Below are 57,434 nucleotides of genomic sequence, written 5' to 3'. Positions count from 1 at the left end.
GCACGGCGGAGCTCATCGCGTTCGTGCACACCGAGGTCTTTCCGCAATACGAAGGCAAGGGAGTGGGGGCGGCGCTCGCCCGGGCCTCCCTTGACGAGGCGCGCGCCGCGAACCTGCGGGTGCTGGCGATCTGCCCGTTCTACACGGGGTGGATCGCCCGGCACCCCGAGTACCAGGACCTGCTGTACCAGTCCCGGAGCAAGGTCACCGACTGAGACAGAAGCCAGGAGAGGCTTGCCACACCGGCACACCATGAACGGCGGCCTCGCCCGACACGTTGCATACGACGTGAACAACGATCGAACCCCCTTCACCGCTCTGGACGAACAGAGCACCGACAACCGGCGTTTCCTGTTGCGGCACATAGAGGTAGCCGCCAAATTGCCGACGATCCGCCGAGTCCGCCGAAGGGCGCTGGAAGCTTGGGATCTCCATGATCCGGACCGGCTGCTGGACGTGGGCTCGGGCGCAGGTGAGGTGGTGCGCGACCTCGCAGCACTGGTCGGCTCGGCCGGCCAGGTGATCGGCGTCGACAACTCGCAGGCTGCCGTGGCGTTCGCCCGCGAGCGAGCGAACGCCGCGGTAGTGCGGTACGACCAGGGAGACGCGCTCGCATTGCCGTACCGGGACGATCATTTCGACGGAGTCCGGTGCGAGCGCGTGCTACAACACGTCACCGATCCCGATGCCGCCATCGCCGAGATGGTGCGGGTGCTGCGTCCCGGCGGTCGGGTGTGCCTGATCGACACCGATTGGGAGTCCATGCTGTTCGACGGGACGCCGCAGCTGAGTGAGACATACCGGAAGCTCGCTCCGGCGTTGCCGGCCGCAACGTCCACCGGGCGCACGCTGCGCCGCCGACTGGTCACTGCCGGTCTCGCCGACGTCAGTGCCGAGCCGGTCACCGTCGCGGTGACCGACTATGCCGAGGCCGCAGCCCTGATGTCCGTCCTGGACCGCGCCGTGTTGCAAGGCCCTCTCCTGAATCTGGGCGAGACAGCGGAGCCGTGGCTGGCGGAGGTGGACCGAGCCGTCGCCGACGGCACACTGCTCGCGGTGCTCACGATCTGGGTCGTCACCGCCACGAAGCCCGGGTCCGGCATGGCTTGATCAGCGCTCTTATCGGATGGGCCGCGTCCGAAGACTGTGGGCCAGTGGGCTCGACCGCCATCGCAATTCGGGGGCGGCCGCCGCGAGACGAGTCTCATGGACCATTTCCCGCATCCGGTCCCGGTCCTCGTGCGGCACCCCGAGCAACTCGGAGATCACGGTGATGGGCATCGGGAACGCGAAGGCGTCGATCAGATCCACCTCGCCGGCGTCCCCCATGGCGTCGACCAGCCCACCGGCGACCTGCTCGACGGCCCCCCATGATGCGTCCGCTCCCTCGACTGCTTCTCGATGTCGCGGGGGCTGGCCTCGGCGAACTCCGAGGCCAGCCCCGCAACGGCACGTCCGCCGTGATCCGGTCGTACCAGATGTCCAGCTCGCCCAGGCCGGCGTACCGTCGCATCGCTTCGCGGTACGCATCCACCGCTGCGGCAGCAGCGCTCTCGGCACACCGGCCCCCGAGCTGTTCCGCCTCCGCGAGCACATAGATGCTGGTCGCGAGGCGCTTCAGGTCCCACTCGAAGGGCCCCGGCAGGGTCTCGTCGAAATCGCGGGCGTCGAAGAGCCGCTGCCGCTCGGGAGAGGCCCAGAGCCCGAATTGAGGATGTGCGCGTCGCCGCACATCTGCACCGTCAGTCCCGGGTGCGGCGCCGCCGCGAGATCGGCCGCCATCACGGCGGCCGCACCACGCAGGTAGGTCCACGGCGACGACGCCATCCGGGCATACCGCAACGGCAAGAGCTCAGGATCGCGTACGGATTCCTGCGCGAGCAGCCGGTCGAGGGCGCTCAGGTCACGGACTCCGGGATCCCAGAGTGCCGCGGATCGGCGGGGCGCGCGCTTACGCGCCCGGCGACCGTCGCGGGCATCGGCGGCCACGCTGTCCGATGCCCGAACCCGTACGACTGATTGACTCGCCACGCGTCAGCCTTCAGCCGGCCTCGGCCGCACACGTGACGTCGTGCCGCGGACGCTGGCCGGTGGTGAGGAAGGCCGTCACCGTGTTGTTGGCGCACATGTTCTTAGCGAAGAGCAAGTAGGCGCCGTGACCACCCTGGTCCACCGTCACCATCCGCGCCCGGGCACCGAACGCGTTCCTCAGCTCGCGGGCACCGACCAGCGGGGTCCCTGGGTCGCGAACGTTCTGCACCATCAGCACGTTCGACGGCCCTCGGTCACCAATGCGCACCGGCCGCTCGACCGGGGACGGCCAGAACGCGCATGGACCGATATTGGCCGCGGCGGCACCGACCAACGGGTACTTGACCCGGTAGACCGCGACGGCCCGCTGGTAATCGCGGACGGAACTCGGCCACTTCGAGTCGCCGCAGATGACATGCAGGCGGCCGGAGACGGCGTTGTCGATATTCGCGGGCGGCGGCTCGGGCGGCATCGGCTGGTTCGTGTCGAGCGCTTTCCACACTGCGGCCAGGGTGGGCATGCTCACGTCGCTGTAGAGGTGGTCGAACGTGATCCCCCGGAACAACGAACCGTCCACGCCCTGCACCGGTGACTTCTCCAGCCGCGCGGCGAGGTCGAAGAACTTCGCGCGCACCTGCTTCGGCGTCGTGCCCAGCCCGTACTGGGGATTGGCGGCGGCGAACTTCGCGAAGTCCGGGAACCGGTCCTCCAGGCCGCGGCCGATCCTTCGCATGGCGGTGAGGTCGTAACCACCGGGGCCGAGGTTGCTGTCGAGCACGAACCGGTCACTGCGCTGGGGGAACATCGTCGTGTAGACCGCGCCGAGGTAGGTGCCGTACGACACACCGAGGTAAGAGATCCTCGGCTCGCCCAGCGCTTCCCGAATGCGGTCCATGTCCCGTGCGGTGTTCGCGGTGGTGATGTGGGGCAGCAGCGCGGCCGTCTCCGATGTCGCACACTGCCGGGCCATCGTCTTTGCGATCTCGGCGTCCTTCCGTACGCCGGCCGCGTCAGCCGGGTACCAAAGGTTGCGCCGCGCGATCTGCTCCGGCGTCACGTCACAGGTCACCGGCGAGCTGTGGCCCACACCGCGCGGGTCGAATCCGATCACGTCGTACTGGTCCTGGACGCTGCGCGGCAGCGGCTGCGGCGACAGATTGCTGGCGAGCAGGCCCGGGTAGATCAGGCCCCCGGCGCCGGGACCGCCCGGGTTGGTCACCAACACTCCCCGGCGCTGCGACGGGTCCTTGCTCGGCAGACGGGAGACCGCCACGTCGAGCTGCCGCCCCTGCGGCTTCCGATAGTCCAGGGGGACCTGGACCGTCGTGCATTCCAGTCCGGGTAGCGCGCTGTCGGCGGGGCACGGACCCCACGTCAACCCGCTGTGCGCCGTCGCTTGGGAAGCCCCCAGGACCGACACCAGCGACATTGCCGCGACCGCCGAAACGAGCACGACCGACAAGGTTTTTCGCATCTGACTCCCCTATCCAAGGCTTGCCGTACCAGTGAAGACCCTGTCGCCGCCACACGGTCAAGGCAGTGTCCGAACTTGCCGTCTCGCGCCGGACAGCGCCCGGCGCGCTACGCCGGGCTTGAGGAGCGCCGCCGGCGGGTCGAGCAGGCCGGTCACGGCGAGGAGCTGACCGGTCAGAACGGGGTTCTCGACGGCGGCGGCGTAGAGGCGCCCCGCATAGGCGCTGATCAGCCGTGCGGTCCACGATCGGGGCAGGCCCAGAATGGCCCGGTCCACGTCGGCGGTGAGCTGCCAGGCATGGTTGACGGGCTTGGAGGCGGCCGCGAAATAGCGGTCCACCAGGCCGTCCCGTCCGCCTGCCAGGGCGTCGCGAAGCGCCATCGCCTGGAGGGCGGCCACCGACATCCCCTGGCCGTACATCGGGTTCAAGCTGCACATGCCGTCGCCGAGCACGACCAGGCCGTCGGGCAGTCGGCGGAGACGCTTGTACCGCCGGCGGCGGCTCGTCGGCGAGTGATGCCGGCGGATCGCGGTGAGCGGCTCGGCGTCGTCGACGGCGGCGAAGATGTGTGCCGGCGCGATGTTGGCGGCAAAGGCGAGGAACCCGTCGTCGCCGGTCGGCGGGTGGTGGCCGCCGTACCCGACGACCGTGAGCACGAACTGGTCGTCCTCCTGCGCGAAGAGCCCCATTCCGGTCGGCCGTTCCTCGGTCGGGCCCGATCACGATGTTGAGGTCGCCGAGAGCCCGCTTTCAGCCGCAGGTTCCGCTGGCGTACCTGATGTCCACCGCCAGTTTGTCCTCCTCCGGCGGCTCGTAACCGAGCTCGCGCAGCCAGATCGAACAACACGGCCGGTGTTTACCGCGGTGGTCAGTCCTTGCTGCCCTTGACCGAGGAGTACGGCATGGGGGTGCTCGTCTGGAGTCCGCTGGCTTCAGGCTGGCTCTCCGGCGCGATCCGCACGGGCCAGGGGGTCGCCACGAACCGCTCGGCGTTCATGAAGCAGCGCTTCGACACCACGATCCCCACCAACCGCGCCAAACTCGACGCCGTCGAACAGTTGGCGAACGTAGCCGATCAGGCTGGTCTGACGATGATCCAGCTCGCTCTGGGCTTCGTCACCGCGCACCCCGCCGCAACGACCGCGCTCATCGGCCCGAGCACCATGGACCACCTGCACTGGCAACTCGCCGCAGCGGGACACTGTGCTGCCGGCCGACGTGCTCGACGCCATAGCCGCTCCCGGCGTCGACCTCACCGCCCACGAGAAGAACGACACCCCGCCGGCCCTGCTCGACGCGACGCTGGGCCGCCGCTGACGCCGGACCAGTCACTCCCGCCGTGGCTGCCTTGGCGGCCCGGCGGGCCACCTCGGACTTGACCTTGTTCTGGGCACACGGTCTGCAATGCGCCTATGGAAGCGAAACGCGTTCCGTTGCGGCTCCGCGCCCCGATCGTGATTCCGTGCGACATCACGTGCACGGTGTTGCGCGACGCGGTGGTCGACATCGGCGCCGACGGACGAATCGAGAACGTCTCGACCGCGGCCAATGCTCCGGTGTGGACCGGCGGCGTGCGGACCATGTCCGGCATCCTTCTGCCTGGTCTGGTCAACACGCATGCTCACAGCTCGATGTCCGTGTTACGTGGCCGAGGTGGTGATCTGCCCCTGATCTCCTGGCTACGGGAGGCGATGTGGCCGGCGGAGGCGTCGATGACGGCGGCGGACATCCGAGCCGGCTCGCTGCTGAGTTCGATCGAGATGCTCCGCAACGGCGTGACCACCACCTCGGAGATGTACTTTCACATCGACCAGCTGGCAGAGGCCGCTCTGCAGGCCGGCGGCCGCGCGGTTCTGGCCGAAGCCGTTCTGGACCTTCCGGGACGGGAACCGTGGCGCGCAGTGGTCGATCGCATCAGCAGCCGTGTCGACGCCGACGGGCTGCGCTTCGGACCGGACGACCGCATCGAATTCGCGTACGGCCCGCACTCCGCCTACGTCCTGCCGCCCGAGGCCCTTCGTACGGTCGGCGAGCAGGCCCGTACGCGCGGCGCACTCGTCCACATCCACCTCGCGGAGACCGAACTGGAGGACCAGGCGCAGCGCGCGCAGTTCGGAACCGTGCCCGCACTTCTCGAGTCTGTCGGTCTGCTGCAGTCTCGGCTCCTGGCCGCCCACGCCGTTCACCTGTCGGACGCCGACATCGGCTTGCTCGCCGGCGCCGGGGCCGCGGTCGCGCATTGCCCGTCGTCCAACGCGAAGCTGGGCTCCGGCGTCATGCGACTGTCGGCCTTGCGAGCGGCGGGCGTGCCTGTCGGGCTCGGCACCGACGGCCCGGCGAGCAACGATCGCCTGGACCTGCTCGACGAAGCGCGGACCGCCGCTCTTCTCGCACGGGTGACCAGCCAGGATCCGACCACCGTGACAGCGGCGGACACGCTGTTGCTGGCCACCCGTGGAGGCGCCGCGGCCCTGGGCCGTGACGACATCGGTGCGCTCGAGGCAGGCCGGTGGGCCGATCTGGTGCACGTCGGCGTCGACGATCCCGCGTTCGCCACCGGGCTGGACGTGCCGGACGAAGAACTTGTCGCCAATCTCGTCTGGGCCGCGGGATCCCGAACGGTCACGGATGTGTGGGTGGCCGGAGACGTGGTCGTCGCCGGATCGGAATCGGTCCGAGCAGATCGGCGGCAGGCTCAGGCGGAGGTTGCCGCCGTTGCCTCGCGTCTGCGTGTTCCCGCCGAAGCATCAGCGATCTGAGCGATTCAACGTTTCGACCAGCGTCGTCAGCGCGTCCAACTTCGTCGGTAGGAGTTACCGGTCGTCGGCGGGGTCAGACCGCCCCGGTCAGGGGAGGTGCAGTTCTTTGAGTTCGCGGCGTGAGGTGATCCCAAGCTTGCGGAATATCTTGCGCAGGTGGGTTTCGATGGTCCGTGGGCTGAGGAACAGCTGTGCGCCGACCTCACGGGAGGTTACTCCGGTTGCCACGAGGCGTGCGATGTGCAGTTCGTGGGCGGTGAGCGCATCGGCGGGTTGGGCGTTCCGTTTGCTCGGGTGCTCGCCGGTGGCGCGCAGCTCGCGCTCGTTCGGCCGAGCGCATTCAAGATCGGACGTATCGGTCCGGCGGTAACCGATCGTCGATGAAGCACGTCTATCCGTATGACACCATCCTTTTCGGAGTGGAGTAACGGTAGATGTATACGAGACGTTGGGGCGCCGCCTTGGTGGCGCTGGGGACGGTCGCGGCCCTCGCGGTCAGCGTTCCCGCTACTCAGGCGGAAGCAGCGAAGTCCGTTCCGGCGGGAGAGGAGCCGTTCACTGTCACTCTGATCACCGGTGACAGGGTGACGGTGTCCGGGCAGAGGGTCACCTTTGAGCACGGTCCCGGCCGCGCCGGCATCCGGTACTCGAGCCGGCTGGTCGACGGTCATCAGCACGTGGTTCCGACGGACGCGGCGCCGCTGCTGCGGCAGGGCCGGCTGGACGAGCGGCTGTTCGACGTCACCACGCTGCGGGAGTTCGGTTACACCGGCGACAGCGATCTGCCGCTGCTGCTGGCGTACCCGAAAAGCGGTCAGCGTAAGGGGCCGGCCGGCGCACGGGCCGCGGTGAACGGAACGACTCGCGTGGGCCGCGATCTCCCGGGTTCGGGTCTGCTGGCCACGCGCACGACGCGGGCCGAGCGGGCCGAACTTTGGAGCTCGCTGACCACGGGCACGAGCACGGCACGCGCGTTGACCCCGGGCATCGACCGGGTCTACCTGGACGGCAAACGCCAACTCAGCCTCGATGTCAGTGTGCCGCAGATCGGCGCGCCGACCGCCTGGCAGCAGGGTCTGGACGGCACCGGGGTCACGGTGGCGGTGCTGGACACCGGCATCGACAGCACCCACCCGGACTTCGCCGGCAAGATCACGGCGACGGCGAACTTCACCGACGAGCCGGGCGAGGACCTCAACGGCCACGGCACCCACGTCGCCTCCACCATCGCCGGAACCGGCGCGCGGTCGGGCGGCAGATACCGGGGCGTGGCGCCGGGCGCGAAGCTGGCCATCGCCAAGGTGTGCGGCGAAGAGTTCTGCCCCGAGTCGAACATTCTCGCCGGCATGGAGTGGGCCGCCCCGAGAGCGTCGGTGATCAACATGAGCCTGGGTTACTTCGACGAACCTGGGGTGGATCTGCTGGAGCAGGCGGTCGAGGACCTCACCGCGGCGCACGGCGCCCTGTTCGTCATCGCGGCCGGCAACCGGGGATACGGACGACCCGAAACGGTCATGTCGCCGGCCAGCGCGGACGCGGCCCTCGCCGTCGGGTCGGTCGACAACCGTGACCAACTGGCTCTGACCTCGAGCCTCGGCCCTCGCGTCGGGGACGGGGCGATCAAGCCGGACATCACCGCGCCCGGCGTGAACATCGTGGCGGCACGGGCGGCCAACGCGGTCAGCGGTGATCCGGTCGTCGACGGCTACTCGAGCATGAGCGGCACGTCGATGGCCACGCCGCACGTGGCCGGGGCGGCCGCGATTCTCACGCAACAGCACGCGGACTGGTCGCCGAGCCGTAAGAAGGCGATGCTGATGGGCTCGTCGAAGCCGACCGCCGGCCTGGACGGGTTCGCCCAGGGCGCCGGTCGCGTCGACGTCGCACGGGCGGTCCGCCAGACGGTGACCGTGGACGGGGCCGGCGTCAACTTCGGCCGTCAGGAGTGGCCACACTCCGACGACGCCCCGATCAGCCGGACCCTCACGTACCGGAACAGCGGCGCCGCTCCCATCACCCTGGCTCTCACGGTCGAGGGCGCAACGGGCACGTTCTCGGTGGCGCCCGCCGGCCTGACCGTTCCGGCCGGGGGCGCGGCGACGGCCACCGTGGTCGCCGATACCAGTGGCGAGGGCACGGACGGATACCAGCACGCCCAGATCGTGGCGACGGGATCCGGCGACGTCCGGGTCGGCACGCCGGTGGTGGTCAACCGTGACGTCGAGAAGTATGACGTGACCTTCCGCCACATCGACCGCGCCGGCGCTCCCGACGACTACAACCACTTCGCTTCACTCATCCGGCTGGATCGTCCGAAGACCTACAGCATCACCGCCGGCGCGGAAGAAACGGTCAACGTCCCCGCCGGGACCTACGGGCTCGCCTCCGAGTTCTACGCGGCAGACGGCACGAGCCTGCTCGTGCAGCCGAAGCTGGTCGTCGACAAGGCGATGACCGTCACGCTGGACGCCCGTACGGCCCGGCCGGTGACGGTAACCGCGCCCCGCGCTGACGCCCGTCAGGCCGCCACCTTCGTCAGCGTCTCCTGGACCACCGGCCAGAGCCAGGCGGGGACCACGGCCTACTCGTACGTTCCGGGTGATCTCTTCACCGCACGGATCGGGCCCGCCCAGCGGGCGGACGGGTTCACCGTCTTGGTCAACAGCGTGTTCGCCAAGTGGAAGAACGACGAGGAGGGCTTCCGGGACAGCCCGTACACGTATGAGGTGGCGTACTCCCGCAAGGGTGCGTTCTTCACCGGCTTCGAGAAGCGGATCAGCACCGCGGAGCTGTCCACGGTGAAGGCCCGATACGTGCGCGAGGCGGACGGCGCCAACGGGGCGAAGGCCCACCTGCCCTCGGTCGCCGGATGGTCGGGGGGCAGCGAGTCCGTGCCGTTCTCGCTGCCGTTCGAGCGCACCGAGTACGTCGGCGGCGATGGCACAGCGAGCTGGCGCGGCGAGTTCAAGCAGCAACTGGACGGCGAGACCCTCAGCTCCTCCGCCGGGCCGGCTCAACGCCTGACTCCGGGCACGGTCCATCAACAGACCTGGAACACGCCGGTGTTCGGGCCGTCCACCTCCAGCGACTACTCCTCCGATCTGGCGCACCGCTCGGGAGACACCATCTCGGCCGGTATCCCGATGTTCGGCGACGGCGCTGGCCACTGGGGCAGTGTGACCGTGCCGGACACCAGGCGGACGGCCCTCTACTCCGACGGGACGCTGATCGGCGAGAGCTCGTCGCGGTACCCCTCGTTCCCGGTGCCCGCGGAGCGTAGGACGTATCGGTTGGAGACGTCGGCCACCCGCTCCGCTCCGTTCCGGTTGAGCACCTCGATCAGCGGCGCGTGGACATTCGCGTCCGCGGCGGGGGACAACATCCTCCCGCTGTCCACCATCCGGTTCAGCCCGCGCGGGGACGCCCCGGCCGGCGACTACGCCATCCCGGTCACGGTGGATCGCGCGATCGGATCGGCGGCGGCAGCCAACCGTACGCTGACCGCGGAGTTCTCCACCGATGACGGTCTGACCTGGCGCCCCGCCACGGTCCGCAAGGACCGCCGCATCGTGAAGGTGACCAACCCGGCGTCCGGCTTCGTGTCGTTGCGAGCCGCCGCCACGGACACCGCGGGCAACACGGCCACGACGACCATCATCCGGGCGTACGAGATTCGCTGATCCCCCGGCCTCGGCCGTCCGCAAGAAGTCCCGATCCGGGGCGATGCGGACGGCCGAGGCCAGTCAGATCCACCTGGACATCAACGTCACGTCAAGACAACAGAATGACGATGCACTAGCTAGCCGGGGTCGATGCGGCTCAGCATGCGCCGGACGGTGCGCAGGGCATAGTACGAGTGCGAACGAACCGTGGCCTCCCGGATGCCCAGGCTGACGGCGGTCTCGGCCACCGACCGGTCCGTCCAGTACAGCGACAGCAGCACCGCTCGCTGTCGTTCGGTCAGCCGCGCCAGTGTGTCCTCCAGCACGTGCCGGTCGACCAGGCGGTCGGTCTCGTCGGGAACCGCCACGGTCCACACGCCGAGGTCTCCGTAGACCTCGGCCGGTCGGGCCATCTTGCTCCGGACCGCGTCGATCGCCAGATTCCGCGCGACGGTGAACATCCAGCGGCGCCGCGCTTCGACGTCGGCGGGCAGGTCGTCGACCCTGCGCCAGGCCCGCAACATGGTCTCCTGAAGCAGATCCTCGGCGTCCTCCGGCCGGCCCGGCGACAGACGCGCGAGGTAACGCCTCAGCTGAGCCTCGGTGGCCGCGTAGAGCTCACGCATGCACTGCTCCCGCGCCGTCGAAGCCGCCTCGGGTTTCCTGCAGACCGCAACGGGCATCGCCGTTCGCCCCTCCACTAGGTACGCCATCGGCAACGAAGCCAGCGGCCCGTGCCAGTCGGAGCCAGGCTGCTGCTTCGACTTAGCTGAGTGGAAGCCGTGTTCTCACGACACAGTCAAGCCGAGAAGGCCGTGACACCGAATGCCATCGACGGCCGCTGACCGACCGGCATCCTCGGCGGCTGATGGTCACAGCATTTGACTCCTTCCGCCGCCCATGGGCGCCACGGTGATAGGCGAGAACTACCGGATGCCGACGTTCGTCCCATCGACGGCCGCCAGTTTCCAGGGCGCCATCGCGGTGGCCCGGCTGCACGACACCGCCATCAGCAAGGTGCCCGACACGCCCGCCTCCCGTATCGCGAGGTTGCCCGAGGCCAGCGTCGGCAAGGCGCGCCTGTGGATCGTGCGTCGGTCACCGGCGGCTCGACGCTGACGCCGGAGATCCGCCTGGGCGCGGAACGTCGGCGGCGGTCAGGCCGGCCTTGGTTCGAGAAGATCCGCCCCGCGAGCGCCGCGAGGGCGCGGTCGCCACCTCCGCGAGCACAAAGAATTCGTTGGGCTTGAGTCCCAGCTTTCCCAACTCGCCCGTGCACGCGTCCAGTACGAGGGCCAGCAGGGCGCCCTGGGCCGCCAAGCTGTCGATCTTGCCGTTCGAGCCGGCGTCAGTTCGCGCCGTTCAGCGCGTTGCCCAGGTCAGGGCTGACCTGATTTCGTACGAAGACGTCCAGGTAGGAAGAGACTTGAACGGCTGTAGCCATGACCCAACCGGGCGCATGGATCGGGGGGCCCTTACCGGTAGGTTGCCGGCGACCAACCAGGGTCACGGCCGGCGAAAGCGACGACCCGTTCCACCGGAGAAGCGTCGGGCGAGATTGCGTACTCCGGGCCGAACGCCATGCCGGGGCCGCGCCACTCGGGCTTGAGCGTCGCCCGGTAGAAAGCAAGTGCCCGCTCGCAGGTCGCCTCGTCCGGTTTCCAGGGCAGACCCGCCGCGGTGGCCATGTCCCAGCCGTGAGTGATCACCTCGATCAGCAGCATGTCCAGGACCACGGCGCCGGGAAACGCTCCACCGAGGTGAGGCACGTTCACGACGGTCTTCTCGACCCCGGCCGCCAGCGCGGATCGCAAAGTCGCCGAGAGCCGCGGGAGGACCGCTTCAAGCTGGTCGGGCCCTGAGTAGGCATGCGGATCCGCTCCTCGCTCCTCGGCGCCAGGGTCGGCGAAGGCGGCCTCGAAGTAGGTGAGCCCGCCGGTGAGGTGCTGCCGCAGTCGCCGCACGTCAAACCCGTCGCACGGAGTCGGCAACGCGTACTGCTCCGCGGTGGTGCCGGCCGCTACCCGCGCCAAGTCATCGAGCAGAGTCAAAAGCACGCCAGCATTCGACACCGTGTTCCGGCAACAGGGTCAAGTGCCGTCGGCGACCCCGGCGTCGGGCCGCTCGATCGGCGACGCGATTGGCTGGGTCCAGACCGACCCGATGTTCCTGGTCTTTCCTGGCGGGACGCTCCTCCTCGCCACGCTCACTCCGGAGGAGATCGACCTCCGCGACCGCCTCCTATCCCAGCCCCACCCGAACGCCGAGGTGTGGTCGCCCCGCCCGTGACCGGCACCAAGCCCATGATCACCGGCTTAGCGTCAATCGCTGTACCGATGTTTTCCCAGGCCGATCACCCCCGGCCGTCGGCGACCGTAGACGCACGGCGGCGGGCCGACCGGGTCCGATCGCGAGGCCGAGGAGTGGGCGCTGGCCCGACCGACGGTTCGGCCAAGGTCAGTCACCTGCTCTCAGGGCATTGAGCACGGCCGTCACCTCGGGGCGTGACGCGGCCGGTCGCCGGGCCCCGGCGGTGATGCGCCGGGTCAGCGGCGGGCTCAGCGGTCGGGTCACCACCCGGTATCGCGGGTCCACCGCCAGCTTCGGCAACATGGTGATCGAGCGGGCGTTCTCCACGTGCTGGAGCGCCAGCATGTAGTTGTTGAACCGACAGATCACCACGGGCTCGAAGCCGGCCTCCCGGCACAGCCGGGTGGACAGCTCGGACATGTACGAGCCGGCGACGTCGAACGTCCAGCGCTGCTGCGCGCACGCCTCCAGGGCTACCGACTCGGCGCTGGTCAGCGGATGCTCCGGGGGCAGTACGAGCACGATCGGGTCGGTGGCGAGCGGTACCAGGTGGATCTCCGGGGAGAGCTCGGCGCCGGCGAAGTCGGCCGTCGTGATGATCAGGTCGACGTCGCCGCGACGCAGCGCCGGCATGCTCTCGTGCGGCTCCAGCTCCAGCAACACCACGCTCACATCCGGGTGTCGGGCCGCGAGACGGACAAGCGCCGGTTCGGCGAGGGCTTGCACCGCACTCTGGAACGCGGCCACGGTGACCGTGCCGGCCGGCTCGTCGGCGAGGCGGCGCAGCTCCGCCTCGGCCGCGTCCATGGCAGCGAGGATCTCCCGAGCCCGGCCGGCGAGCAACATTCCGGCCGCAGTGAGCCGCACCCGGCGCCCGGTGCGTTCGAGCAGCGCGGTCCGGGTCTCCCGTTCCAGCGTGGTCAGCTGCTGCGACACCGCCGACGGGCTCAGGTTGCCGCGCTGCGCAACGGCCCGGACGGTGCCGTAGGTCGCCAGGTCGGCGAGCAGGCGCAGTCGCCACGGATTCAGCGTCATGACCGCCGACTGTACGGCTTTGCTTAACAGCGACAGCGGAAATGTGCGATGGACGTGCCTGTCCGGGCTGCCTAGCGTCGATCCATGGCTGATTCGTTCTGGTCCGACGCCGATCGTCACCTGGTCCGCTACATCGGCGCGGGCAGCTTCGTACGCGAGATCATCGACCGCGCCGAGGGCAGTTTCGTCTTCACCGCCGACGGCCGCCGCCTGCTCGACTTCACGTCGGGGCAGATGAGCGCGATCCTCGGCCACTCCCACCCGGCCGTCGTAGCCACGATCCAGCGGCAGGCAGCGACTCTCGACCACCTGTTCAGTGGCATGCTGAGCCGGCCCGTGGTCGAGCTGGCACGCCGCCTCGCCGGCTCGCTGCCCGCGCCGCTGGACAAGGTCCTGCTGCTCACCACCGGCGCGGAGTCCAACGAGGCGGCGATCCGGATGGCGAAGCTGGTCACCGGCCGGCACGAAATCATCTCGTTCGCCCGGTCCTGGCACGGGATGACGCAGGCTGCGGCGAGCGCCACCTACAGCTCGGGGCGCAAGGGGTACGGGCCCGCGGCGCCCGGCAACTTCGCGATCCCCACGCCGAACGCGTACCGGCCCGACTTCACCTTTCCCAGCGGCGAGCTGGACTGGCGGCATCAGCTGGAGTTCGCGTTCGAGCTGTTCGACGCCCAGTCGGTGGGCAGCCTGGCCGCGTGCGTCGTCGAGCCGATACTCAGCTCCGGCGGGGTGATCGACCTGCCGCCGGGATACCTCGTGGCGCTGCGCGACAAGGTGCACCAGCGGGGCGGGCTGTTGATCCTCGACGAGGCGCAGACCGGTCTGTGCCGCACCGGAGAGTGGTACGCGTTCCAGCGCGACGGCGTCGTGCCGGACATCCTGACCCTGTCCAAGACGCTCGGCGCCGGCCTGCCGCTGGCCGCTGTGGTGACCAGCCCGGAGATCGAGCAGACGGCGCACGAGCGCGGCTTCCTCTTCTTCACCACCCACGTCTCGGACCCGCTGGTGGCCGCGGTCGGCAACACGGTCCTGGACGTGCTGGAGGACGACCGGCTCGACGAACAGGCGGCGCGACTGGGCTCGTACCTGCGGAAGGGCCTTCAGGAGATCAGCCAACGGCACCCCGTGGTCGGCGACGTGCGCGGCCGCGGGCTGCTGGTCGGGCTCGAGCTGGTCAGGGACCGGGAGTCGAAGCGACCGGCCGACGCGCTGGGCGCCGCGGTGACAGGGCGTTGCTTGGAGCTGGGCCTGCACATGAACGTGGTGCAGCTGCCGGGCATGGGCGGCGTCTTCCGCATCGCGCCAGCGCTTACCTCCAGCCACGCAGAGCTGGACCTGGGCCTGGAAATCCTCGACCATGCACTCGCCGACGTGGTGCCGCAGTTCATACCCTGATACACCAGCCGGGGATCATGATCCCGGTTGGATGAATGACCACTTCGCGGCGCCGTCGAGCAGCTTCAAGCGCTACATCGCGCGGGAAATCTTCGGAGCCGTCCGCGCGATCATCGCGCCAGCCGTGGCTTGAATCAGCAACTCTCCAGCGAGGACCCCAGCTTCCGTAATCGGCCATAGCAGGGTGCAGCACCCCTCGAGCAGGGCGAAGCCCGCACGAGCGCACGGCGGGTGCTATGCAGGGGCGTCGTCATGCCGGGCCGGCCCGAAGAGAGTCATGACGAGCGCCACAATGCTGAAAAAGCCAGATCCCAAGGCCAGCAGAAGCGAGGGCACGAAGGCAGATGGCGGTGGCACCCAGCCACCAAGCACCCAGGGCAGCGTGACAAGGACGACAACCGCTGCCGTGGTGGCGACTTCGTTGACAACGAACGCGGTTGATATGGCCGAGCCGCCGCGAGCGACTGTGCGGTCTCCCCCTTCAGCATGGAAGATGTCCCGACAGCAGCCTCTCGGTCACCATACGGCCGACCGAGGAGGGCGTTTGCGTGTTCGCAGTCTCGGCATTTGGAGGTGCCAAATCCATGGGTTCAGGCGCGATTATCCGACGCACGGAAGATCAGCACGGCATCCCCAGGCTCTAGATCCCGGACCACTAGACACCTTTCGGGATGGGGGTCTGGCGGGCGTCAAGGCGTGGTGGTCAGCGGGCCAGTGCTTCGGTCGGGGCGAGGCGCGCCGCTCGTACGGCCGGGTAGAGGCCCGCGATCACGCCGACCAGGACGGTGGCGGCGAGGCCGCCGGACAGGGCCCACAGCGGGATCACCACCGGCCAGCCCTGCCACCACGACCAGGCGGCTGTGCCCAGGGCCCCGGACGCGGCGCCAGCCAGGCCGCCGATGATGGAGAGCAGCAGCGACTCGGTGAGGAACTGCTGGCAGATATGCAGGCCGGTGGCGCCCAGGGCGCGGCGCAGGCCGACCTCGCCACGGCGTTCCAGGACCGAGATGACCATAGTGTTGGCGACGCCTACGCCGCCGACCAGGAGGGCCACCGCGCCCAGGCCGAGGAGCAGGCCGTTCAGGGCCGAGTCGGTGGCCCGGGCGGCGGCCAGCGCGTCGGACGGGCGGGACACCCGCGCCTCGTTGGGGGCTCCGGGGTTGGCCGTGGCGCCGAGCAGGTGGCGGGTCGCCTCGACGGCGCTCTCGACGGATCGGGTGTAGACGGTCGTCGGGTGGCCGTCGAAGCCCAGCAGTCCGGTGGCAGTGGACCAGTCGACCATGGCTGACGAGTCCAGTTCGGGGGCCAGCGCGGTCGGCTCGACGATCCCGACCACCGCGAACCACTGCCCGCCCAGCCAGACCCGGGGGCCGGGCGCGCGGATGCCGAGCCGTCCGGCTGCGCCCGAGCCGAGCACGACCGCGGGCACACCCGGCTTGGTCATGGTGAGCCAGCGGCCGTGGGCCATCCTCGTGCCGAGGGTGGCGAGCAGGTCGGGGTGGGCGGCCAGCACGTTGATGCTGCCGTGCTGGGCGACCGGGATGTACTGGTTGCGGTAGACCCTCGCTTCGAGCCGCCCGGTGGCGCTGACCGACAGCACCGAGCCGATCCGGCGGATCATGGCGATCGAGTCCGGCGACAGGGTCGCTTCGCCGCCGGTGAGCTTGTCGCCGGGGGTGACGGTCAGGAGGTTCGTGCCCAGGGCATCGAGGGCGCGGTCGAGGTCGGCCCGGCTGGACGTGGAGATGCCGACCACCGCCAGCATGGCCGCGATGCCGATGGCGATGCCGGCTGCCGACAACACCATGCGCAACGGCCGCGCCCGCAGCCCGGCCGCGCCCAGCCGAAGGATGTCGGAGCCCGCCAGGCGAGCAGGGCGCAACGAGGTCATGCCGCCTCCATCCGGCCGTCGCGCAGAGCCACCCGGCGGGGCAGGGTGGCGGCGATGTCCCGGTCGTGGGTGATCACGACTGTCGTCGTGCCGGCCCGGTTCAGGTCGTGCAACAAGTTCATGACGACCGCGCCCGAGGCCGAGTCGAGGTTGCCGGTCGGTTCGTCGGCGAGCAGCAGAGCCGGGTCGGCGACCACAGCGCGAGCGATCGCCACCCGCTGCCGCTCACCACCGGACATCTCGTGCGGACGGTGGTGGACGCGAGGGCCGAGACCGACCCGTTCCAGCGCACGTTTCGCCCGATCCCGGCGTTCCTGACGGCGTATCCCGGTGTAGAGCAGGCCGTCCGCGACGTTGTCCAGGGCGGACACCCCGGCGGCCAGGTGGAACTGCTGGAAGACGAATCCGATGGTCCGAGCCCGCAGCGTGGACAGCGACCGGTCGGACAGCGCCGCGACCGCATGGCCGTCGATGTGCACGGTTCCGGCGGACGGCCGGTCGAGGGCGCCGAGCAGGTGCAGCATGGTGGATTTGCCGGAGCCGGACGGCCCGACCACGGCGAGCATCTCGCCCGCCTCCACCGACAGTGATACGTCGCACAGGGCGGTCACCCCGCCCGGATAGACCTTGGCAACGTTCCTCATCGTGATCATTCGGGCAGCCCCACGGTCATGCCCACGGCCAGGCCGGTACCGCGTACCTCAACCTTGCCGTCGGCGATCAATCCCACCTCGACCGGCAGGAAACGGCGCGTGCCGCCGTCGGCCACTTCGAGCCCGTAGCCGCCTTCGGCGAGGGCGACCAACGCCGCGACCGGCACGGTGAGCACGTTCTTGCGCTGTTCGCTGATGTACGTCACGGTGACCGGCCCCTCGCGCAGCTTTGCGAGCGGAGCTTCGTCATCGAGCGCGACCGTCACCGGGATCAGGGCCGTGCCGCCGGGTTCCTTCGGCTTCGCCTTGGCGCCGACCGACGCGACCGTACCCGGCGTCTTCTTGTCGTTGGGCAGCGTCACCGTCACCTTGACGCCGGGCTGAGCCCACCCGGCCCCGTCCGCTTCGACGTCAAGCGTGACCACGGACGCGGCGCCGGTGTAGGTGAGCACCTCCCCGGTCGCCGCCGCACCCGGGCGCACGTTCAGGCCCGCCACCCGGATCGCACCGTCCGCGACGACCAGCCACGTCGGGTCCACCACCCCGGTCTCCTCGCGGCCCAGGTCCTTCTGCCAGCGGCGCACCGCCTCGGCGGTCACGCCGGTGTACTCATCGTCGACGGTGAAGCCGGTGTATCCGAGGGCGCGCAGGTTGCGTTCGAGCAGGGCCGCGTCCGGACCTTCGACGCCGGGCCGCAGCTCGCGGTAGATCGGCAGCGCCCCGTAAAGAAGCACGACCGGCACGTCGTCGGCCCGCAGCAGGGCACCGCCGCGATTGATGCGGGCGCCCACCTTCGGTAGCCACGTGACCGTGCCGGGCGCCTTCGCGGCGATCGGCACCGGTTCGCCGTATCCGAGTTCTCCATCGACCACGACCGAACCCGACAAGGTCTCGCGCTCGACCCTGGTCGTCGGTCCGTCTCCCGCACTGGACTGGGGTGGTGCCGGTGGCGGGCGGAGCACGATGGTCGCCGTGCCCGCTCCGGCCAGCACGGCGACCGCGGCCGAGACACCCACGATGGTGCGGCGTCTCATCAGCGCGCCTGGAGCGGGAGCGTGCCGCCGCACTTCTTGCCGGCCTCTTTCAGCTTGCTCATGTCGAACTCGGCGTCCGGATCGAGCTTGACCGCGCCGCTCTCCGGGTCGGGGTCAGGGAAGTCCGGCAGCCCGTTCTCCCGCATGCACCTGGACAACGTCCGCGCCCTCTCCAGGTCTTCGGGCGTGATCTTGCGCCCTCCGGCGGTGGCCGCGGGCAGTAGTCCGGCGCACTTCTCCGCGGCCGCCTCCACCTTCTTCATCTCGGGCGAGCCGGCGTCCATCGCAGGGAGCCCTGGGACGGCCATCCCGCCGGGCGGCGGGTCCTCCATGTCGACGCCGTTCTCGCGCATGCATTTCGTGTAGGCGAGCACCTTGGCCGTGTCGTTCTCGGGCTCCGGCTGCTCACGTGGCGCCGTCGAGCAACCGCTCAGAGCAAAGGTCAAGATCAGCAGGGGTACGACGAACTTCTTCATGCCGCACAGCAGACTCCACCGCTCATAAGATCCACATCAGCGCGAACGCTTACAGCTTTCTTATAGCCGGACGGGTAACCATGTCCCGATGCGTGTGCTGATTGCCGAGGACGAGGTCGTGATGGCGGAGGCGATCGCCGAGGGGCTGCGGCTCCAGGCGCTCGCAGTCGACTGCGTGCACGACGGTGACGCCGCCCTGCAACGGCTCGCCGTCAACGAGTACGACGTGCTCGTCCTCGACCGTGACCTGCCCCGGGTGCACGGCGACGACGTGTGCCGGGCCGTCGTTCAGGAGCAGCCCGACGTACGCATCCTGATGCTGACCGCCTCCGGTGACCTCACCGACCGGGTTCACGGCCTCGGCCTGGGCGCCGACGACTACCTGGCCAAGCCTTTCGCCTTCGCCGAGCTGGTCGCCCGGGTCCGCGCCCTCGGCCGCCGTGCCCGCCCGGCAGCCCCGCCGGTCCTGCAACGCGCCGGCCTCCGCTTGGACACCACCCATCGCGAGGTGTTCCGGGACGGCCGCGTCGTCGGCGTCTCCCGCAAGGAATTCGCCGTGCTCGAGGAGCTGCTGCGCGCGGACGGCGCCGTCGTCAGCACCGAGCAGCTACTTGAACGGGCCTGGGACGAGCACACCGACCCGTTCACCAACGCCGTACGGGTCACCGTGATGACCCTGCGCCGCAAGCTCGGACCGCCGCGGGTGGTCGAGACGATCACCGGAGTGGGGTACCAGATCAGATGAGGAGCCGCTGGACCGTCCGCCTCCGGCTGACCGCCCTCTACGGCGGGTTGTTCCTGCTCGCCGGGGCGGCTCTGCTGACCATCACCTATCTTCTGCTCGGGCAGGCGCTGGCCCGGCAGCCGATCAGCGTCGCCGCGATTAGCGTTCCGATAACCGCGACGGATGCCTCCTCGGTGCCGGCCCGGGCGGGAGTGCCCCCCGATGATGGGACCGCCCATCTCACCCATGGCGAGCTGGTGAGCCGATACCACCTCGCGCAGAGACTCCAGCAGGACTTCCGGTCGGCAACCATGACGTCGCTACTCCAGCAGGGCGGGCTGGCGTTGGGCGGGGTCGGGGTCGCCGGGGTGTGGGCGGCCTGGTTCGCAGCCGGGCGCACCCTGCGGCCACTGAAGGAGATCACTGCCACCGCGCGCCGGGTCGCCGACCGCAACCTGCACCAACGCATCGGCATGACCGGCCCGAAGGACGAGTTGCGCCGTCTCGCCGATACCTTCGACGAGATGCTCGCCCGGCTGGACGCGGCGTTCGAGACTCAGCGCCGGTTCGCCGCCAACGCCTCCCATGAGCTGCGTACACCGCTGGCCATCAACCGAACCCTGATCGAGGTCGCACTCAGCCACCCTGACCCCTCCACCGACGTACGCCGTCTCGGCGAGACCCTGCTCGTCATCAATGCCCGCCACGAACGCCTGATCGACGGTCTGCTGCTGCTCGCGCGGGGCGATCACTCGCCGGCCGAACTCGTTCCCGTCGATCTGGCCGACATAGTCACCCACGTGGCGACGATTCACGAGGTGACGGACGTGACGACCGAGCCGGCCCCCATGCGCGGCGACCCGATCCTGCTGGAGCGCATGGTGCAGAACCTGGTCGAGAACGCGGTCGCCTACAACCAACCCGGCGGGACGGTCACCGTCACCTGCGGACCCGGCCGGATGACCGTCACCAACACGGGCCCGGTCATCGCAGCGTACGAGATCCCTCGTCTGTTCGAACCGTTTCAGCGCCTCACCGACCGGGTCGGCTCGGCCAACGGCACCGGCCTCGGCCTGTCCATCGTCCGCTCGGTCGCCCGCGCCCACGGTGGCACTGCAACCGCCGAACCCGGCCCCGAAGGCGGCCTCACCGTCACCGTCGACTTCCCGGCCGGCAACTCGATTGGCGCGGTCGGGCGGCCTGGCTAGTAGGACTTTGTCAGGCGCCATCGCCGCTCTCAACACCCTGGTGATGACTGTCCTCGACCGCCGCCGGTGAGCTGGGCGCACTACGCCTGGTCGGCGCCACCCGACGCCAGGTCCTTTCGATGCTCCACTGGGTGAGCCTGCTCGTCTCCCTCGCGGGCGTCATCCTCGGCTCGGCCATCGCGGCCGCCACGCTGATTCCGATGATGATCGGGACGACCGGCGAAGCGCCCTACGTCCCCCCGCTGGCGTGTGGGCCCTTCGCGGTCGCCGCCGTCGGACTGGCTCTGGTCGTGGTCTTCGTGCCGGCCCGAGCGATCCTGCGCCGGTGATGGACAGGTGCACACGGGGTGGTGGCCGGCGTGATGCCGGCCACCAGCCCCCGCCGTGCATGCAAGCCGGTTGTCAGTGGCCCAGCCACAGCAGGGTGTCGGCGCGCGATCACATGACATTGCTCGTGGGATCGGCGTCTCAGATGGCGGACCCACAGCACACTTCCGCCCGCTCACCGGTAACGCCCTACGTCGATGGACAGCACTTCGGCAGGGTGGCGTTAGGCGACTCGGGACGCCGGCCGGTGCCAGCCATCCCGGAGCTCAGGACCTGTACGTGGGCCATAAGATCCACGTCTATGGTCCGCACCACGCCTCCGCGTCCTCTGGACATCGCGGCACTCTTCCCCGAGCTGCGGGAACATTCCACCACCGCTACCCGCCTGCATCCCCGTCCCGGCGCTCCGACCGTTACGGACAGTTCGGTCGGCGGACCGCTGCTATGGCCGGCCGACGAGGAATGGCCGGTCTGCGACGACGCCGGGGCGCACGAGCCATGGAACCTGACGACCCCGGCCGAACTGCGCCGCAGGCGGGCGATCCTCGCGACCGCAGAAGCCCGGGAGCCGCTGCCGGGCGGGGACTTCTTGACTGCGCAGGAGCGGGCCGAGCTCGATGCGGCCGACGCTCTGGACCTGGACGACCTCATCGAGGATCCCATCCCGTTGGTTCCAGTCGCGCAGCTGTACCGACACGACATCCCGGACTACGCCGGTCCGGACGGCACCGACCTACTCCAGGTGCTGTGGTGCCCGGTGGACCACTCGGACCGGCACTACAGCCCTCGGGTCTTTCTCTACTGGCGCGACAGTTCCGCCGCCGGCCCGCTACTCGACACGCCTCCCGAACCGCCGGTGATCAGCGACATGTACCTGCCGGTCCCGTGCGTGGTGCACCCCGAGCAGGTCCGCGAGTACCAATACGCCGACCTGCTCCCCGATGACCTACGCGAACGGCTCGACGAGTGGGATGACGACGAAGACAAGAGCCGTCCCCACTATCAGAGCGACTTGTCGCTCGCGCCGGGATGGAAGGTCGGCGGGTACGCGAACTGGTCACTGACCGATCCGTACCCGATGGACTGTGCTGCCTGCGGCGCCCCGATGACCTTGATTCTCACCGTCGACTCCAGCGACTGGAACGGCCCGCATTGCAGCTGGCGCCCGTCCGAGGAAAACCCGACCGCGTCCCCAGACACCGTCGGCGTGCAGATCGGGCGCGGCTACTCACTGTACACCTTCCGCTGCCCCAGATCATTCGATCATCCCCCGGCCACCGCTGTGCAGTGACCCGGCCTCCTCCATGGCGTGCCGACAAGCTGGTCGTCCGCTACTAAGCCCCATCCAACTCGCCGCCATCGACGAATGGCTGTGACAGACTTCAATACATGCCCTAGACCGGGGCACCGTTCTAGTGCAGTCACCGTCGGGCCACCGGTCGAACGGCTCATTCACCGGCAGCGCGATCCCTTCGTGCCTCGGGAGCTCGGCTGGGTCGCGCTTCCCGCTTTACCCGCCGGCCGGTCGAGGATCTTCATCATCAGCTCTTGATCAGTTCGCGCGGTCGGTGACGCCCGATCCGCCCGACTGGGCGTTACCGGCCGCACCCGGGTCGCCCTGAGCCGAGCGCCGCCGACACGGGCGAGCGTGATTCACCTCGCACAAGTTTGCCCCTGACGTCAACGTGAGGTTTTAGCGTGGCGATATGCAAATCAACGGCTCAACAGCTCTCGTGACCGGCGCTAACCGCGGCCTCGGCAAGGCCTTCGCCGAGGCCCTCCTCGCCCGGGGCGCCACCGTCTATGCGACCGCCCGTCGCCTGGAAAGCATCGACATCCCCGGTGCCATCGCGCTCCAGCTGGACATCACGGATCCCGCGTCCATCGAGGCCGCCGCAGGCAACGTGGGCGACCTCGACATCCTCATCAACAACGCCGGCACCTCCACTGAAGCCCCGCTGCTCGGCCCCTCCACGGAGAACATCCGCCGCGACCTCGACACCAACTTCTGGGGCACTCTCAACGTCACCCGCGCCTTCGCGCCCAGGCTGGCCGGTGGCGCCATCCTCAACGTCATCTCGGCACTGAGCTGGTACACCTTCAGCCCCGGCAGCAACGGCTACGCCGCCTCCAAGGCCGCGGAGTGGTCCCTGACGAACGGCATCCGACTCGAGTTGGCCGACCAGAAGACTCTGGTCACCGCCCTGGCGCTGGCGATCGCCGACACGGACATGATGGCTGGCATCGACATCCCCAAGCTCGCGCCCCACGAGGTGGTCGCCCAGGCCCTCAACGGACTGGAAGCAGGCAAGATCGAAGTCATCGCTGACAAGCCCACCGCCAACGTCAAGGCATCCCTCTCCCGCGATCCCGCCGACTTCTACGCCGACATCACCGGCAACCTCTTCGCCTGACGTCACCGGTAATCCGCCTGCCGGAGTAAGCGGCTTGGTCAACGGGCGTACGCCCGGCGGGCGGCCCGGATTCTCATGAAGCCGGGCCTCCGGCTGACCGTCGCAGGGGTGCGGACGTCGAGCGAAGCCCTGAAGATCGTGATCGACTTCACGCCGCGGCGCTCGTTGGTAGATCCTCGCCAGTTGAAGCCCTCGACGTCGGCAGCTAGCCCGCTTCCGCTGGCAGAACCGCGACGACTGCGCAGCTGATCGGCTCAGCTGACTGATGGGGCTCGAGCAGCATGGTGACCAACCGGCGTCTGGTGGTCAACAACTCCCGCGCGCTCGGTCTCGGCACTGGGATAACCTGTCTGCGGCGTGAGCGTACGCCTGCAGGTGGAGGTACGAACAAGGGCCCACCCTGATTTCGCTCCACGGAGCGGCGTCGTAGCCCACACCACCCGGCGTTGGTGCATCATGGATTCCCATGTTCGTGGATTAGCGGCAGTTCCCTTTCCTGGCCGACCTTCGGGCACGGTGGGCTGCCATCCGGGATGAATGCCTTGCTCTGCCGCGTGAGACCTACCAGCCGTGGGTCCAGCGCGAGATGTACGGCCAGGGCTGGAGTGTCTATGGACTTGTCGCCTTCGGGGAGCGGATCGAGGAGGCGCTCATCCTGTGGCATGTCCTCGCAGCCGGGACGGACGTGCCCGACCTCGTGAACGGCTAGTGGGTGGAGTTGGCCGGTCAGGACGGTGGCTACGGTGTGAGGTCGGCTTTGATGTAGGTGGTGGTGGCGGGCCCGCGGCGGTCGATGTCTGGCGTAGGCAGCGGGCCACGGCGTAGCCGGCGGCGCGACGGGACGGGGTGCACGCGCCGATCGATGACCAATGCGGCCAGGCATCCCACGCCGACCAGCATCCACACCGCGAACCAGTCGACCCATGGCGTCGTAAGCAGGCTGCGGGGCCACTGCGAGGTGGCGAACGAGCGGCCTGCCCTCCGATAAGGACGACACCGACGGCCACACCGACAACACGGCCGCTGCCAGTGGCCCACGCCCAGGCACCAACGACAACGAGGCCGCAAACCGCCGCCACGACAGCGACCGCCAACGCGCCCTGCTCGAGCATGCAAAGCTGGCTGATTGAAGCTTGGACGGGCCCTCCGGTCTACGTAGCCCAGACGAACACGCTGCCATCGCGTGGTTCACGGAAGACGCACTCGGAGATTGTCCTTGGCTCATGACAGCTACCTCGCAATGTTCAGCAGGGTCCTGTCGACGCCGCGTGAAAACTGAGCCCGTGTTTCCTCAGCCGACGTACAACGCTGTCGATGTTCACCGCCGGATCGTACTGATCAAGGCGTCAACCTCACTCGCTTGCCGCCGGTTGACGAGCTGCGCACGGATCGCGGCAGATGGTGCGGGAGACCAGCCGCAAGACCGAGCTCGAGCCGGCTCGCCGACCCGGGATCCACGTCGGCGGCTGACGAGGCCGCCTGCTACAGATTCCCCATACGGGCTACGCACTCTCGGCGAAAACCTTGATGCCCAGCCAGTTTGTCGGGCGTACTCGCCGGCTGAAGCGGGTGAGCGGCAGCCGCTGCGCCGCCACGGCCACCCGTACCTCGTGGTGGCGATCCGGGGCGCGCAGAACATGGTGCAGGACCGTGGAGGCGCCCGCATCGTCGCCGACGCGCCATCGCCGGCGTCATCTACCGTGACCCGGCCACCGTCCACATGCTCAGCAATGTGGGCGGCACCAGGTACATCGCGCGCGTGGTCGAACTGAAGTAACCGCTGGCACGGCGGTCGGGCACGAAAACCGGCATTCCGGAAAAACCATTGCATGAGGTGCGTAACCTGCCGAACATGGTCTCTCGCACATGGCGTAACCTGTTGCTCACAGCGCTCGGGATGGGCATGCTCGCCGGTGCCGGTCAACTCGGCATCGCGTTCAGCTTCGGCATCGTCCAGCTCGCCGGCGCCTCCACCGGCGCCGTCAACCAGTGGCCTGCCCAGCTCGTCTGGGTGGGCTGGTTCGCGGCACACGCCGCCGTAGCCGGCACCGTCGTCGCCGCACGCCTGGCCCGCCGGTACGAGGTGCTGGGGAGCACGGGCAGATTGGTCTCCATCGCCGCCGCCGCCGCGCTGGGCGCCACCGTCGTGGCCCCGCTCTGCATCCGGCCGGCCCAGGCCGCCGAGCGCTTCTCGGTGGACCCAATCTGGGCCGTCGGCATCTGCGCGACCCTCGGCGCGCTGGTCGGCGCGGGTGCCGCTATTGCCGTACTGGTGAAGCCGCCGCTGGGTTGGAATATGGCGGCAGTGGGCGGCGTGGTTTGGCTGCTGGCGCTCGTCTCGGTCGTCCCGTCGCTCGCAACCGCCGGGCCGGTGCCCGCCGTACGGCTCGGTGTGCTGGAGCCGGCCGGGCTCGACGCCGACGCGGCACACCGGCTGGCGATCCTGATTCTGCCGGCGGTGGCCCTGCTCATCGGCGCGGCGACCGGCGGGCTGGCCCGCTGGCGCGGGCATTCGCCGCTGGTCAACGGCGTGACCGGCACGGCCGGCACGGTGCTGGTCGCGTTCACCTATCTGACCGCCGGTCCCGGCGACTCCGTCGACCGGTACCAGATCACGCCGTACTACGGGGCGCTGCTCGCCGTCGCCTCCGGTGTGCTCGGTTCGTCCGCCGCCGCGTTGTTCCGATGGCCGCTCCTGCCGCGCACCGCCGAAGCGCGGGTCGCCGAGTCAACCGACATCCTCCGTCCGCTGTCCGCCGGCCCTACCGTGCGGCAGGCCATGAGGCCGGCCGTTGGTGGTACGACCGACGAGCCGGAGCCCGTCGACCTGGCCGGCACGGGGCCAGCCGCCGGCGCGACCGCAGCAGAGCTCCCGACCGCAGCCGAACCGCTGGGCTTCGGTGCACCGGCTGGGGACCGGGACGCCAGCGCCGCACCGGCTGTTACCGCCGCATCGGCCGCACCCGCCGACCTCGCCACACCGGCCGACCTCGACGACACCCCGGAGACATCGGAACCGGCCCCTGCGAAGGCGGCCCACCTTCCCGCGGGACCTGGCGGGGACGGCTCCGGGACGGCGGAGGCGGAGACCGACAACACCGAACCCGAAGAGATGCCGCCCGACGGGGCCCTCGTCGCCCCGGGGACCCTCCGGATGTACCAGCCGCCGAAGACCGACCGGACGCGGGTTCAGGCGACCTGGCCGGTCGTTCCGGCGCGGCGGGTGCCGCCCTCGGCCGAGCCCGCTTCGGGCGCCGAGGCGACCCAGTCAGCCGGCATGCAAGAGAGGCCCGCACCGGCGCTCCCACCTCGGCACCGGCCGCCCCTGCCCAACCTGGACCGGGCCGCGAACTGGGACGCCCTCGCGACCGCCCAGCGCGCCGGGCCTCCGCCCACGACCGATGCCGCGCCGGCCCGCCCCGCCAAGACCGACCCGGTCCCCGCGCCGGCCGACCCGGCACCCGTCGTCGAGGCGGGACGGCCCAGCGGGCGGCTGGGCCTGTTCCGGCGTAACAAGTCCCGGGCCGACGGGGACGGCGAGGGCACCCCGGCGGAGGGCGAGCCGCTGCCGAGGCAGGACGCGGAGTTCGTCGACTGGGTGACCCGGCTGGGCAATCCGGTGGCGGACAACGAGCCGGATCAGGAAGGCGGTCGCCGGTTACTCCGCTCCATCGGCAGCCGCCACAGCGACCGTTAGGAGTTCTTGATACTCCAGCCGCACCTGGTGGAGTTGGAGTCTTCGCTCAGACGGCCCCGTGGGACCAACATCATCAGCGGCGCGCTGCGCAGCACGCGTCCGTCACCACGCCGGTGGCTGGGCCCCCTCATCGCACGCGAGGCCCAGCCATTACCGGTCATGTCAGAGGGTGCGGTTCATTGGTGAGCGCCGCCAGGCAGAGTACTCCAGCCGTACCTGATGAATTCGGAGTTCCGGCGGCTCAGAGGGCATCTGTTGACGGGATCGAGGTCTCGGTGTTGTCGATGGGCGCGGATGTCTTCGTGGAGTGGGCATGCGGTGGGCGCCTGGACCACCTCGGCAGTAGCCCTCGCTGACGAGGACGGCACTCAAGTCCGCACCTGCGTGCCCTGCTGAGTAGGGCAGAGGCTGTGCCGCGGACGGCCGGGCCGGCGTACCGGTACCCGGCCATCCGCGTTCTGACCACTGGCGAAACTACCGGTCCAGCGGCTCGATCCAGATGTTGCGGTACTGGACCGGATTGCCGTGGTCCTGCAGTCGGATGGCACCCGTCGCCGGGCCCTCGGGCCGGCTGCCGCCAGTCGGGCCGAGGATCTCGACGTCGTCGTGCACCTTGACGCCGTTCCACACCACGGTGACGCGAGGGTTGGCGACCTTCTGCCCGGATGCGTCGTAGCGGGCCTGCCGATAGACGATGTCGTACGTTTGCCAGGTCTGCGGCGGCAGCGCCGCGTTCACGTCGGGGGCCTTCTGGGTGTAGATGGCCGCGGCGTCGTTCTTCTGCGGCAGGTCGATGCCGAAGGAGTCCAGCACCTGGATCTCGTAGCGGTCCTGCAGGTACACCCCACTGTTGGCGCGCGCCTGGCCGGTCACGTCCGGCGGATACAGCGGCAGGTTGAACTCCACGTGCAGTCGGAAGTCACCGAAGGCATCCACCGTGCGCAGGTCCCCGTTACGCACCGTCATGGCGCCGTCGGCGACGGACCACGAGGGTTCGCGCCCGTCGGTGTGCTGCCACTCGGTGAGCTCGCCGCCGTTGAACAGCGTGATGCGTTTGCCGTGTGGCCGGACGGCGAGCACGTCCAGGTTCAGGTGCCCGGAGTCCGCTGCCTCCTTGCGGTACTCGACCACGTTGCGACCCTTGTTCAAGCGCGCGGTGGTGGTGACGGTGCCCCACTCTTCCCAGGTCACGGTGGAGGGGAAGACCGTCTGCTCGACCCGTTCACCGTTGACGTAGAGGCTCAGCTGCTTCTCGCCGGAGTACGGATTCGGGCCGTTGCTGTAGCGCATCGCCAGGTCGTATGTCCCGGCCTCGCGGACATCGGCAGAGATCCTGGTCGACGAGCCGTCCTGGGCGAACCCGGCGGCGAAGCCGGCACCGGAGTAGGCGGCGTGGTCGGTCGCCATGCCGACGCCGGCCGTGCGGCCCTCCTCGGCCTCGAAGAAGGTCTGCGGCTGCACCACCCGGCCCGGAATCTCGTTGAGCGTGTACCAGACCTCAGTGTTCCACAGCTCCTCGCCGTCGGCGGACGAGAACGGACGCGGGGAGCGCACGTGCACCACGCGGTTCTCCTTCAGGCCCGGGATCTTGAGCTTGACGGTGCGGCCGTCGGTCGACAGCTCGGCCTTGGCCACCTTGAGCGTCTCCAGCTCGAGCTTCGGACCGCCGTACTGGCTCGTCGCGCCGTAGCGCCACTGCGTCACCTGGTACGCGTCGGCGAGTTCCTGCGCGGTCTCGGCCGACAGTGGCTCGGTGTACTCCAGCTCGAACCCGACACGCGACGCGCGCATCTGTTTGACCTCGAAGACCGAAGTGCCGTTGGGCGTGAGCTTCTGCAGGCCGTAGGAGAGCTTGCCCTCCTGGCCCCAGTTGCCGCCGGCGCCCAGACCACCGGTGTAGAGCGCGCCGTCGGGGCCGAGGGTGACCTCGTTGACGCCGGCCTCCAGGCCCTGCGTGTGCCGGAACACCGCGCCCTGGTACTGCCCCTCGATCTTTTCGAGGAACACGCGCTGCAGGCCGCCGTAGGTCACGTCGCCGACGACCAGTTGCCCCGCGTACGGCCCCTGCTTCAGCAGCACCGGGGTCGACGGCGAGTTGCCGATCTCGTTCTGCGGTATCCAGACGATGGGACGCGTCACGGCCTTGTCGTCGAACGGACCCGCGGGCGTCGTGTAGTGGTTGTAGAACGCCCCCTGCTGGATCTGGACCAGCTTGGACGCGGGCAGCCAGCCGCCCTGGTTGTCGGTGACGAGGACCTCCCCGCGGGGGCCCCACCCGATCCCGTTGGGAGTGCGCAGCCCTCCTGCGACATAGGTGATCTCGCCGGTCTTGGCGTCCACCTTGATCGAGGTTCCGCGGTTCGGCGCCGGCTGGGGCACGGTGGTGGCGCCGCCCAGGTCGATGGCGACCGAGAGGTTGAGGTAGAAGTACCCGTCCCGGTAGAGCAGGCCGAACGCGAACTCATGGAAGTTGCCGCCCCATGGCCAGGTGGCAACCGTGCGGCGGTCGTCTGCGAGGCCGTCGCCGTCGGTGTCGCGCAGGGCCGTCAGCTCGTGCTTCTGGCTGACGTAGACGGTGCCGTCGACGACCGCGATGCCCTGGGGCTCGCGCAGCCCCTCCGCGAACTTACGGTAGGTCACCTGCTCGGGGCTGGTCTGTCCGGTGACGCCCTCGACAACGTAGATCTCGCCGGTCGCGTTGTCGGTGCCACCCCAGGTGGACATCATCAGGTCGCCGTCGGGCCGGAACGCCATGCCGGTGACCTGCGGCTGAAGCCCTTCGGGGCGCAGGTCGGTGAGGGTGTAGCCCGGGTGCACCCGGTCGAGCGGCAGGCCGTCGCCGGCCGAGTCGGTGGCCCCCTCGCAGTACTTCCATCCCGGGGCGGTGACGCGTACGACGTCGGCGTCGGTGCTCAACGCGGAGTTCGGTACCAGCTCGAAGCTGGTCGCACCCGGGCGGCGCCATTCGAGCCGCAGGACCTGGCCGCCGCCGTTATCGAAGAACTCGATGCGCAATGGGTGCAGGCCGGCGCTGAGGGTGGTCGACCCTTCCTTGGAGGTTTCGCCGTGCAGCCCGTCGTGGTCGACGACACGCTGATCGCCGATCGTCAGCCGTGACCCGTCGTCGCTGGTGAGCCGGAAGGTGTACTCGCCGTCGACGGGCGCGGCGAGGTTGGCGATGACGTGGCTGATGAACCGGTCGGAGAGGCCGAACTCGTCGGTGGTGGTCCAGTTGACCTGCGGCATCAGCTTGTCGACGTTCGGTGTCTGTGCCGGCTTGAGGTCGCACAGCGCCGACAGCGGAGCTCCCATGTCGTACGAGCGCAGGGTGACGCCGGGTTCCTGCGGCGGAACATCGGCGGTGATGGGTGCGGCCCCGGCTGGGGTGATGGGGACCGCAGCAAGCAGGACCGCGACAGCGGCACCTGCGGCCACGAGACTGACGCGACGGCGACGGCGCCATCGGTTCGGTGCGGGCATGGTTCCTCCCGGTGGGGGTCCTGGCCGAGGTGGGAGGCGCTTTCTCCTCCCTGGACGGGCCAGTACGGTCTCGGAACACAAAAGATCGATCGCAGACGCTATCACTTTGCATTGATCAAGCTGAACTTTCAGATTTTCGGATGAAAGTAGCCCCTGTTGGCCCATGACCTTGGTGGCATCTGGGCAGCGCGAGCGGGGCATGTGGCGGCGTCGCGGAGCGGAGGCAAGGTCAGCGCGAGCCCGACGAAACGCCGCTACCACGGTGGCGCGGTGACTACCGACCGGCGCGGGGCGCAGACGAAGGACGCCTCAACGGCTGGCGGTCGGCACCTTGTCGTAGGTATCCCTCAGGGCCCGGCGACGGAGATCGGAGTGCCGAGTCGGCCCTCGTTCCCGCTGCGATCCAGCCCGGACACGCAATAGGAGAGGGGACGGTCGGTCGGGGCGGTGCGATCGATCCAGCCGGTTCCTCGGGCGGTGCCGACGAGCCGGGCCTCGTCGCCGTCCACCCGGTAGACGGCGTAGCTGGTGGCGCCGTCGCCGCGCCACGTCAGCGCCACCCCGCCGGCGTCCGCACGCCGGGCGTCGGTGAGCGTGGGTGCGGCGGGCGGCGCCGCCGGGAGCTGCGCCATCGTGGGCACCAGCGCCGGGCCGGCGTAGTGCGCGCGGCGGTAGCGGCTGACCGCCCCGAGCTTGTCGGCGCGGACCTGCTTGGCACTGAAGTGCACGCTTCCGTGCACGCCGTTTCGGCGGTTGAGGGCCAACTGCCGGTCCAGTTCGGCTGGGTCGCGCCAGGCGCCGCGCTCACCCACCCGGTAGTCGGCCTGACCGATGTAGAGCTGCACCCTGGTGCCCCGCACGGTGTCGACCCACCACGGCAGCAGCTTGGCGTAGTCGGCCTTGGCGAACCCGACGTGCCAGTAGAGCTGCGGCACGACGTAGTCCAGCCACTGTTTCCGCACCCACAGCCGCGTGTCGGCGTAGATGTCGTCGTAGCTCTGCAGGCCGGCGGTCGCGGAGCCGGCGGGATCGGTGCGCTCGTTGCGCCAGATGCCGAACGGGCTGATGCCGAACTTCACCCACGGTTTGATCGCCTTGATCCGCTCGCTCATCTCCCGGACCAGCGTGTTCACGTTGTCCCGGCGCCAGGCGTGCTTGTCCGCGAAGCGCCGGCCGTACCGGGCGAACGTCGCGTCGTCCGGAAAGTCCTGCCCGGCCTCCGGGTAGGGGTAGAAGAAGTCGTCGAAGTGCACCCCGTCGACGTCGTACCGCTGGACCGCCTCCAGCATCGAGTCCTCGACGAACGTGCGCGCCTCCGGGATGCCCGGATTGAAGTAGAGGCGGCTGCCGGGCCGGTCGGCGCTGGGGTAGGTCACCACCCAGTCGCGGTGGTGCCGTAACGGGTGGGCCGGCGCGAGCTGGTCCAGCCTCGGTCCGGGGCCGCCCACCGTGGCCGGTTGGCCGCCCCGGTAGGGGTTGAACCAGGCGTGGAACTCCAGGTTGCGGGCGTGCGCCTCGGCGACCATGAACTCCATCGGGTCCCAACCCGGGTCGCGGCCGTCGCGGTGCCCGGTCAGCCACTCCGACCACGGTGCGTAGCTGGACGGCCAGAGCGCGTCCCCGCTGGGCCGTACGTGCACGAAGACCGCGTTGTGGTTGTGCCGCACGGCCAGGTCCAGCCAGCCCCGGAACTCCGCCCGCACCGTCTCGGCCGGCAGCCCGCGCCGGCTCGGCCAGTCGATGTTGTTCACCGTCGTGATCCACATGCCGCGCAGCTCGCGGGGTGCCCGGGCTGGCTGGCCGGCGCAGCTGGGCGGACCGCCCGCCGGGCCGGCGTCGGGGGCCGCGCCGAACGCGGCGACGTCCCCGGTCTTCGGTGCGCCGCCGTCGCCGACAACCCAATGCCGCAGCGACCATCCGCCCACCCCAAGCGCCACAGCGAGCGCGACGACCACCGCGACGAGAGCCTGGGTACGACGACGGTGGGTGGTGAGAGCGGACGGCTCGGCGGCGGGCATTGTCACAGTCTGCCGAGTATGGCTCACCGGGTGAACCAGGCGGCCCGTTACTTAACGGTCAGCTAAGGCCGGCGCGACGCCAGCTCGCTCCCCCGTTTCGCCCGTCCGGGTAGTGTCACGCGGGCACCAGGTTCAGCGGCTGGTGGAAAGCGGTCGCCGAGGGTGATGGTGACGGCGTTCCACGTATCTCGGTGAGCAGGCCAGCGTGATCGGTCCGGTCGCTTATGGCGATAAACCGGGCGGCCACTGTCGTCGCCTGTTGGTGTGGAACGGGTGTCCGGTCCGGCCCCGCAGGATCTTCACCTTGTCCAGCCGGAGGGTGGAGCGATGACCGAGAGGACCTCGGCGTGCCGGTGACTACAGCTCGGATCCGCGGTTCGGCAGCTCACACCCGGTCATTTGCGCGCCCGACCGACGCCTGCGTCGGGAGACCGGGCGTCGCTGGCGCTTGCGCCGCCAAAGCGGCCGTACCGACTGAGAACGCCCGCGACGTCAACCACCGCTGAGAGGGACTGGGCCGGATGGGCTTTGTTCGGGTTGGTGGCCACCGTGGCGCTCACCGCGGCGATGATCACCGCGCAACTGGCCGGCCTCACCCGGCTCGACATTCCGTTGGTGCTCGGGGCCCTCGTCACCGACGATCCCGATCGGGCCCGGGTCGTCGGGTTCTTCATCCACCTCTGCGTCGGTCAGGGTTTCGCCCTCGGTTACGCGGCCGCGTTCGCCCTGCTGAACCGCGCCACCTGGTGGATCGAGGCGCTGTTCGGGCTGCTGCACGTCGGGATCGCGTTGACGGTGATTCTGCCGCTGCTTCCCGGTGTCCACCTGTGCATGGCCTCGCAGCGGGCGGGGCCGGCCAGCACGGCCGTGTTGGAGCCGTCCGGCACTCCTCGCCATTACCTCCTAGCCGGCCTCGTGTGCTGCGGCGTCTGCGGCCGGATCATGGACTCCCGCTCGACCTCCATCACCGCAGGTCGAGGCCCCTCGTCTCTGTCCGGCACCGGTGAGCACTTCGGGCGCGGAGACCTCTTCGCCGCCGACCCCAGAGTCCAACTCACCGTCCCGACCACCGCATACCTTGAGGCCGTGCACACCCTCAACCGCCAACTGATCGACACCATGGGGCAGCGGGTCGATGAGCTGGAACGCCGCGGCGGGCCACCTGGCGTGGACCTTGACCTCGTCCATCTGCGGCGGGAACACGAAGACCGGCGGCATTGGCTTGCCAAGAACCTCGACCGCTCTCCCCAGACCGACTGGAACGCTGTCCGCCAAGGTGCCCGCCTGCTGCTCGGTGACGTTCAACGGGCGGACGCCCCAACCGGCTAGGCATCTCTTCGAGCATCTGACCGGGACAGCATTCGCTCATCGGCAGTTCAGGATGCCGGGTGCCACGGAACTCCGAACACCGAAGTCGGTATCGGGCGTCAGAAGTCGTCGTCGCCAAGTCCGCGCAGCGTGCCGTCGGGCATCATGCGGTAGCGGCGTGGCGGTCTCATGCTCTGCAGGATTTTGTTCCATCCTTGCCTCGCGTTCCGCCCGTTCTCGGCCGGTCGGGTCGGCGACGCGGAAGCCGTTCAGGTGAATGTCGAACGGATCGAATTCGTCCGGGTCGGGACGGCCCTCGATGATGAAACCGAGAAGTGCGCGCAGGGCCTGCTCACCCAGATCCAGGGGATGGGAGGGAAGAGGGTACGGATCCTCGGAGAACATCGGCTCGACCGGATGCTCGCCCGCCCAGTACGGCAGCTCGAAGTCGTACGGCTCGCCGATGTTCTTTCCGATGCCGGCGTTTGGGGAGAGGCTCAGCGAGCGGACGAGCTCGCCGTTTTCCCACACCGCGAAGCACAGCCACTCGGAGGCCGAGTGCATCCCGTACATGATGATTCGCCGGCCCGCTCCAGGCCGGAGCAGCCTGGCCGGTAGCTGTGATGGGAGATCGCAGACGAGCCGGAGGTCGCAGAACAGTTCGGCGCCGGCCAGGACGGTCGCGTAGCTGGTGTCGTCCGGCGGATAACTGTGGTCACCGAGCGAGCCGTCGCCGATCGGTGTCACCTCGTAGCCGGGATGCAGCCCGCGCACGAGGTCGATGACCTCCGCTGGATCCGACCGGACCGCTCCCGACAGAGCAGGGCGCAGATCACCCTCGGTGAAAGCGAGCAGTGCGGTCTTCGCGCCCATCGATCTTCGGCCCTCCAGCGTCAATGATCACCGAAGACTGCGCTCACCCTCGCCTCGGTAAAATCTGCTGCACAGGCCCACAGCTCGAAGCCGGTCGCAGCGGGTCCCGGTAGCGTGACACCGCCAACGGGTTGATCGCGAACACCTGCCGGTCGGCGGACCGCAGCCCCGCGACCAGCAGCCCCTGACTCGTCTCGATCGCTACCGGCAGCTTGCCGCCTTCAGGGTCATGCTCGGCGAGCATGGCCAGGACCTGGCTCAGCCCCGCCGCGTCGTTGCTGATCCTGGCCGAGGCCACGACGACGCCGTTGGTGTCGACCAACGCCACGTCGTGATGATCCTGCGCCCAGTCGATCCCACACGCCACCACTGTCACCGCGACTCCTCTCCGTCTGCATCCACAGCGAGGCGCGACGCCCTAATGGACAGTGCTTGCCGCACGACATCTCACGAGCGTTCGCCTCGCCACCGGCGGCGCCCGCACTCGCGCAAGGCTCTCGACCTGCGACCAATCAAGGCTCAGCCCGCCGGCGATCCACGGGCCGATCATTCTCGTCGACGACCGCGGCCGCTGCGCCCCACGCCGAAACCAGGGTCCAGCCCTCAACGTTGTTACAGAGGTCAACAGCGGCCGCGACCTTCAACAAGGCGCCGATCTCGATTCCCAGGCTCGACGGCCATCGGCTGGTACGGGCGTCCTCTGTTGCCATTACGGCTGGTACAACACCCGCCGCATCCAAAAAGAACTGGGCGACCTCAGCCCCGACGAATACGAGACCGCCTGGCACCACCAACAGACCAGCCTGACCGAGCCACCTACCACCACCCCTGCACCAACCGGCAGCAGGTAACCACCGCTCCATCAAAGCGGGGGAAGCTCATGCGAAAAGCCCCCTCACCATGCTGCTCACCGCTGGCCACCGGGATGACAGCCCTCAGTTCATCCCGGTCCTGGCTGGTATCCCGGGTGCCACGCCCGGGCGGTGGACGGCCACGATGCAGACCGGACCGGGTCCTGGCCGACAAGGCGTACAGCTCCAAGGCCAACCGTGATCACCTACGTCGACGTGGGATCCAGGCCACCATCCCGATCAAGGTCGACCAGGCCGCGAACCGGCGGAAGAAGAGGTCGAAGGGCGGCAGACCACCGACTTTCGACCCCGAGAGCTACAAGCAGCGGCACGCTGTGGAGTGCGGTATCAACCGCCTGAAACGCCACCGCGCGTTCGCGACCCGGTACGACAAGCTCGCCGTCCGCTACCAGGCCAGCCTCCACATCGTTGCGATCAATGAATGGCTTGGACCGCCTATGGGACACGGCCTAGGGTGTCCGGTCCGAAGGGGAACCTGATCCTTTATCACGATCAGACCCGACGGGCCTGCGCCAATGACACATTCGGCTTACGCTCAGCGACATGAAAAAGCTCCTCGCGGGCCTGACGTCGCTGCTGCTACTCGCCGAGGTCGCGGTGTTCTACCTAGCCGCCAGCGGCGCGTTCATGCACGTGCCCGACGAGGAGGCATTCATGCCCCACCGCGTGCTCGGGAACGCGATCTTCCTGTTCGCCGTCGTGTGCGTGGTCGTCGCCGCGCTCGCCCGGATGCCCGGACGGCTCATCGGCATGGTGGCCCTGATCGCCGGGCTGACGCTCGTCCAGGGGATGATCCGGGCACTCGCCAAGTCCTTTGGGGAGGATGCGGCGGGGCACATCGTCTTCGGCCTGCACGCGATGAACGCGCTGGCGATCTTCGGCGTGACCGTGTGGGTCGCGCAGCAGTCGCTCCAGATCGCGTGGCGGCGCGCCGAGCTCAGCCGAACGGCGTCATGACCACAGCCGCGTTGATTGTCCTGGACCACGCCTGCACGCTGCTGGGCGTCGTCGCGTGGTCGGCCGCAGGCGTGACCGCGGCGCTGCGTCGCGCCAGGCCCGCACTCGTGCTGCTCGCCGCAGCGCTGGTGCTGACGGCGGCCAGGGCGGTGCCGATGGCGGTGCTGGCCGGGCGGGGCTGGTGTTCGTTCAGGAGTCGGCCGTCGCTCGATTGGAGGTGGGCGGGACCGTGCCGGCCTTGCCGGTGTTGGAGCGGTTGGGTGTAAGTCTCAATGTCAGTTTCGAGCCTCGCGACGCTGCGGCTTGAGACGCTGACCGCGCCAGATTGCGCTTCGACGAGGTTCATCGAGCACCTCCTCGCGCCCGTGACCTGCTCAAACGCAGCGGTAGAGGATCACCAGCGATGGTGGCGACGCGGTTCGCATGGTGATGCCTCCGGCCCACTGTGCCGCGGCTGCGGGCCGGCAGTAGCCGGAGTTGACCGGGACGGGGAACCACGTGCTCGAGAAGCTGATCATCCAGAACAGCGCCCTGCTCGATGTCGGGTTCTCGGCGTCGCGGGCTCTGCTGGAGCACATCGGTATCCTGGCCCCCGCTCCGGCGATGGACCTGGCGGCCATGGTCGTTACGGCGGTGCGCGAACTGGTGGGCGATCATGTCCAGCACAACGCCTATTTCGTTGGCTTGCCGAGCAGGCACAGCGAGCCGCCGCTGTGGCCGTGATGGAGTCGGACCAGGACGGACTCGCCCGCTGGACACTGCCCGACGACGTCGGCCTGCTGCTGCCGCTGCTGGCCGGTGCCCGGACCGCCGCCGACCTGCTCAGCACCCCCGCCCGCACCGAGGTACGCGCCTGCCCGGCCGTCGAATGCGGATGGCTCTTCCTCGACCGGCGGGGCCGGCGTCGCTGGTGCAGCATGGCCAGTTGCGGTAACCGGGCCAAGGTACGGGCCTATGCCGCCCGCCAGCAGCCGGACTGACCAACCGTCACTCCACACCAGGCTACGGTCGCGGCGTTCCGCTCGCGGCGCAGGACCGGTGCGTAGGGGTTCTTTCCAGGGATGCGGGTACCGGCCCGGTCAGCAACGACCCATCGCCGTTCCCTTGGCCCATGCCTCGATGAGTTCGGTGGCCTGGCCGGGGTTGAGCCGCGGATCGCACAGTGAGGTGTAGTGACGCTGCAGTTGGTCCTCGTTCTCCACGGATCCACCGATACATTCCGTCACATCGTCCGCCGCGACCTCGATGTGGAGGCCGGCGGCGTGCTGCCCGTTCTGCCCTATGATGTCACGAAAGCGCAGCGCCTCGGTGATCACGTCGGTGAGGTGGCGTGTCTTCAGGCCGTTCGAGGCTTTCACGGTGTTGCCGTGCATGGGGTCGCTCAACCAGACCACCGGGTGTCCCGCGTTCACCACACGGCGGACTATGGATGGCAGGGCCTCCTGGATCCGGTCCCGACCCATCCGGGGTATCAGGACGAGGCGGCCCGGCTCGCGCCGCGGGTCGAGCGCCTCGCACACCTGCAGGACATCATCGGGGTCGGCGTCCGGTCCGATCTTGCATCCCACCGGATTGACGACGGAGGAGAGCATGGCGACATGGGCCGCGGCCGGCTCGCGGGTCCGCTCACCCACCCAGGGCAGGTGGGTCGAGCCCAGGTACAGGTCGTCGGTGTCCGGGGCGCTGCGGATCAGCCGGGACTCGTAGTCGACCACCAGCGCCTCGTGGCTCGACCATGGGCCCTCCGTCGTCGCCGTACGTCCGTTTCCCTGGCGGTAGTTCCGCATCACCCGCTGTACCGCGTCGCTGGCCTCGTAGGCCCAGACCATGCGCCGCGGGTCGGCTCTGCGGGTCCTCGACCCGGCGATGTCCGAATTGATCATGTGCCCTCGAAAGGAGGGGATGCGGAGCGCGTCGTGCCACTCCATGGCCTGCGATCGGGGCTTGGCGAACTGTCCGGCCATCCGGCCGACACGGATGACACTCTGACCGGTGAGCTCACCAAGCCTGTCCCCCAGCCGGTCGATGATTTCGAGTTTGTCTGAGGTGTGCCGGGGCGTGCACTCGTAGAAGCTCTCGGCGCAGTCGCCGACCTGCAGCAAAAAAGTGCCGGTGGGGGCCAGTGTCGACAGCGACTCCCGCAGCTGCCAAATCTCCTCGGTCGTCACCAGGGGTGGCGCTGAGGAAAGCGAATGACAGACCTCGTGGTACGCGGGGTGGTCCTGCCAGTCCGGTTGTTGAGCCGCCGGCATGCCCTGCCACGGACCGAGTGGGGCGAAGTCCGCCGTAGAGCTGGGTTGCTGCATCTGTCCTCCACACAAGAGATCAGCGAGACGGGCCTGCGGGAGCCGCGGCAGGCCGCGAGCCGATCGCCAGACGAGCCCGGCGACGGCCCGGTCGCGCCGGCGCTAACCTCCCGGTCGAGGGGTGTGCGCGGATAGCGTGGCCCAGCCGCCGGTGTGTGCGCATCACGTCTTTGCGTTGCCGAGAGCGGCATTGAATGGGCTGGGAATCCGCGTCCGGGAGAGCGGGTATGGCGCGTTCGCGTCATCGAGCCGCCTGGTGACCACACCCACGGCGAGGATCCACACCACCACCGACAAACCCCGCGAACGTTGGTGAAACGGGGCACTAGCTCTCCAGCGCGGCCAGCACGTGCGCCGTGGTCAGCGGTACCGCGCAACGATCCGCCGCGTACCGAAGCGCCATGAGATGGTCGTCGAGCGACAGGTCGGCCAACGCATCCGACACGAGGAACGGCTGGATGTCGCGGCTGAACGCGTCGCTGGCGGTAATGAGGCACCCCATGTGCGCGTAGACGCCGCAGACGATGATCTGATCCCGGCCCGACCCCCGCAGTCGTTCCTCCAGGTCGCTGCGGAAGAACGCGCTGTAGCGCCACTTGGTCAGCACCGTGTCGCCCGGCTCTGGGGCGACGTCGTCGGCGATGCCGCGATCGGCCTCCGCGCTGCTCATGCCGGGACCCCAGAGGTCGTGCAGCAGCCCGCGGTCGCGACGGCTCATCCCACCCGGCTGTGCCGTGTACAGCACCGGCACCCGGGCCGCGCGGGCCGCCGCGAGCAGCTTCATGACATTGGCGAGCAGGTCGGTGAGCGGGGACTGCCCGGCCGGGAACGGGCGTAGGAAGTAGCGCTGCATGTCGTGCACCAGCACGGCGGCCCGGTCCGGATCCGGACGCCAGGGCATCGCCGCACTCGGCAGATCGCTGTCACCGGGCATGGGGTACGCCGCGATCGGGGTCATGACCATGGTTCGTCTCCTATTCGGCATCCGACGACGTCATACGTGCAGGGCCGCGCCGCCGTCCACGTACAGGTCGTGCATCGTGACGTGACCGGCCTGGTCCGACACGAGATACGCGACCGCTTCGGCCACGTCCCGCGGCTGGGCCAGCTTTCGAAGCGGAATACCGACGCGGTACGCGGCCGGCGAGCCCTCGACCACCTGCCGCGGATCACCGGCCTCGCCGAGCATCGCGCGCAGCATGGGTGTGTCGGTCGAGCCCGGCGAGACGACGTTGCACCGGATGCCGTAGTCGGAGAGCTCCAGCCCCAGACATCGGGTGAACTGGGCCGACGCGGCCTTCGAGGCGGCGTACGCGGCCATCTCCGTGCGCGGCACGCCGGCGGCGTTGGATGCGATCGTCACGATCGCACCCCGTCGGCGGCCGATCATTCGGCGGGCCACCGCCCGGGACAGGTGGAACACCCCGCCCGCGTTGATCGAGAAGGTCTCGCTCCACTGCTGGTCCGACAGCTCGACCACCCTGCCGGTGTGCAGGACGCCGGCCGCGTTGACCAGGACGCCGATGGGCCCGAGCTCGTCCTCGACGCGCCCCACGAGCGCGTCCACGGCCTCGCTGTCGCGCACGTCGACGAGGTAGCCGCGGACCGAATCACCCTCCGCCTCGATCTTGGTCAAAACGGTGTCGAGCGCCTCGGCGTTGCGGTCGACGGCCGCGACGTGCGCCCCCGCGCCCGCCAGGAGGCCCGCCACGGCGGCACCGATGCCCTGCGCCGCACCGGTGACCAGTGCGACCGTCGACTCGATTCCGGTCAGTTCCATCATGCGCTCCCGCTGGTCGTAGTTGCCTGCTCGGCGTCGTACCCGAAGAGCCATTCATGCCGGTCCAGACCGGATGCGGTCTGGGCGGAGGTGTCGCGGCGATGCCGCGCTTGCCCGTTGACGAGGTGGAATGTCTCCGCGTTGGCACGGGACTGTTGCTGGATCCGCGTCGTCCGGGGAAGGCGGATACCTTCGTAGCGGCGCAAGGCCGCGCTCAGGTCGCCCGGGCGCGCGTCGGCCAGACACGCCGCGAGCACCACGGCATCCTCGATCGCCTGGTTCGCGCCCTGCGCCTGGATCGGCGCCATCGGATGCGCGGCGTCGCCGATGACGGCCACCCGTCCCGAGCTGAGCCGCTCGATGCTCTCCCGATCGTGCAGCGCCGACCTGCTGATTGTCTCCGCCGCGTCGATCACCCGTGTCACGTCCGGATGCCAGCCCGCGTACGCCGCGGCGAGCGGGGCGACGTCGCCCCGCGCCGACCACGACTCCTCTCGCCTGTCCGAGGCGGGCATGGTCGCCTCGAAGCTCACCTGCCGACCCGACGACACCGGGTAGCACACGAGGTGTTGGTCCGGTCCGAGCCACGACTGCACCCGGATCTCGGTGAGCAGAAAGCGCACCCGCTCGACCGGCACCAGTCCCCGGTAGACCGTCTGCCCGGAGTGGCGCGGCCGATCGGCCACGATCTGCTCACGTGCGATCGAATGAATGCCGTCGGCCCCCACGACCAGGTCCGCCGCGACCGTCGGACCGTCAGACAGGTGCAGCCGCGCCTCGTCGGCGCTCTGCGTCACGGCGGCAAGGCGGGCGCCGAGGTGCACCCGGTCAGGCGGCACGACGGAGAGCAGGCTGGTAAGCAGGTCCGCGCGGCGCATGGTGTAGTAGGGCGCCCCGAAGCGGCTGCGGCACAGACTACCCAGCGGGGTGCGTTGCAGCCGCCTGCCGTCGTCCCAGCGGCGCATCTCGATCGCCTGCGGCGCGACCGCAACGCCGCGCAGGCGATCGCGCAGGCCGAGCTGATGCAGCAGCCGGGTGGCATTGGGCGCCACCTGCACTCCCGCGCCCACCTCGGTCAGGTGCTCCGCCTGCTCGTAGACGTGGCAGTCGATTCCGGCCCGGCGAAGGGCGGCGGCCAGGGCAAGGCCGGCGATTCCGGCCCCGGCCACAGCCACCCGTATCTGAGGCATGTCGTTCCCGTCAGTAGTAGAGGAGCGCTTGTCCCAGTCCTCGTCGTGCCTGAACAGGCTGCACGGCTTGACCACCTCAGGCATGCTCGTCAGCGCCTCACGTGGGATCAGGGTCCCTGGCGTCGTGGGTCGTTCACCGCTACTGATCCAGCTCCCGGGACGGACCCGCAGTACCGACGTCGGCCGCCAGCCCCAGCAGGTCACCGGCCCTACGGCCGCCCGCCCAGACGACCGCGGACGACCCACGCCGGGGCGCCGCGGCGATACGCAGGGCGGCGTGACGAGCGCGGTCGAGAGTCCGCGCAGAAGTACCGCCGCTTTTCTGGACCAGCACATTCACAGCCATGTTCACCGCCCTCGTTGAGCCGGTAATGCCGTCGACGGTAATGGCGATGCATTTGCCCGACCACTACCCGCTCGAGTAGTGGTGCTGCATTCATCTGTTCACGCCATACCGGCCGCACGTTACCGGGAATACGGGATCGTGGCGTCACGTCATGTGCTACGCCTTTCGCCGCCGCAGTATCGAGAGGGGTGATCTGATCTCATGCGAAGGGGAGCAATATGGACGGGACGCATTCGAGCATGGCCGGGCCCCCGGATGCTCTGGCCGGCCTCGGCGAGGACGGGCGCGCCTTCGCCCTGCTGTATCGGCCCGACCCGGCCAGAGACGCGCGCGTGGAGGTCCTGACCGGCGACGTCCACGACGTGGGCAGCCTCGCCGAGCTGCCCCTACCCGGCGACCCGGCGAGTGGCGCCCGGCACGACCTGCTTGTGGCGGTCCCGTACCGGCAGGTCACCGAACGTGGGTTCGACTGCCACGACGACCATGCGCCCCTGCTTGCCATGCGGATCCACGAGCAAGCCGAACTCAGCCTCGATCAGGCCCTGGCTGGCCTGCCCGAGCAGAAGGTGCGCGTGTCCGACGCCGGATTCGACGCCAGCGACGAGGACTACGCGGCGATCGTCAAGCGCGTGGTGGGTGATGAGATCGGACAGGGCGCCGGATCCAACTTCGTCATCAGGCGATCCTTCGCCGCGCGGCTGGACGACTGTTCGGCCCGCACGGAGCTGGCGATCTTTCGGCGGCTGCTGACCGGGGAGCTGGGTTCGTACTGGACGTTCCTGTTCCACACCGGCGCGGGGACATTCATCGGCGCATCGCCGGAGCGGCACGTCAGCATGGCAGGCGGCACCATCTCGATGAACCCCATCAGCGGGACCTACCGGCACCCCTCGACCGGGCCGGAAATTTCCGGTTTACTGCAGTTTCTGAATGACCCGAAAGAGGCCAACGAACTGTATATGGTCGTCGACGAAGAACTGAAAATGATGGCGCGTATGTGCACCTCCGGCGGTCGGGTGCACGGCCCGTTTCTCAAAGAGATGGCACGCCTCACTCACTCTGAGTATACCTTGACCGGTCAGAGCGACCTCGACGTACGCGACGTGCTGCGGGAGACCCTGCTCGCGCCGACCGTCACCGGCAGTCCGCTCGAGAACGCCTTCCGGGTCATCACCCGACATGAGACGACCGGGCGCGGATACTACGGCGGCGTTCTCGCACTGATTGGCCGTGACGCGATGGGCAGCCGCACGCTCGACTCAGCGATCATGATCCGCACCGCCGAGGTCGGCAACAACGGCAAGCTGCGCCTGGGCGTCGGCGCCACCCTGGTCCGTGACTCCAAGCCCGAGTCCGAGATCGCCGAGACGCAGGCCAAGGCCGCGGGCATGCTCGAAGCGCTCGGCCTCACGCTCGACGGCGACGGCGCCGCGGGCGAGCCCGCTGTCACGGGGGCGCACCCGTCGCCGTCCACCCATCCCCGGGTACGGCTGGCGTTGCAGAGCCGCAACTCCACGCTGTCGCGATTCTGGCTCGACGGGGCACACCGGACGAGCCCGGAACCGGAGTTGGACGGTCGGCGCGTCCTGGTCGTCGACAACGAGGACACCTTCATGGGAATGCTCGGCCATCAGCTGCGATCCCTCGGCCTCCGGACCACGATCACCCGATACGACAGTCCGCTGCAACTGGAGGGCTACGACCTCGTCATCGTCGGTCCCGGCCCCGGCGACCCCAGCGACATGACAGACCCGCGCATGAACACGCTCCGCACGCTCACCCGTGACCTGCTCGCCGGCGCGGTCCCGTTCCTGTCCATCTGCCTGGGCCACCAGGTCCTCGCCGCCGAGTTGGGCCTCGACCTCGTACGGCGCACGGTGCCCAACCAGGGCGTCCAGATGCGCGTCGACCTGTTTGGCCGGTCCGAACTCGTGGGCTTCTACAACACCTACACCGCCCGTTCCGCACACGGCGTCATCTCACGAGGGAAGGGCAAGCCCGTGCAGGTGAGCCGAACCCCGGAGACGGGCGAGGTGCACGCCCTGCGCGGCGCGGGATTCCGGTCCGTGCAGTTCCATCTCGAATCCATCCTCACCCAGCACGGCCCGCAGATCCTCAGCGACCTACTCGTCTCGCTACTCAAGGAAGCGCAGAGCGCCGCCGCCGCTGATACACGTGTCGGCGCGCGTCACCACTAGGCGGTCATGCGATGCCCCGGCCGGTCCGGCAACGCCGGGCGATGCGTCCGGCACCGTCGGGCTATCCACATCAACCGTCTTGCCAGTGCTTCATCTGCTCCACCAAGGCACATCACCCCAGCCACCGCACAGGGGGCAGCTCGCCCTCGTCACCCAAGGTGTCAGGCTGCCCTCGGTTCCGGTCATGCGAGGACAGCCCGCCGACCCTCGGGCCGGCACGTCAGTGAGCGTGGCTGCCGCCTGCGAAGGGAGTACTCACACCGTCGTAGACGAGCCGCAGCATCATGCCCTGCTCCTGATGCGGCAGGTTGTGGCAGTGGTTCATCCAGACACCCGGGTTGTTGGCGCGGAACGCCACCTCCCAGACCTCTCCCGGCCGCACATCGAAGGTGTCCACCCACAGTGGGCTTCCGGAGGAACGCTCTCCGTCCCTGGAGAGAACCAGCACGGAATGGCCGTGCAGGTGCCAAGGGTGAGTCTCGAGGCTCCGGTTGACCACCGTGAAGCGGACGACGTCCCCCTCGGCGACGAGCTGGTCGGGGACCGAAGGATGCCCGCGACCGTCGACGGTCTGGGCGAAGGTCGGGCGGCCGTCGACCATGGCCAGGGAGCGGTCCAGGACGAGCGTGAAATGCCGATCGGCGTTGTCGGTGTCGAACGGTACGACCGCAGGCTCGCCGTAGTGCAGCAAGTCGAGCTCGGGCCAGTCGGAGGTCTCCGGCCGGGCCGGATCGTTCCCGGCGTAGCCGGTCGGGCGCAGCAGCAAGCCCTTGGCGTAGCCGTTGTCGAGCACGAGTGCCACCGGCGTCTCCGGCATGGTCAGGACCGCGTCGTACCGCCCGCCGGCGGGTATGCGGAGCCCGACCTCACGCAGCTCGCCCGGCCGGTGCAGATCGCGGCCGTCAACTGCCACCACCCGGAACGGCGTGTCGGTCAGCGCGAACCAGTGCGGATCCGAGTCGGTGTTGATCATTCGCAGTCGCACCAGCGCGCCCGGACGGGCGGTGTGGACGGTGCGATCGGCCTGGTCCCCGATAACCGCGACGTCGTCGAAGGTGTGCACGGGCAGCGTCAGGTCCAGCTCTTCCGCCGGCTGTCCCCCTCGCGGACTCACAACGAGGGTCCCGTACAGCCCCTTGCGCACTCCGGGGTGCGATACCTGGTGCGTGTGATACCAGTACGTTCCCACCTGATCGGCCTGGAACCGGTAGACGAACTCGCCGCCCGGTTTCACCGCGTGCTGTGTGGCGCCCGGCGCACCGTCCTCGCCGCACGGCACGTCGTACCCGTGCCAATGCACGGTGACACCGTCGTCGATGTCGGTGTTGCGAAGCGTCACCTCGATGAGATCACCTTCGGTCGCGGTGATCGCCGTGCCGGGCAGCCGGCCATCGTAGGTCCACGCGTGGACCTCGCCTCCCGACGCGAGGCTCACGTTGGCGGTCCTGGCGGTGAGTGTGTGCCGCCGGGTGGCGCCGCCCGGCACCGGGACGCGGGGCCCTCGCAGATCAGCCACCGAGACCGTCGCGGTGGACCCGGAGGCAGGTGCTGGGCCTCCCCCGGTGACCACGCCCTCGGGATCCCGGAACAGCAGACCGACACCGGTGGCCCCTGATCCGACCGCGACCGCCCCGCCGGCCACGCCGAGGAACCTGCGGCGGGAGAGCTCCGTGGGACGTCGCGGTCCCGGCACTCGGCTGCTGTCCGGGGAACTGGCGTCGGTCTGCTCTCCGGTCGGTGTCGTGATCACCCGCATGGTCAGGAGTGCGCCCGCGCAGACCAACGAGACGGCGATCAGCGCGGTGCTCCAGGTGAGGGGAAAGCCCGCGAAGAACGTCACCATCACGCCGGCCAGCGCGGCGTATCCCGCCGTGAGCAGCGCGACGAGGCCGCCGGCGGGCAGACTCTCGCCGGGGGTCCGGTGCGCCGTACGCAACCAGGGCCCGGTGAAAAGCACGGCGGCCAGCCCCGCGGCGCCCAGCATGGGAAGGCCCAGCAGCACCTTCTCCTGCACGAACCACCAGCCCCGGCCGGACAGCGCCGCCACGGTGGCCACCCGGGCGAGCGTTACCAGGACCGCTCCGACGAGCAGGCCGAACGCGAGCCGATAGCGCCGGAGGGCCGCCGTGACACCGGCCGCGAGCCAGGAGGCGACACCCAGCAGCGCTACGACGTAGTCGAAAAGGATCCAGTGGAGCGTACTCATGATACCGATCGCACCGAGCCAGCAGCCGTGGTGGCGGGCGTCGTCGCTTTGCGGCCTCCCACCTTCTGCATGATCGTGTGGAGCACGGCCATCATGATCAGCCCGTTGACCGCGTGCAGGCCGAACACGAACTGTCCGGCGGTCGTAGTGCTTCCCGAGTCCCCGAATGCCTTCGAGATGACCACGATCACGGGCTGCAGGATGCCGAGGCCGGCGACCAGGGCGGTGAGGCCGATGATCTGACCGGGCATCCGTCCCACCGCGGCGACCACCGCCAACACCACGGCGAGGAAAACCGTGCCCATCCCCAGCATGCGGTGGGGCCGGAATGCCTCGTCATTGGGCGCGCTGTTGAACGCACCGTTGCCGGCCAGGAAGAACAGCACGAAAATCGCGAACATTAACAACGCCGCCAGCCCGACGAACGCTTTACGCATGGGAGTCCCTTCAGGTGGGTTGAGCCGCAGGGGTGTTCGGGTCTGTCTTGCCGGTCAGGCGGTGCGGCGGGAGCGGGCGACAGCCGGCACGCCGACGACCAAACCGGCCAGCCCCATCGAGGATCCCTTCGGCTGCCGAACAGACGTACCTGCGTCAGCGTAGGCACCGAAGGGGTCACTGGTCGTCATGCGGAAGGAGACAATTGATCTACTGCCGGGGCGGTACGCACCCCGGGGCACTGCTGCATTCGCAGCAGCCACATACCACCGCCGCAGCATCGCGACCCGACTTGCATTCGGCCTCCCGACCGGTCAGCGGTGCACGGGACTCACTAGGCCGGATTCGTAGGCGAAGACCACGAGCTGGGCGCGGTCGCGAGCCCGGAGCTTCGTCATAGCCCGATTGACATGGGTCTTCGCGGTCAGTGGGCTGATCACCATATGGTCGGCGATCTCATCGTTGGACAGGCCCCGCGCCGCCAGGACGACGGCCTCGCGTTCGCGGTTGGTCAGCTCCTCCATCCCCGGGCTGACCTCCGCGCCGGGCGGCTGTGCGACGTACCGGCTGATCAGCATTCTGGTGATCGACGGTGCGAGCAGGGCGTCACCCCGCGCGGCGACGCGAACGGCGTGCAGGAGGTCGTCCGGCACGATGTCCTTGACCAGGAACCCGGCGGCACCGCTGCGCAGCGCTTTGAAGACGTATTCATCCGAGCCGTAGTTGGTCAGAATGACCACTCGCACCCCGGCCAGGTCCGGGTCCGCGACGATCTGCTTGGTCGCCTCGATGCCGTCCATGACCGGCATCTGGATGTCGATCAGGGCGAGGTCGGGCAGGCACTCCCTGGCGAGGGCCAGCCCCTCCCTGCCGTTGGCGCCCTCGGCCACCACCTCGATGTCGTCTTCGGCGTCGAGAAGCGCGCGGAAGCCGCTGCGAAGGAGCGGCTGGTCGTCGACCAACAGGACACGGATCATGAAATTCGCGCCACCGGGAGTTCGGCCTGGACGGTGAATCCGCCCTCGGTACGCGGTTCCGCGCGCAGGCTGCCACCCAGGGCAGTGACGCGTTCGCGCATCCCCAGCAGCCCGACTCCGTGCACCGGGGCAGAGCTGGGCTTGGCCGTTCCGTCGTCATCGATCCGGATGGCGATGGCGTCTGGAAGGTAGTCGATCCGGATCGACGCGCTTGCAGCGGCGGCGTGGCGGGCGGTGTTGGTGAGCGACTCCTGGACGATCCGGTAAACGGTCCGGTCCACCGCGTCCGGCACGTCCTGCCGTTCTCCTTCGATCGTCAGCGTCGTGCTCAGGCCGATCCCATGGGCCCCCGCCAGCAGTTCCGGAAGGTGATCGAGCCCATGTGACGGCGACTTGCTGGCGTCGCGCAGCGTCTCCAGGGTCGCCCGCAGCTCCCGGGTAGCCTCACGGCCGGCCTCCTGGATGGCCAGCAGGGACTCCGATACCTGTTCGCCACGCTTGCGGGCCAGGTGGACCGCGACTTCGGCCTGCACCTTGATGATCGAGATCTGGTGGGTGAGCGAATCGTGCAGCTCCCGTGCGATGTGCAGCCGTTCCTGGGTCGCACGCAGCCGCGCGGTTTCCTCGCGGGTGCGCTCGGCCTCGTCCGCCCGCCGCTCGGCCTGCCGCAGCGCCTCACCCGCGGCAGCCGCAGCGATCAGCCAGGCCAATTCGAGGACACCGCGGGCCTGTGCGACCGGTTCCTTCGCAGCACCCTCGGGGGAGGCCATGATCGCGAGCGGAAGAACGGTCATCACAATCACGCTCACCACCAGCGTGTCGATCCGGTGCCCAGACCGTACGGCGGCGTACACCGCGATCAGGTACGCGACGGCGGGCACCGCGAAACCGATCGCGTTGTAGCCCACCACGCACAGCCCCGTGAGAATCAGGACGGGAATCGGAGCCCGGTTGATGGCCGCCAGCGCCAGGCCGCTCGTCACCACGAGCGCGTAGCCGAGCAGTTTGAGGCCCGTGGTGGAGTGTTCCCCCGCCAACGCGGTGATCAGCAGCGCTGCCGCCACGCCAACCGCGATGATCCAACTCTTGATCCGGTTCCAGACATCGGAGAGTCCAGTCCTCATGAGCGCACTGTAGCCGAGCACACCGGCTTCGCGTCGACCGCAAACCGCACCGCTGCCGCCGTGGCAAATGACGTGTCCACCGTGGACGTGGGCAGGCCCGTTGCCGTCGCCGACCGTCGCGTGTGGTCGTGGTCCGTACGACGGTCAGCCGCCGCGTGACGACTAGCCTCACGGGATGCGCCGCCCTACGGGGTATCGATCCCCTGGTCAGGTGGCGCCCCGCTCATCCCGCTGTGGTGGCTTCGCGGGTCCACAGCGGCGTTCGTGGACATCCGAGAGCAGAGTCCCGATGGGATGGTCCGTCTTCGGGTGAGGCCATTTGACAATGCAAGGCAAAGGGATCTCGGTCATCCGGAAGGGACCTGAATCGGCAGTCGAGCTATCCCGAGTGGCGTGACGCGATCACCCCCTGCATCCCAATCTCGCACTAATTCCTTGAGAACGCGTCAGTTCAAGCGCGGGAACTCTGACCTATTCCATTCCGGACGCGCGCATCGACCCGAAGGCAATGCGATTTCGGTACCAGCGCATCCGCGGTCTGCACGGCTCAACGTCGAGTCGGCATAGCCTGACAGTAATCTCACCGCGTCGTCCTGCACACTACTCACGCGAGTAGTGCACGCTGATACACGTATTTGCGCCGTCCCACCGCAGATCCCGTATAACTGAGTTAGCTCTTCCGACATCAGGTGCTCGACTGTCCGGTCGGACAGTCGAGGCACCGCGATGACGGCCATGCCCCGGACACGCGTCGGACGATTCTCCAGAGAGACACGGAGCGGTAAGCATGAGTTCACTGGTAGGGCGTGAGCACGCACTGTCCTCGTTGGGTAGCCGTCTGGACGCCACCCTGCGGGGGTCGAGCAGTTGCGTCATCGTCGACGGGCCGTTCGGTGTCGGCAAGACCCACCTGCTGAAGGCCACGGCCCTGGAGGCGGCCGAGCGCGGCCTGACCGTGGTCGCCGGCCGAGTGAGCGTCACCGATCAGCCGATCCCCGTACATCTGCTCATCAACTTCCTGCGTCACGTGATACCGGGTGAAGTCGACTTCGATGAGCTGGCCCGCCCGGACAGGAACCCCTTCTGGTTGATGGATCGTGTCGGCGAACTGGTCAAGAGCGCCGCGCGCAGACATCCCGTGGCAATCGTCCTGGACGATGCCCAGCGGCTCGACGACGTCAGCGCCCTGGCCCTGCGGGGGCTCGTGCAGTCGCTGGCCGCGTCACCGGTGCTGTGGCTGCTCGCACGCCGACCGGTTCCCATCCGGTCCCTCGCCCAGCACGCCGTCGACTGGCTGGTCGAGCACGTCGCGGTGCGGCTTCACCTGGGGCCCCTGGACGGCGCGGCGGTAACCGAGTTCTGCACCGGCATCCTCGGCGCCAAACCGGACGCATCCATGCTCAGCTGGGCGGCCCGCTGCGGAGGCAACCCGTGGCTGATGGAGAACGTCTTCAGCGCGCTCACCAAAGCGGGACAGATGATCATCGCGGACGGCGCGGCTTCGGTGGTGTCCGACCGTCTGCCCAAAGGCGTTTTCACCGCTGTCGCCAGCCTGCTGGACGAGATGTCGCCCGAGGTTCGGCGACTGCTGGTCAACGGCCGGAGGATCGGCCAGACGTTTACGGTCGAGGAGGTGGCGACCTTGCTCGGCGAGCCGGCTCACGAGCTGTCCTGCGGCGCCGACGAGGCCGTACAGGTCGGCCTGATGCGACGCGATGGCACAAAGCTGACGTTCGCGCAGCAGGTGATCGGAGAGGCGCTGCAGTACGCCCCGTTCCAGGAACGGGAGCCCGGCACCGTGTCCACTCCCGCGGCCACCCCTTCCCCACCCAACGTCGCGAAAGCCCATTCCGTGTGGCTGGTGCCACTCCCCCCGGTCGTGACGCCCTCCGCTCCGCCGCTGCCACGGGAGCGAGGACGTGGCGACGACATGGCGGCTCGGGCCATCGCCCAGCTGGAGCGAACATTTGACGAAGCGCCACGAACGCTGGCACGTGCCCTGCGCCTGCTTGCCACGGCGGGAAAGTGCGCCGAAGCCTGCCGCCTCGCGGACGTGGCCCTTCGCCCTGGTATCGAGGCGGCGACCGAAGCGCACCTCGTACTCGAGCTGGGGCAGGGACTGCGGGACGCCGCCAGCCACGGTATGACGGTCGAGCTTCTTCAGCGAACCCTGGCCCGACAGGACGTCTGTGAGCTGGATCGGGCCAAATTGAATCGGGCGCTCGAGGACACCACGAACCGCATGAGCGACGTGCCCGGCGGCGTCACAGCACCGTGGCGCACGCAGCCCCCGGCCCCGTACTCCCGCGACACCACTGAGCGCCCGCTCTGGACGTGGCTGGTCCGGGCCCTCCTCGCGGCCGATCAGTTCGAAGAGGCGACATCCGTCCTCGCCACCGTCGAGCAGGACGCGGACAATCTCGGAGCGGCCTGGTCGGAGTCCCTGTGGCACGGCCACCGCGCCGAACTCCTGGTTGCGGCAGGTCGACTCGAGGAAGCCCGGCTCGAGGCCGAGGCCGCGCTTCGTCCGGCCGAGCGGTCGGCGTCGGCAGACTCCGTACCCGCGCGCCTCGTGCTGGCCCACATCAGCATGCATCAGGGTGATCTCGCCACCGCCAGTACCCAGCTGCGCATGACCGAACGGTTGATGACCGGTGACGCGACAGCCGACAAGGCTCGGCTGAACTGGGCGTTCGCGCAGTTCCACGCGGTCAGTGGGCGTCCAGCGATGGCAGTCCAGACCCTGATCAACAGCGAGGGGCACGTCGTACCCGACCCCCTGCTCTTCATCGAAGCTCCGACGGCTGCGGCGACGCTCATCCTTCAGGCCAAGCGGGCGGGCCTCGGCTCGGAGGCCGAACGGGCGGCCGAGTTCGCCCGGCGGATCGCCCAGCGCAACCCGGTGGTGCAGTCGCTGGCGGGGGGCGCCGAGCACGCCGAGGGCGTCCTGCGCAACGACCCGGTCGCTCTGCACCGCGCCGCGGATATTCACCGATTAGCCGGACGTCCGCTGGCGGCGGCGACCGCGCTCGAGGACGCGGCGCGGGTGGAGCAGAGCCTGCGGGACAAGGCCCGAGCGGCCCGGCTACTCGCCTCCGCCGTGGATCTCTATCTGGAATGCGGCGCGCAGGGTGACGTGGACCGGGTGCGGGAAAAACTGCGTCATCTCGACGCGCACAATGTCCGTCGGCTGGATGCCGAGCGGCCCAAGTCGGGCTGGGAAAGTCTGACGAGCGCAGAGCTTCGCGTCATCCGGGCGATCATCGACGGCAGGACCAACAGGGAGGCGGCGAGCGCACTGTTCCTGTCGCCGCACACCGTCGACAGCCATCTCCGGCGGGTGTTCTCGAAGCTAAAGATCAACAGCCGCGTCGAACTGACCAGGCATTTCATCGCCCACGAGGCCGTTTCACCCAGGGTCTCGACACAGCGATCAGGTGGTACCCGGTAGGGCCAGTCCGCCGGCTGATCAGATCAGCCGGCGGAGCCGATAAATGGTCCTCTGCGGTTCTTCCGACTATCAGCCGGCCCGACCGTCGGCGGGGCCGGAACCCCATTTCTCCTCGTCCATCGAATAGATCGCCGCTCTGCTCGAGTACATCGCAGCCGCGTTCGCCAACTCGACACGGGTGTTGATGTCCAACTTCTTGTAGACCTTGCGGAGGTGGTAGTTCACCGTGTGCGCCGACAGATGCACCTGTTTGGCGATCTGCCGATTCGTCAAGCCCACGCTCACCAGATAGGCGATACGTTGCTCCATGTCGGAAAGAGCGGACCAGCGGGTGGCAAGCCGCGAAGTGCCCTCTTCGGAGTGGGTCGACGCGACCGGCCGTGCCCCCGCCGGCGCTTTGGCCGCATAGAGCTTGGCGAGTTCCTCGGTCGCCAGGGCCACTGAGATCGGATCCGGCGACTGCACGATGATGAGCGCGAGCGCGGCCGGGGCACTTTTCGCCAATGCGTTCGCATGCATGGCGGTCAATCCAATAATCGGGAAATCCGGATTGTCCTCCGCCAGACCGTCGACCGTCCGGAGAACGCTGTACTCAAGGTCGCTGTCGCCCACGTCTCGCGCGAGAAGCACCAGGAAGGCAGCGGCACTCGGAACCTCGATGTACAGGCTCCGCTGCGTCGGCAGATGGCTGTACTTGCCGGACAGTAGCTGGGCCGCCTCCCAGGGTCCTTCCTTCTTGACCGCGATGAGCATCTCGGCCCAGGCATACTGCACGGAGTCGAGCACCACCTGGCTCGCCGCGGCGGTATGCGCCCGCTGCAGGTACTCGATGGCTGCGGGCAGGTCCTCCATGTAGAACGAGGCGGTACTGAGCACCGAGTAGGCAAGGGGTCCGAGCATGGGAACGGCGTCCCGCTCCTCCGCGGCGATCGCCAGCGCCGCCTCCCGACGCGCGTCCCCGATACGCCCGGACTGGAGGAACAGCCGGGCCCGCATGGCCGCACACGCTGCCGTCCAGACCGGTACGGGCAGTCCGCGCAGACCGGCCTCGGCGTCATCGATCAGCGTCTCGGCCGCGTCGAACTCGCGAAGGCTCACAAGTTTCCCGGCCAGAGCGAGTTGGGAATGAAGACACCAGACCGGATGAGCATGCTCGCTGAGGCGAACCGCGTTGCGACCGAGCTTGAGGCCCTCGGCCAACCGCCCCGTACGCCACAGCACATTGGATCGTGCCGTCAGCGCCATCGCTGCGGCGATATCGCCCGGCCCGGCCCCTCGCTCCCGCAGGATCCGCTCGGAGGCGATCTCGGCTTCTGCCCTGCCGAGCAGGTGGTAACCCAGAATAAGAGACGCCTCCGCGTCGAGCCGAGCGGCCAAAGAGATGCCCGGACTGGCGAGAACACGCTCCGCCGCGCGGACTCCGGCTGCCGCGTCCCCGTTCATAATCAGGCTGTGCGCCCGGGAGCACGCCCCGCCGGCTTCGTCCTTGACCGTGCCGGACGATTCGCTCGGCCGCTCGGCCAGCCATAGCCGCTGACCGTACGCCGGGGTACGTCTTCTGGAAAGACTCATCGCCTCCCGCCGCAGGGCGTCACGTGCGGGGGCGGGGATGGACTCGATGATCGCCTGCAGAACAAAATCGCTCTGAAACGCGAGTTGGTGCTCGGCGGCGACGACGAATCCTGATGCCATTGCCTCATCCAAGGGAGAGAGCAATGTTCCTGAAGATCTGTCCAGCAATCCTGCCACATCCTCCAGTCTGAAGGATTTCCCCAATGCCGCTGCCACCTTCAGGAACTGCTGACAGTTCGCACTTAGGTCATTCAGCCGGCACACCACAAATTCCAGGACGCGACGGGGAATCCGCCGCGAAACCAGTTTCAACGTGCCATTAACTCCCCGACCGCCACTGACTTCCCGAACAAGCCCCTCCTCGGCAAGCCCGAGCGCCAACTCGGCGAGTAGCTGGGGATTCCCGCCCGCGCCGGCGGCGAAGTCGATCAACTCATGGTCCAAGGCGGCCCCGAGGATGTACCGCAAGACCCGCTCGTCGGCATCCTCGCCCGGCGGCCTCGGCACCAACCCGTTGGTGACACACACGGCGGCCAGAACCGCGTCTGACCTCTGGTTCTTTAGTTTCGGTCCCGTTGTCATAATCCCCCCGAGATTATGCGCACGCACCTGAAGGAAAAACTTTAAATCGATAGGTCACGATCACGCTACCACAAACAATGGCGCTCATGGATCATGTTTGGGCCGCATCCCCGGCCACCAGGCATCAGGGGTAAGTCGTGGCCATTCGGGCAGCCGCGACCAATATCGGACTAAACTGAGCAGTAACGTCAACGGCATTACTCCCCGCTACTCTTTCGCTCACCTTCAGCCGGGGCATCGCTCGCCCGTCCCGACATGACTTACTACCCCTTGTCGTGCACGTGATCGGGGCGTGTCGCCGAGTCGGGCGGAGCTGGTGGACCGCTGACAGGGACACGGCGACCCCCTCGCGGGTAGGTCTATGTTGCCGCCGGCACTCTGGCGCCCTAGATCAGCGGCGGGGCTGCCCACCGAGGTGTGCGGGCGACCAAGGCCGGCGCGGCTGCGCACCAGCGGGGGGTGCAGCCCGTCCCGGCCGGCCTCGCCTACCGCGCATCGCCCCAGGTGTTCCTGATCGAACGCACAGTCACCGTGGGCCGCCGCACCACACCTACCAGACGCAGCGCCCGTCGACCGGATCGAGCGCCTGCCGGGTCGGAATGGTCGCCATGGCTCGTCCACCCGAAGCACCCCGACGCGCGGAATTCGTGCGCTACTGGAGGGTAGCGGCCGAGCATCGAGACACCTCGTGCGTCGTACGAAATTGCGCGATCGCGCAAGCGCTGCTCCGTATGCCGCCTCAGGTGGCGATGAATCGGCGCGAGATTGACGTTCGCCCGAGTCGTCTACCATGACACCTGAGCATCACGACATCGATGCGGAGACAACGGACACTCCGATCGCCGGGCCGGTCGGGCATTTCCGAGCGGTCCGGCACGTCGATATCCTGAAATTGCGGTTCAGTCAGTACACATTGACCGATTTTGACGACAGGTGCAGCCAGTTGAAAGCCCTCGCCAGAACGCCACCAGCGGTAATGCTCAAACATCGACTGCGACATAGAGCCGGATACTAGCAATTTACGACATGACGGCAATCCTGTTTCCCGCGAGTTCCACCAGCTGGTCCGGGAACCGATCCGGGTCCGCTCAAATGAACTCAGCTTGACGCGGTAGCCACCGAGACATTGACTGATTCGGATGCTTTTCTGCGCAGTAGGCTGCCTCCCGAACCACAGAGCCCCTCTCGACGACGGCGAATGCCGACGAGCTGTACTGCGGATGGAGTACCGCGCCCGTGGTAGCGCGATCCGAAAAGTGCCTTCATCTGTATCTCGACGCGGGCACCCCCGAACACGAGTATTGCACTGCAAGCTAAATAACTATGAGGAGAAGCTGATGCCTACCGAGAGTCCACGTACTGATGGAGCTCTGGCGGGACTGGCCCGGTTCTGTTATCGGCGTCGTCGACTGGTGCTCCTGAGCTGGATCGTCGGCGTCGTCGCCGTGGCGTTCCTCGGCTTCAGCTACGGCGCTCCCTCCGACAATTCGTTCTCCGGCGGGGACTCCCACTCCGCCCAGGCCCAGGCCCTGGTCGAGAAGCACTTCCCCGACCAGCAGGGCGACACGCTCACGCTCGCGATCAAGGCGGACAAGGGAATCGACGACCCCGCCGCTCGGCAGAAGATCGAGAAGGTCCTCGCCGACCTGGCCGCCTCGCCCATCACCGGGCCGGTGATCTCGCCGTACGAGGACCAGAACCTCGTGACGGAGGATCGTCGTATCGCCAGGACGACCATTCCGCTGACCAATGTGGACGTGTCGATGTCCGAGGTCAAGCCTCTGGTGGACACCGTCAAGGACGCATCCGCCGACGGCGTGACGCTGGGGCTGGGCGGCGAAAAGGCCGAGGAGGCGGAGACGCCCCCGCAGGGCGCGGCCGAAGCGGTGGGCATCCTGGCGGCAGCGGTGATCCTGTTCATCGCCTTCGGGTCGCTGGTGGCGATGGGCCTGCCCCTCTTTACCGCACTGCTGGCGGTAATCGGCGGCATAGCCCTGATGCAGCTCGCGGGGCACCTGATCCCCTCGCCCGACTTCACGGTGATCGTGGCCGTCCTGATCGGACTCGGCGTAGGAATCGACTACGCATTGTTTATCCTGACCCGCTACAAGGACAGCCTGCAGGAGGGCGACGATCCCGAGAGCGCCACGGTCAAGGCCATCACCACTGCGGGTCACGCGGTTCTTTTCGCCGGCACGACCGTGGTGATCGCGCTGCTGGGCCTGGTCGCCATGGGCCAGAAGATGATGATCGGCGTGGCGATCGGCGCGTCGACGACCGTGCTGGTGACGATGAGCGCCGCGGTCACCCTGCTGCCGGCGCTCCTGGGCTTCACCGGCCTCAAGATCAATTCGCTGAGCCTCCCCCGTCGGACGACCCGCCGGACGGCGGCAACCGGCATACCGGCGCGGGAGCGCCCCACGCCCGCCGAACGCTGGGCCGGCGTGGTGCAGCGCAAGCCACTCATCGCCGCGGTCCTGGCCACCGCGATCCTGCTGGTGCTGGCCGCACCCGCGCTGTCGATGCGGCTGAGCCTGCCCGACGCCAGCGTTCAGCCCCATGACCGGAGCAGCTACACCTCGTACGAGATCCTCTCGGAGGGCTTCGGCCCCGGATACGGCGCGCCCTTCATCTTCGCCGCTGCGGTCGACTCCCGCGACGCCGA

General features: G+C 68.7%; 44 protein-coding genes and 5 pseudogenes (2 of these 49 cut by a window edge). 24 read left to right on the top strand and 25 right to left on the bottom strand.

The features are described from left to right. From AC5L30_RS10335 to AC5L30_RS10325, 3 genes are all read left to right on the top strand, one after another. Positions 1 to 215, top strand: the 3' portion of a protein-coding gene (locus AC5L30_RS10335) for a GNAT family N-acetyltransferase (protein ID WP_494866753.1). It extends 94 nt beyond the left edge of the window; only the last 215 of its 309 coding nucleotides appear in the window; its start codon lies off the left edge, out of view; its stop codon occupies positions 213 to 215. A gap of 37 nt (positions 216 to 252) precedes the next feature. Further along, a complete protein-coding gene (locus tag AC5L30_RS10330; protein WP_494866751.1) occupies positions 253 to 1,110 on the top strand; it encodes a methyltransferase domain-containing protein in 858 nt (285 codons plus the stop codon). 96 nt (positions 1,111 to 1,206) lie between these two features. Next, complete coding sequence (locus tag AC5L30_RS10325; RefSeq protein ID WP_494867213.1) at positions 1,207 to 1,374, top strand: hypothetical protein; 168 nt, start codon at positions 1,207 to 1,209, stop codon at positions 1,372 to 1,374. 94 nt (positions 1,375 to 1,468) lie between these two features. Here AC5L30_RS10325 and AC5L30_RS10320 read toward each other — a convergent pair. The 3 genes and pseudogenes from AC5L30_RS10320 to AC5L30_RS10310 all read right to left on the bottom strand — a co-directional run. Continuing rightward, positions 1,469 to 1,989: pseudogene (locus AC5L30_RS10320) on the bottom strand (DUF2252 family protein); the annotation flags it as partial. A gap of 52 nt (positions 1,990 to 2,041) precedes the next feature. Next, positions 2,042 to 3,304 carry an alpha/beta hydrolase gene (locus tag AC5L30_RS10315; RefSeq protein WP_494866750.1) on the bottom strand — a complete coding sequence of 421 codons (1,263 nt, stop codon included), beginning with the start codon at positions 3,302 to 3,304 and terminating at the stop codon, positions 2,042 to 2,044. 258 nt (positions 3,305 to 3,562) lie between these two features. Continuing rightward, complete coding sequence (locus AC5L30_RS10310; protein ID WP_494866749.1) at positions 3,563 to 4,195, bottom strand: hypothetical protein; 633 nt, start codon at positions 4,193 to 4,195, stop codon at positions 3,563 to 3,565. 213 nt (positions 4,196 to 4,408) lie between these two features. On the opposite strand from AC5L30_RS10310, the pseudogene AC5L30_RS10305 reads away from it, so the two are divergent. After that, positions 4,409 to 4,639 (top strand): annotated as a pseudogene (locus AC5L30_RS10305) (aldo/keto reductase); the annotation flags it as partial. 279 nt (positions 4,640 to 4,918) lie between these two features. After that, entirely contained in the window at positions 4,919 to 6,265 is a 1,347-nt protein-coding gene (locus AC5L30_RS10300) for an amidohydrolase family protein (RefSeq protein ID WP_494866747.1), read from the top strand. 87 nt (positions 6,266 to 6,352) lie between these two features. Here AC5L30_RS10300 and AC5L30_RS10295 read toward each other — a convergent pair whose 3' ends face one another. Continuing rightward, on the bottom strand, positions 6,353 to 6,493 hold the full coding sequence (locus AC5L30_RS10295) for a response regulator transcription factor (RefSeq protein ID WP_494866746.1): 141 nt from the start codon (positions 6,491 to 6,493) through the stop codon (positions 6,353 to 6,355). A 362-nt stretch (positions 6,494 to 6,855) separates the two neighbouring features. Between AC5L30_RS10295 and AC5L30_RS10290 the strand changes: the two genes are divergently transcribed. Next, a complete protein-coding gene (locus AC5L30_RS10290; protein WP_494866744.1) occupies positions 6,856 to 9,945 on the top strand; it encodes a S8 family serine peptidase in 3,090 nt (1,029 codons plus the stop codon). A 119-nt stretch (positions 9,946 to 10,064) separates the two neighbouring features. Here AC5L30_RS10290 and AC5L30_RS10285 read toward each other — a convergent pair whose 3' ends face one another. Beyond that, on the bottom strand, positions 10,065 to 10,553 hold the full coding sequence (locus tag AC5L30_RS10285) for a sigma-70 family RNA polymerase sigma factor (protein ID WP_494866743.1): 489 nt from the start codon (positions 10,551 to 10,553) through the stop codon (positions 10,065 to 10,067). Positions 10,554 to 10,827: 274 nt separating this feature from the next. Between AC5L30_RS10285 and AC5L30_RS10280 the strand changes: the two genes are divergently transcribed. Further along, positions 10,828 to 11,046 (top strand): hypothetical protein, encoded by a 219-nt coding sequence (locus AC5L30_RS10280; protein WP_494866742.1) that lies wholly within the window; start codon positions 10,828 to 10,830, stop codon positions 11,044 to 11,046. A 356-nt stretch (positions 11,047 to 11,402) separates the two neighbouring features. Here AC5L30_RS10280 and AC5L30_RS10275 read toward each other — a convergent pair whose 3' ends face one another. Beyond that, the gene (locus tag AC5L30_RS10275; protein WP_494866741.1) at positions 11,403 to 11,984 is read right to left on the bottom strand and encodes a TIGR03086 family metal-binding protein; all 582 of its coding nucleotides are present in this window, start codon (positions 11,982 to 11,984) and stop codon (positions 11,403 to 11,405) included. Between the two features lie 16 nt (positions 11,985 to 12,000). Between AC5L30_RS10275 and AC5L30_RS10270 the strand changes: the two genes are divergently transcribed. Beyond that, positions 12,001 to 12,216 (top strand): hypothetical protein, encoded by a 216-nt coding sequence (locus AC5L30_RS10270; protein WP_494866739.1) that lies wholly within the window; start codon positions 12,001 to 12,003, stop codon positions 12,214 to 12,216. A gap of 168 nt (positions 12,217 to 12,384) precedes the next feature. On the opposite strand, the gene AC5L30_RS10265 is transcribed toward AC5L30_RS10270, so the two are convergent. Continuing rightward, a complete protein-coding gene (locus tag AC5L30_RS10265; RefSeq protein ID WP_494866737.1) occupies positions 12,385 to 13,272 on the bottom strand; it encodes a LysR family transcriptional regulator in 888 nt (295 codons plus the stop codon). 84 nt (positions 13,273 to 13,356) lie between these two features. Between AC5L30_RS10265 and AC5L30_RS10260 the strand changes: the two genes are divergently transcribed. Further along, on the top strand, positions 13,357 to 14,670 hold the full coding sequence (locus tag AC5L30_RS10260) for an aspartate aminotransferase family protein (RefSeq protein ID WP_494866736.1): 1,314 nt from the start codon (positions 13,357 to 13,359) through the stop codon (positions 14,668 to 14,670). Positions 14,671 to 15,373: 703 nt separating this feature from the next. On the opposite strand, the gene AC5L30_RS10255 is transcribed toward AC5L30_RS10260, so the two are convergent. The 4 genes from AC5L30_RS10255 to AC5L30_RS10240 are packed head-to-tail and all read right to left on the bottom strand — an operon-like array spanning position 15,374 to position 18,724. After that, positions 15,374 to 16,561, bottom strand: a complete 1,188-nt coding sequence (locus tag AC5L30_RS10255; protein ID WP_494866734.1) for an ABC transporter permease — start codon at positions 16,559 to 16,561, stop codon at positions 15,374 to 15,376. Further along, positions 16,558 to 17,214 (bottom strand): ABC transporter ATP-binding protein, encoded by a 657-nt coding sequence (locus AC5L30_RS10250; protein ID WP_494866733.1) that lies wholly within the window; start codon positions 17,212 to 17,214, stop codon positions 16,558 to 16,560. Before AC5L30_RS10250 ends, AC5L30_RS10255 begins: the two co-directional genes overlap by 4 nt. Further along, positions 17,211 to 18,248 carry a peptidoglycan-binding protein gene (locus tag AC5L30_RS10245; protein WP_494866732.1) on the bottom strand — a complete coding sequence of 346 codons (1,038 nt, stop codon included), beginning with the start codon at positions 18,246 to 18,248 and terminating at the stop codon, positions 17,211 to 17,213. The genes AC5L30_RS10250 and AC5L30_RS10245 overlap by 4 nt, the downstream gene beginning before the upstream one ends. Then, entirely contained in the window at positions 18,248 to 18,724 is a 477-nt protein-coding gene (locus tag AC5L30_RS10240; RefSeq protein ID WP_494866731.1) for a hypothetical protein, read from the bottom strand. The genes AC5L30_RS10245 and AC5L30_RS10240 overlap by 1 nt, the downstream gene beginning before the upstream one ends. Positions 18,725 to 18,812: 88 nt before the next feature. Here AC5L30_RS10240 and AC5L30_RS10235 point away from each other — a divergent pair, with 88 nt between their 5' ends. From AC5L30_RS10235 to AC5L30_RS10205, 7 genes and pseudogenes are all read left to right on the top strand, one after another. Beyond that, the gene (locus AC5L30_RS10235) at positions 18,813 to 19,469 is read left to right on the top strand and encodes a response regulator transcription factor (RefSeq protein WP_494866730.1); all 657 of its coding nucleotides are present in this window, start codon (positions 18,813 to 18,815) and stop codon (positions 19,467 to 19,469) included. Next, a complete protein-coding gene (locus tag AC5L30_RS10230; protein ID WP_494866728.1) occupies positions 19,466 to 20,656 on the top strand; it encodes a sensor histidine kinase in 1,191 nt (396 codons plus the stop codon). Before AC5L30_RS10235 ends, AC5L30_RS10230 begins: the two co-directional genes overlap by 4 nt. A gap of 47 nt (positions 20,657 to 20,703) precedes the next feature. After that, complete coding sequence (locus AC5L30_RS10225) at positions 20,704 to 20,985, top strand: FtsX-like permease family protein (RefSeq protein WP_494867188.1); 282 nt, start codon at positions 20,704 to 20,706, stop codon at positions 20,983 to 20,985. A 299-nt stretch (positions 20,986 to 21,284) separates the two neighbouring features. After that, positions 21,285 to 22,274 carry a hypothetical protein gene (locus AC5L30_RS10220; protein ID WP_494866726.1) on the top strand — a complete coding sequence of 330 codons (990 nt, stop codon included), beginning with the start codon at positions 21,285 to 21,287 and terminating at the stop codon, positions 22,272 to 22,274. Positions 22,275 to 22,689: 415 nt separating this feature from the next. Further along, a complete protein-coding gene (locus AC5L30_RS10215) occupies positions 22,690 to 23,397 on the top strand; it encodes an SDR family oxidoreductase (protein WP_494866724.1) in 708 nt (235 codons plus the stop codon). A gap of 1,466 nt (positions 23,398 to 24,863) precedes the next feature. Further along, positions 24,864 to 25,174, top strand: a pseudogene (locus AC5L30_RS10210) (cupin). Positions 25,175 to 25,249: 75 nt separating this feature from the next. Continuing rightward, positions 25,250 to 27,094 (top strand): hypothetical protein, encoded by a 1,845-nt coding sequence (locus AC5L30_RS10205; RefSeq protein ID WP_494866722.1) that lies wholly within the window; start codon positions 25,250 to 25,252, stop codon positions 27,092 to 27,094. Positions 27,095 to 27,568: 474 nt separating this feature from the next. Here the strand turns inward: AC5L30_RS10205 and AC5L30_RS10200 are convergent, their stop codons facing one another. Next, positions 27,569 to 30,529: a 3-keto-alpha-glucoside-1,2-lyase-like domain-containing protein gene (locus AC5L30_RS10200; protein WP_494866720.1), complete on the bottom strand. Its 2,961-nt coding sequence runs from the start codon at positions 30,527 to 30,529 to the stop codon at positions 27,569 to 27,571. 392 nt (positions 30,530 to 30,921) lie between these two features. Continuing rightward, a complete protein-coding gene (locus AC5L30_RS10195; RefSeq protein ID WP_494866718.1) occupies positions 30,922 to 32,592 on the bottom strand; it encodes a glycoside hydrolase family 10-like protein in 1,671 nt (556 codons plus the stop codon). Between the two features lie 540 nt (positions 32,593 to 33,132). Between AC5L30_RS10195 and AC5L30_RS10190 the strand changes: the two genes are divergently transcribed. Continuing rightward, entirely contained in the window at positions 33,133 to 33,921 is a 789-nt protein-coding gene (locus AC5L30_RS10190; RefSeq protein WP_494866716.1) for a DUF5984 family protein, read from the top strand. 36 nt (positions 33,922 to 33,957) lie between these two features. On the opposite strand, the gene AC5L30_RS10185 is transcribed toward AC5L30_RS10190, so the two are convergent. Next, positions 33,958 to 34,773, bottom strand: a complete 816-nt coding sequence (locus AC5L30_RS10185) for a DUF6928 family protein (RefSeq protein ID WP_494866714.1) — start codon at positions 34,771 to 34,773, stop codon at positions 33,958 to 33,960. Positions 34,774 to 34,876: 103 nt separating this feature from the next. Next, positions 34,877 to 35,149, bottom strand: a pseudogene (locus AC5L30_RS10180) (IS110 family transposase); the annotation flags it as partial. Between the two features lie 518 nt (positions 35,150 to 35,667). Here AC5L30_RS10180 and AC5L30_RS10175 point away from each other — a divergent pair. After that, positions 35,668 to 36,124, top strand: a pseudogene (locus tag AC5L30_RS10175) (transposase); the annotation flags it as partial. Positions 36,125 to 36,188: 64 nt separating this feature from the next. After that, the gene (locus tag AC5L30_RS10170; protein ID WP_494866712.1) at positions 36,189 to 36,602 is read left to right on the top strand and encodes a DUF6220 domain-containing protein; all 414 of its coding nucleotides are present in this window, start codon (positions 36,189 to 36,191) and stop codon (positions 36,600 to 36,602) included. Here the strand turns inward: AC5L30_RS10170 and AC5L30_RS10165 are convergent. Continuing rightward, the gene (locus AC5L30_RS10165) at positions 36,583 to 36,948 is read right to left on the bottom strand and encodes a hypothetical protein (protein ID WP_494866710.1); all 366 of its coding nucleotides are present in this window, start codon (positions 36,946 to 36,948) and stop codon (positions 36,583 to 36,585) included. The two genes, AC5L30_RS10170 and AC5L30_RS10165, sit on opposite strands and share 20 nt — an antisense overlap. 152 nt (positions 36,949 to 37,100) lie before the next feature. Here AC5L30_RS10165 and AC5L30_RS10160 point away from each other — a divergent pair, with 152 nt between their 5' ends. Next, positions 37,101 to 37,325, top strand: coding sequence for a hypothetical protein (locus tag AC5L30_RS10160; protein ID WP_494867212.1), 225 nt, complete (start codon positions 37,101 to 37,103; stop codon positions 37,323 to 37,325). After that, entirely contained in the window at positions 37,325 to 37,582 is a 258-nt protein-coding gene (locus tag AC5L30_RS10155) for a CGNR zinc finger domain-containing protein (RefSeq protein WP_494867186.1), read from the top strand. The genes AC5L30_RS10160 and AC5L30_RS10155 overlap by 1 nt, the downstream gene beginning before the upstream one ends. A 99-nt stretch (positions 37,583 to 37,681) precedes the next feature. Here AC5L30_RS10155 and AC5L30_RS10150 read toward each other — a convergent pair whose 3' ends face one another. The 4 genes from AC5L30_RS10150 to AC5L30_RS10135 form a co-directional block, all read right to left on the bottom strand. After that, positions 37,682 to 38,908: a 3-deoxy-7-phosphoheptulonate synthase gene (locus AC5L30_RS10150; protein ID WP_494866708.1), complete on the bottom strand. Its 1,227-nt coding sequence runs from the start codon at positions 38,906 to 38,908 to the stop codon at positions 37,682 to 37,684. A 325-nt stretch (positions 38,909 to 39,233) separates the two neighbouring features. Beyond that, positions 39,234 to 39,872 (bottom strand): isochorismatase family protein, encoded by a 639-nt coding sequence (locus AC5L30_RS10145; RefSeq protein ID WP_357252353.1) that lies wholly within the window; start codon positions 39,870 to 39,872, stop codon positions 39,234 to 39,236. 30 nt (positions 39,873 to 39,902) lie between these two features. Further along, entirely contained in the window at positions 39,903 to 40,688 is a 786-nt protein-coding gene (locus AC5L30_RS10140) for a 2,3-dihydro-2,3-dihydroxybenzoate dehydrogenase (RefSeq protein WP_357571289.1), read from the bottom strand. Beyond that, the gene (locus tag AC5L30_RS10135) at positions 40,688 to 41,878 is read right to left on the bottom strand and encodes an FAD-dependent monooxygenase (RefSeq protein WP_494867185.1); all 1,191 of its coding nucleotides are present in this window, start codon (positions 41,876 to 41,878) and stop codon (positions 40,688 to 40,690) included. Before AC5L30_RS10135 ends, AC5L30_RS10140 begins: the two co-directional genes overlap by 1 nt. Before the next feature lie 564 nt (positions 41,879 to 42,442). Here AC5L30_RS10135 and AC5L30_RS10130 point away from each other — a divergent pair. Then, positions 42,443 to 44,422 (top strand): anthranilate synthase family protein, encoded by a 1,980-nt coding sequence (locus AC5L30_RS10130; protein WP_494866705.1) that lies wholly within the window; start codon positions 42,443 to 42,445, stop codon positions 44,420 to 44,422. A gap of 220 nt (positions 44,423 to 44,642) precedes the next feature. On the opposite strand, the gene AC5L30_RS10125 is transcribed toward AC5L30_RS10130, so the two are convergent. The 4 genes from AC5L30_RS10125 to AC5L30_RS10110 all read right to left on the bottom strand — a co-directional run bounded on the left by AC5L30_RS10125 (position 44,643) and on the right by AC5L30_RS10110 (position 49,185). Further along, positions 44,643 to 46,628, bottom strand: coding sequence for a multicopper oxidase family protein (locus AC5L30_RS10125; RefSeq protein WP_494866703.1), 1,986 nt, complete (start codon positions 46,626 to 46,628; stop codon positions 44,643 to 44,645). Continuing rightward, positions 46,625 to 47,065, bottom strand: coding sequence for a DUF6220 domain-containing protein (locus tag AC5L30_RS10120; RefSeq protein ID WP_494866702.1), 441 nt, complete (start codon positions 47,063 to 47,065; stop codon positions 46,625 to 46,627). Before AC5L30_RS10120 ends, AC5L30_RS10125 begins: the two co-directional genes overlap by 4 nt. Positions 47,066 to 47,377: 312 nt before the next feature. Then, on the bottom strand, positions 47,378 to 48,040 hold the full coding sequence (locus AC5L30_RS10115) for a response regulator (RefSeq protein ID WP_494866701.1): 663 nt from the start codon (positions 48,038 to 48,040) through the stop codon (positions 47,378 to 47,380). Continuing rightward, on the bottom strand, positions 48,037 to 49,185 hold the full coding sequence (locus AC5L30_RS10110) for a sensor histidine kinase (RefSeq protein WP_494866700.1): 1,149 nt from the start codon (positions 49,183 to 49,185) through the stop codon (positions 48,037 to 48,039). Before AC5L30_RS10110 ends, AC5L30_RS10115 begins: the two co-directional genes overlap by 4 nt. A gap of 766 nt (positions 49,186 to 49,951) precedes the next feature. On the opposite strand from AC5L30_RS10110, the gene AC5L30_RS10105 reads away from it, so the two are divergent. After that, positions 49,952 to 52,615: a helix-turn-helix transcriptional regulator gene (locus AC5L30_RS10105; protein WP_494866698.1), complete on the top strand. Its 2,664-nt coding sequence runs from the start codon at positions 49,952 to 49,954 to the stop codon at positions 52,613 to 52,615. A 69-nt stretch (positions 52,616 to 52,684) separates the two neighbouring features. On the opposite strand, the gene AC5L30_RS10100 is transcribed toward AC5L30_RS10105, so the two are convergent. Continuing rightward, the gene (locus tag AC5L30_RS10100) at positions 52,685 to 54,655 is read right to left on the bottom strand and encodes a LuxR C-terminal-related transcriptional regulator (protein WP_494866697.1); all 1,971 of its coding nucleotides are present in this window, start codon (positions 54,653 to 54,655) and stop codon (positions 52,685 to 52,687) included. A gap of 1,334 nt (positions 54,656 to 55,989) precedes the next feature. On the opposite strand from AC5L30_RS10100, the gene AC5L30_RS10095 reads away from it, so the two are divergent. After that, positions 55,990 to 57,434: the 5' portion of an MMPL family transporter gene (locus AC5L30_RS10095; protein ID WP_494866696.1), read on the top strand. 850 nt of this gene lie beyond the right edge of the window; the window shows 1,445 of its 2,295 coding nt (coding positions 1-1,445); it begins with the start codon at positions 55,990 to 55,992; its stop codon lies off the right edge, out of view.

Source organism: Micromonospora sp. BQ32, assembly GCF_059358895.1.
The sequence above is the reverse complement of the archived record's forward strand: the minus strand, read 5'-3'. Positions and strand labels throughout refer to the sequence as shown.

What these genes read in the sequence shown, in the direction of transcription:
- AC5L30_RS10245 (WP_494866732.1), bottom strand. Translation starts at nt 18,248, where the DNA reads ATGAGACGCCGCACCATCGTGGGTGTCTCGGCCGCGGTCGCCGTGCTG.
- AC5L30_RS10105 (WP_494866698.1), top strand. Translation starts at nt 49,952, where the DNA reads ATGAGTTCACTGGTAGGGCGTGAGCACGCACTGTCCTCGTTGGGTAGC.
- AC5L30_RS10220 (WP_494866726.1), top strand. Translation starts at nt 21,285, where the DNA reads ATGGTCCGCACCACGCCTCCGCGTCCTCTGGACATCGCGGCACTCTTC.
- AC5L30_RS10195 (WP_494866718.1), bottom strand. Translation starts at nt 32,592, where the DNA reads ATGCCCGCCGCCGAGCCGTCCGCTCTCACCACCCACCGTCGTCGTACC.
- AC5L30_RS10300 (WP_494866747.1), top strand. Translation starts at nt 4,919, where the DNA reads ATGGAAGCGAAACGCGTTCCGTTGCGGCTCCGCGCCCCGATCGTGATT.
- AC5L30_RS10260 (WP_494866736.1), top strand. Translation starts at nt 13,357, where the DNA reads ATGGCTGATTCGTTCTGGTCCGACGCCGATCGTCACCTGGTCCGCTAC.
- AC5L30_RS10150 (WP_494866708.1), bottom strand. Translation starts at nt 38,908, where the DNA reads ATGCAGCAACCCAGCTCTACGGCGGACTTCGCCCCACTCGGTCCGTGG.
- AC5L30_RS10255 (WP_494866734.1), bottom strand. Translation starts at nt 16,561, where the DNA reads ATGACCTCGTTGCGCCCTGCTCGCCTGGCGGGCTCCGACATCCTTCGG.
- AC5L30_RS10130 (WP_494866705.1), top strand. Translation starts at nt 42,443, where the DNA reads ATGGACGGGACGCATTCGAGCATGGCCGGGCCCCCGGATGCTCTGGCC.
- AC5L30_RS10250 (WP_494866733.1), bottom strand. Translation starts at nt 17,214, where the DNA reads ATGATCACGATGAGGAACGTTGCCAAGGTCTATCCGGGCGGGGTGACC.
- AC5L30_RS10325 (WP_494867213.1), top strand. Translation starts at nt 1,207, where the DNA reads ATGGACCATTTCCCGCATCCGGTCCCGGTCCTCGTGCGGCACCCCGAG.
- AC5L30_RS10240 (WP_494866731.1), bottom strand. Translation starts at nt 18,724, where the DNA reads ATGAAGAAGTTCGTCGTACCCCTGCTGATCTTGACCTTTGCTCTGAGC.
- AC5L30_RS10330 (WP_494866751.1), top strand. Translation starts at nt 253, where the DNA reads ATGAACGGCGGCCTCGCCCGACACGTTGCATACGACGTGAACAACGAT.
- AC5L30_RS10235 (WP_494866730.1), top strand. Translation starts at nt 18,813, where the DNA reads ATGCGTGTGCTGATTGCCGAGGACGAGGTCGTGATGGCGGAGGCGATC.
- AC5L30_RS10145 (WP_357252353.1), bottom strand. Translation starts at nt 39,872, where the DNA reads ATGGTCATGACCCCGATCGCGGCGTACCCCATGCCCGGTGACAGCGAT.
- AC5L30_RS10310 (WP_494866749.1), bottom strand. Translation starts at nt 4,195, where the DNA reads ATGGGGCTCTTCGCGCAGGAGGACGACCAGTTCGTGCTCACGGTCGTC.
- AC5L30_RS10280 (WP_494866742.1), top strand. Translation starts at nt 10,828, where the DNA reads ATGGGCGCCACGGTGATAGGCGAGAACTACCGGATGCCGACGTTCGTC.
- AC5L30_RS10165 (WP_494866710.1), bottom strand. Translation starts at nt 36,948, where the DNA reads ATGAACCTCGTCGAAGCGCAATCTGGCGCGGTCAGCGTCTCAAGCCGC.
- AC5L30_RS10185 (WP_494866714.1), bottom strand. Translation starts at nt 34,773, where the DNA reads ATGGGCGCGAAGACCGCACTGCTCGCTTTCACCGAGGGTGATCTGCGC.
- AC5L30_RS10215 (WP_494866724.1), top strand. Translation starts at nt 22,690, where the DNA reads ATGCAAATCAACGGCTCAACAGCTCTCGTGACCGGCGCTAACCGCGGC.
- AC5L30_RS10205 (WP_494866722.1), top strand. Translation starts at nt 25,250, where the DNA reads ATGGTCTCTCGCACATGGCGTAACCTGTTGCTCACAGCGCTCGGGATG.
- AC5L30_RS10120 (WP_494866702.1), bottom strand. Translation starts at nt 47,065, where the DNA reads ATGCGTAAAGCGTTCGTCGGGCTGGCGGCGTTGTTAATGTTCGCGATT.
- AC5L30_RS10230 (WP_494866728.1), top strand. Translation starts at nt 19,466, where the DNA reads ATGAGGAGCCGCTGGACCGTCCGCCTCCGGCTGACCGCCCTCTACGGC.
- AC5L30_RS10135 (WP_494867185.1), bottom strand. Translation starts at nt 41,878, where the DNA reads ATGCCTCAGATACGGGTGGCTGTGGCCGGGGCCGGAATCGCCGGCCTT.
- AC5L30_RS10155 (WP_494867186.1), top strand. Translation starts at nt 37,325, where the DNA reads ATGGAGTCGGACCAGGACGGACTCGCCCGCTGGACACTGCCCGACGAC.
- AC5L30_RS10265 (WP_494866737.1), bottom strand. Translation starts at nt 13,272, where the DNA reads ATGACGCTGAATCCGTGGCGACTGCGCCTGCTCGCCGACCTGGCGACC.
- AC5L30_RS10170 (WP_494866712.1), top strand. Translation starts at nt 36,189, where the DNA reads ATGAAAAAGCTCCTCGCGGGCCTGACGTCGCTGCTGCTACTCGCCGAG.
- AC5L30_RS10140 (WP_357571289.1), bottom strand. Translation starts at nt 40,688, where the DNA reads ATGGAACTGACCGGAATCGAGTCGACGGTCGCACTGGTCACCGGTGCG.
- AC5L30_RS10115 (WP_494866701.1), bottom strand. Translation starts at nt 48,040, where the DNA reads ATGATCCGTGTCCTGTTGGTCGACGACCAGCCGCTCCTTCGCAGCGGC.
- AC5L30_RS10125 (WP_494866703.1), bottom strand. Translation starts at nt 46,628, where the DNA reads ATGAGTACGCTCCACTGGATCCTTTTCGACTACGTCGTAGCGCTGCTG.
- AC5L30_RS10285 (WP_494866743.1), bottom strand. Translation starts at nt 10,553, where the DNA reads ATGCGTGAGCTCTACGCGGCCACCGAGGCTCAGCTGAGGCGTTACCTC.